We start from the raw sequence: 56829 nt of genomic DNA, 5'->3' as shown, positions 1-56829 counted from the left end.
TGGAGCGAATACCGAAGGTATATTGAATAAATGTGAGTTTAATTAATATTACAGGGTCAATACTTGGGCGGCCTTTTTCTGAATACTTATCTTTTACCAAGTCATAGATGAATGAGAAATTAATCGCCGCTTCAATTTTGCGGACCAAATGGTCCGCCGGTACAAGTTCGTCTAAAGCAACCATTTCAATTTGATCCCGTTGAATTGGATTATGTTTTGAAAGCATTTAAATCACCTCAAGCATTGTATTACTTCTATTTTAAAATAAAAAAGACTGCAGACAAGCACGATTTTCATCGAGTTTGTCGACAGTCTGGCCTCTTTCCGAATGGAAAGAGGTTTTTTAATTTCAAAAAGAATATTGAACGGGGGGATATGAATGATAAAGATAAAAGATCTGGTAAAAGTATATGAAACGAAAAAAGGCAGTGTAATAGGTGTAGATCATGTAAATCTAACAGTGGAAAAAGGAGAGATATTCGGAATCGTAGGATACAGTGGTGCAGGCAAAAGCTCCCTGCTTAGATGTTTAAACTTATTAGAAACGCCTACCTCAGGTGAAATAATAATTGATGGCCTGTCATTAACCGCACTTGGAAAAAAAGAACTGCGCAAGGCACGCTTGAAAATCGGAATGATTTTTCAGCATTTCCATCTGGTTAGTTCAAAAACAGTCTATGAAAATATTGCCTTTGCTTTAAAAGCAGCACATAAAACAAAGGCAGAAATAGATGCACGTGTAAAAGAGCTGCTTGAAATGGTGGGGCTGACAGAAAAAAGGGATGTGTATCCTTCACAGCTGAGCGGCGGACAAAAGCAGCGAGTTGGCATTGCCAGAGCTTTAGCAAACAATCCATCCGTTCTCCTCTGTGATGAAGCAACTTCTGCATTAGATCCGAGCACAACGAAATCCATTCTTGGGCTTCTGAAAAAAATTAATAAAGAACTCGGCTTAACCATTGTCTTAATCACACACGAGATGGAAGTTGTTAAAGATATTTGTGACCGGATGGCTGTTATGCAGGATGGCAGAGTCATTGAAGAAGGAAAGGTGTATGATCTCTTCTCAAATCCGCAGAAGCCGCTGACAAAGGATTTCATAAACAGCATCCTGCAGTTTGATTTGCCGGATAAGCTTTTAAGTGAGCGGACCGGAAAAATTATCAAGATTTATTTTCAGGGCAGCATCGCCGAGGAATCTGTCATTTCGGATGTATTTCAGCAATTTAAAGTGAAGGGCAATATCCTTCATGGGAAAATTGAGTATATTCAGGATACGCCGCTTGGGATTTTTGTCATGGAATTGACGGGAGCGTCTATTGAAATTGAACGTGCTATCCATTACATTACTGAGCGGACAAAGAATTTGGAGGTGATCCGGAATGCAGCTTGATAGTTTAATAAGCATACTGCCGGAACTCAATAAAGCTTTTTTTGAAACGATTTATATGGTGGGGATATCGATTGCAGTAGCGATAATTGCTGGCCTTCCTACAGGCATTCTGCTATTTGCAACAGATAAAGGTTTATTTTTGGAAAATACAGCTTTTAAAAACATTGTTGGGTTCATCGTTAATATGATCCGTTCCATACCGTTTATCATTTTGCTTATTGCGCTATTGCCTTTGGCCAACTTGATAACTGGCACTACCATTGGTCCAACTGCCGCATCGGTTTCGCTCTCGGTTGCAGCTATTCCGTTTTTTGCAAGAATAGTTGAACAGTCTTTGCGCGAAATTGATAAAGGTGTGATTGAAGCCGCTGTGGCAGTTGGTGCATCGCCATGGATGATTATAAAGGACGTTCTTATCCCAGAGGCAAAACCGGGAATCGTCCAGGGGATTACGATTACAGTCATTAGCCTAGTTGCATACTCAGCAATGGCCGGCATTGTCGGCGGCGGGGGAGTCGGTGACCTGGCCATCCGATTTGGTTATTATCGTTATGATAATACAGTTATGTTTACAACTGTTATCATTCTAATTTGCCTGGTCCAGCTATTCCAATTAGCTGGAGACAGGATTGCAAGATTAGTTGATAAAAGATAATAAATTATACATCAGGGGGAAAAGAAAATGAAAAAATTGGGATTGGCATTATTACTTGTTCTTACATTAGGGATATTGGCAGCTTGCGGAAGCGAAAAGTCTTCGTCTGAAGCAGGAAGCGATAAGAAGGAAATCAGCATCGGAGCTACGTCAGGCCCATACAGTGATATGGTAAGCAAGGCCATTAAGCCAGTGCTTGAAGAGAAAGGATATACGGTTAAGGTTGTTGAATTCAGCGATTATATTCAGCCAAACCTTGCACTTTCTAAAGGAGATCTGGATGCAAACCTTTTTCAGCATAAAATTTATATGGAAACCTTCGCAAAAGAACACAAAATTGAGCTATCAGAAGTAATATCTGTACCAACAGCTCCGATGGGCATTTATTCAAAAAAATTCGCTTCCCTGGAGGAAATTGAAGACGGAGCAGCTATAGCGATTCCTAATGACCCAACTAACGCAGCCCGTGCTTTTTTAATTCTTGAGGATACAGGGCTAATTACATTAAACCCAGATGCAGATCCACTTACTATTTCTGAGAAAGATGTAGAAAACAATGTAAAAAACCTGCAGTTTAAGCCAATTGAAGCGGCTCAGCTTCCGCGTGCAGTTGACAGCGTTGATTTATCAGCAGTCCCTGGGAACTTTGCTCTTGCAGCAAAAATGAATCTGCTTGATGCATTGCAGCTTGAAAATATGCCTGACCAGTACCGCAACAGAGTAGTAATTGATACTAAGAATGAAGAAACCCAATTAGCCAAGGACCTAAAAGAGGCTGTTGAATCAGCTGAATTTGAAAAAGTAATCGATGAACAGTTTAAAGGCTTTGGAAAGCCGGAGTGGATGGAAAATCGTTAATAATTAATAGCAGAAAAATACGCCGGCAATGCTGGCGTATTTTATTATTTTTGCTTATGAGTATGCAAAATATGAATCCCTAAAAGTGAAGTTTCCGATAAATCTTGCTAAAATAAGATAGGTATCTTCCAAAGAACCAGCAAAGAAAGGACATAAAACGTTGTTTTTTAAACAATTAGGCAGGTTTATTCTCTTTTTGCTAGTGGTAACAACTATCGGGCTTATACTCTATCAATATATTCAGCAAATAATAGAACCAGAGCTTAAAGATCGTGCACTTCCTGATAGCCTCCATCCTATCGTAGCTGAGAAAAAAGATGAATTAATCACTAAAGCAGCTGACAAAGGTATAAATGTGGTCATTACACAAGGCTTCAGAAGCATTGAAGAGCAGGACGCCCTTTATGAAAAAGGCCGTTCTAAAGAAGGGAACATTGTAACTCATGCCAAGGGAGGAGAATCTTACCACAATTTTGGACTTGCAATTGATTTTGCGCTGCTGTCTGTTAACGGTCAGATCATTTGGGACATGAAATACGATGGAAATGGCAATGGCCAGGCTGATTGGATGGAGGTTGTCGAGATTGCCAAGGTTCTTGGCTTTGAATGGGGAGGGGATTGGAAGCATTTTAAAGATAATCCTCACCTGCAAATGGACTTTGGCCTTTCGATCCGGGAACTCCAAAGAGGGAAAAGGCCGCCAGAAAAAGTTGAATAGCATACAAAAACTGCACATCCATTGCCGGAGTGCAGTTTTTGTATTTTTAGAGTACCATCCTTGATTGAACATAGTGATACAGCAATTTAGCCGTATTTTCAATCGATTCTTCATGTGTGCGTTCAAAAGCATGAGAAGAGTCGATTCCTGGCCCGATTAAGCCGTGGACGATGTCGTGGCCTGCACGGATGGCTGCAGAGGCATCTGAACCGTAAAAAGGATAAATATCAAGCTTGTATTCAATCTGATGGTCTTCTGCCAGCTGAACAAGCCGTTTTCGCAGTTCATAATGATAGGGACCGCTCGCATCTTTCACACAGATGGAAACGGTGTATTCATCAGTAGATTGGCCATCTCCCATTGCTCCCATATCAACAGCCAGATATTCAACCGTTTCTGGTGTAATATTCGAATTGCCGCCGTAGCCAATCTCCTCATTATTGGAGATCAGGAAGTGGGTAGTATATGGCAGCTCAATGTTATCAGTCATCAACTGTTTAATAAGCTGAAGAAGAATGGCTACACTCGCCTTGTCATCCAGATGGCGGGACTTAATATATCCTGAAGCTGTCGTTTGTACGCGTGGATCAAAAGAAATAAAATCTCCGACTTCGATTCCTAGAGCGCGGACATCTTCTGCATTATGGACTTTTTCATCAATGCGGACTTCCATATTCTCCTGATTTCTTTCAGCCTTTCCAGCATCTTTGTATACATGGACTGATGTTTGATGCATAAGAATCGTTCCCGTGTATTTTTTGCCGGCAGACGTTTCAATTTCACAATATTCGCCTTCAATAGAGTTGTATTTAAAACCGCCGATCAGGTCGATCTTAAGGCGGCCGCTCGGCTTAATTTCTTTAACGATCGCACCAAGTGTATCAACATGTGCTGTCAGCATCCTGTGATTTGCATCATCCTTTCCAGGAAGTGTAGCGATCAAGCCGCCTTTGCGGTTCCGTCTTGTTTCAACATTAAGCTCATTCAGAAACTTTTCTACATATGTAATCACTTCTTTTGTATTTCCGGAAGGACTCGGAATGGAAACAATTTCTTTTAACAAACTAATTGTTTCTTTTGTGTTGGGGTAAGTCATGATAATACTCCTCTCAAAATATTTCCGCACAATTCTTATTATACTGTTTGATTTACGAAGAATCATATTATTCTTATTTCTCACAAAAAATGCTGTCGGGCAGGAAGCCTTTTACTCTTCGGATCAGATGCTCTTTGTCGTTCTGAGCCTGTAAAATTTTCTGAAATCCTTCACAAGGACCTTAATTACAGAGTAAAGCGGGATAGCAATTAGTATCCCTATAAATCCATAGAGGGAGCCGGCTGCCATCAAAATGATAATGACGGTTAAAGGATGCAGGTTAAGCCTTTTCCCCATTACACGGGGTGAAACAAGGTTGCTTTCAAGCAGCTGGACAGCAATCAGTACCAGGATAATTTTTATTACCATATCTGGTCCCTGCATTAAGCCAATAAAGACTGCCGGAATGATTCCCAGTATGGGTCCGAGAAAAGGGACAACGGTCAGGAACATTGCAAAAATAGCTAGTATTAAAGAATAGTCAAGCCCAATAATTAAATATCCGATATACATTAAGACACCATCCGCCACTGCGACGATAAACTGACCAGTAACATACGAAAACAGTGTATTATCAATATCTCCCAAAATTCTGTTGCCTTCTTCTGCATGTTTGTCAGGTAGGTGTTTTAAAAGAAATGGCCTGAGTTTGTGGTCATCTTTGAGAAAATAGAAAAGGATGAAAGGCACAACTGCTAAAACCGTTACAACACTGGTAATAGCGGAGAAAACCTTCATAATATTTTCTCCGGCACCTGATAGAAGAGATTTCAAAAAGGATAAAATGTTATTTTTTACATTATCATAGGAGAACATTCCCATATTGTTTTCTTCAACAACTTTTTCCGTTTCATCTGATAGCTCCTTCATTTTATTTGGCAAATTTCCTGTAAGTTCCGTTAATTGGCTTCCAGCAGTATTTCCTATTAATTGAAAGCCAGCGCAGCCCAAACCAAGAACTGCAGTGAATATTACGAATATGCTTATAGTCTTGGGCAAAGCCTTGGAAACCAGTCTTACCATGGGCCTTAAAATATAATACAGTACGCCCGAAAGCAAGATCGGAAAAAAAATCGAAGCAATTAAAGCCCTGATTGGCCAAAGAAAGCAATCAATTTTTCCTAATAAATAAATGATGATCAATAGTAAAATAATGCCTGTTGCATATTTGAAGAACGGCTTGTTCATCCACATTTACATACCCCAACCTTGCATTTTGTATTTTATATTCACCTTTCCTTTTTTTATCTTTGTTAAACACCAGGATGGTTTATGTTTTTTCTGTTTAGCAATCCTGAAAACAAGGAATAGATAAAAAACAGAAGTTAAACAGGTGAGTGTTAAATGGAAGAATTGAATGTGACTATACTATTAGTTAAAAATGTAACCCTAAAAGAAGCTGCACTTTTTCTCTTTTTTGCTGGGATTATTTTGACTGCAAAATGGGCTATAAATATGGCCTTTAATAAGACGGGGAAAAGGAATTCAATTCAAAACGAGCGTATTCTGAAAGGCGTTGCTTCATTGGTAAATTGGGCTGTTTTTTATGGAATTATCATCCTCTTTTTACTGTTTTTTTCAAGGGAGAATTGGCTGTCCTACGTTTTGTTCACAGCTGGAGAAGTTGATGTGACTCTCAAATTACTCATTGTCGCTTTTTTAATTATTTCGCTTGCACATCGGCTGGTACAGGTAGTAACCAAATACGTGCTAACATCTGTATATGAATTCTACGGGGTCGATCGGGGGCTGGGTTATTCCTTTAATCGAATGGTTTATTATTCGGTCATGATTGCAGCGCTTGCCATAAGCTTAACAACTGTCGGGGTGGATTTAAGCGCTGCGGCTGCCATTTTGGGAGTGCTTGGAATAGGGATTGGTTTTGGCATGAGAAACATTGCCGGCAACTTTATTTCAGGCATTATCATTCTTTTTGAACGGCCGGTTGAAATTGGAGAAATGATTGAGATCAATAATAAGATAGGGAAAATTGAGAGTATTCGTTTAAGGTCGACCATTGTCCGGACAGCCAAAGAGGGGACATTAATCGTTCCAAATCAATATTTTATTGAACAAATCATTAAAAACCGGACTGGTTCGGAAATGCTTGCACAAGTGCTAATTAGTGTTGCTTATGGTACAGATACAGAAAAGGTGGAAGAGCTTCTAATAGAAGTTGTAGAAGGGGAAATTTCAAAAACAGAGGGGATATTGCTTAATCCTGAACCCGATATCCGCTTTGTCGATTTCCGCAATAAGGCAATGGACTTTCTTGTTGAAGTGCCTGTTGCCCATTTTGCAGCGAAGCAGAAATTTGAGAGCCGTCTCCGGCATCGGATAGCAGACACTTTTTATAAAAATGGGATAGAACTTGCTGTCCCGCAGATGTTTCCTGCCGAAAAAGAGGTTTAATTTATTTGGAGCCAGGCAGCACTACCATGAATATGCTGCCTGGCTTTCTTTAAATGCTGTTTTCTTTGGACATTTGTGAAATTACGGATTGAAGATTGCTCATTATCTGGATATTTGAGAAGCTAACCCCCAGCTGAACTACAGATTGCGCAATTTCTGGCCTTAAGCCTGTAAGGATGGTTTTGACACCAATCAGATTTAATGCCCTAACAACCTGGAAAATTTCATGACCCACCATTGTATCAATGATCGCTACTCCAGACATATCAATAATCAGCGTATTCACCTTGAGCTCTGAGCATTTTTGAAGTGATTTTTCAATCAGAACCTTTGAACGATATGTATCGAGCTCGCCGATCAATGGCAAAATAGCTACATCTTTAGTTAACGCAATAACAGGTACGGATAGTTCCTGAATTGCTTCTTTGGCTAAATCCAGTGAACGTTTATGGTCCTTTACGTAGGATGAGCTGAATACGGATGCTGCGTTATCTAAAATAGGGTCGATAATATCAGATACCTCAATTAGTTCCATTGGATCAACAGAGTGAGTTTTTACATATTCTTTAATCACTTTCCATGTCAGGGAACGATATGCACTGATTGTTTTTAGCGCTTTATCCAACGGAAGCTGGCTTTCAACTGCTCCTTCGCCGGTTATCCTTGCCCATTCAGACACTTTTTCTCCTACAGACTCTGAATCTCCGGCTATGATCGCTTCTCCCAAAAAACCGATCAGCTGGGATCTCCATTCATTTATTTCATCCAGATTTCGCTGTGAAGCACTTAAGCGCTTCACATAGCCTTCTTCCAAAAGTTCATTGAATTCCTTGGTTATTTCAAGCTTTTTACTAATAAGTTCCTGCCCGATGTCTTTTAAAGATTGCAAATTATAATCCTCCATGGCTTCATTTTTCAATTATTATATCATTGTGCTGAACTGTGAAAAAGAGATGTGCCTTTAGAGTCAGGTGAACTGCTGTCAAGGCAGAAAAAGACTCGCGTCGGCTTTGGCCGATGCGAGTCAAATGTAATCCTATTTGCCGAGTAATGCTTTTATTCCGAGATAAAGAATAGCTAGACCGAAAACAAGCATGGCCAGGCCGCCGACAATCGTAAAGAAGCTGGTAATACCTGAAGTAATGACTGCGGTTGCGGGCACCATTGTCAGTCCATAGCCAGCCAGCATGCATGCTAAATATAATAAAGCCAATTGATACATGATTGATCCCTCCTTCACTAATTAAAATATGAGGAGGAACCCAGTTTGCCTTAGTCTAATGTCACGAATTTTCTGAATTGGCGATAAACAGTTCTTTAGTAGGATGATAGGCTTGTAATTTTTGGATAACTTATTTTTCTAATTCCTGGATGGCGATCATTTTTAAAGCGGTAAGTTCTTCTTCTGTTAATCGGTCAGTCAAGAGGGAATAAATTTCTTTTTGCTCATCTGGAGTAAAGCCGCCTTTTGCTTTAGATGCTACCTCACGGATTTCTTTAACAGTGAAATCTTTTGAGATTTTTTTTACAGCTTCTTCCTTTGTCGTGATAGGCAAAGAGGACTTTTTTAAATCGACCCCAGATAAGTCGCCTGAATGCCGTTCAATTAAATCTTTAACAGCAGGGTCATTTTCGAGTGCTTCAATATCTTTTTCGTTAAAGCTTCCGGCAACTTCAGACATCACTTTTTCAGAAATCATATCCATTGATGCCAAATATACCAGGAACCCAAGGAAAGACAAAGCGCATGCAGACATGGTCCATAGTATTATTTTTTTCATCATTTTATGCTTTGTCCGAAAAGGAACAAAACCATCCACACCCCTTTTGACTTTTTCTATATTAATTGTAAAACGGGCTTTCCGGATTTTGCAAATATTTCTTAATAGCAGAACATATGTGCTATAATAAAGAAATCAACATTAAAAGGAGCCGTTTCAATGCAAAATAAGGTAAAAATATCTGTAAGAGCTTTAGTTGAATATATATACAGAAGCGGCAGCATTGAAACAGGATTTCGCTCTTCGGTTAGTCTTTCGGAGGGAACGAGACTGCATCAGAACATTCAAAAACAATATGGGGAAAAAGACCAAAAGGAAGTGCCATTGCTTGCAAATATCTCTTGCGGGGGGCTGGAATTTATTTTGGAAGGCCGGTGTGACGGATTGCTTCAGCGGAATAACAGCTTCATTATAGATGAGATTAAATCCGTTAGCCGTCCTCTTGCAGAAATAGGAGAGGAAACATTTCCTGTGCACTGGGCCCAGGCTAAATGCTATGCCTATATTTTTATGATGAATCATGATTTGAAGCAAATGATTGTGCAATTAACTTATGTGCAAAGCGATACGTTAGAGGAAAAAAGGTTTGAGCAAACTTTTTCATATGAACATCTTGAAAGGTTTATGAGAGAACTGCTTAAATCTTACGTTCCTTATGCGGAAATGAGGGTTTCGCACAGAATAGAAATGATGAAGAGCATAAATGAATTAAGCTTTCCTTTTCCAAATTATCGACTCGGCCAGAGAAAACTTGCCGGTGCAGTCTATAAAACCATTTCAGAGGGAAAAAGCTTGTATGCTAATGCTCCTACTGGAATCGGAAAAACCATTTCGACTCTTTTTCCGGCTGTAAAAGCCATCGGTGAAGGGGAAATACAGCGTATTTTTTATTTGACGGCAAAAACAATTACGCGCCAAGCTGCTGAAGAGGCATTAGCCATGATGCAGAAAAGCGGTCTGGAGCTAAAAGCCGTGACGGTTACTGCCAAGGACAAAATCTGCTTTAAGGATGAGACCAGATGCCAAAAAGAGTACTGTGAATTTGCCAATGGCTATTATGACAGGGTGAACGGGGCTATACTTGACCTCCTGAAACATGAGAATATGATAAACAGAACCGCCATTGAAAAATATGCACATAAACATAGAGTATGCCCCTTTGAGTTTTCTTTGGATGCAGCATATGCAGCGGATGCCATAATTGCCGATTATAATTATGTTTTCGATCCCCGTATCTCTTTAAAGCGTTTTATTGAAGAGGAGAAAAAGAAAACGGTTCTTCTGACTGATGAAGCCCATAATCTGGTAGACCGCGGGAGGGAGATGTATTCAGCTGCATTGAACAAGTCATCTTTTCTCCAGTTAAGCAGAATTTTTAAGGGAAAGGACGAGGGTATCCAGAAAAGCGCTAAACGTGTAAACGAAATGTTTGTAGCTCTGAAAAAGAAGTACGGATAACAACCCGCATTTGTGGAGAAGGATGATCCGGAAGAACTTGTTCAAGAGTTCAGAGATTTCATGGCCTATGCAGAAAAATATTTAGTCCTGAACAAGGATAAAACAGGGGCGGAAGAATTGCTGGAAACATACTTTGCCGTTCAAAGCTTTATTCGAATCAGCCAGCTTTATGATGAAAGATTTATTACTTATTTTCAAAAGCAGAGAAATGATTTCCATATCAAAATGTTCTGCCTGGATCCTTCAAACCTGCTGCAGAAAGCAGGAAAAGGCTTTAAATCAAGGATATTTTTCTCTGCAACACTGCAGCCCCTAAACTATTTTAAAGACATGCTCGGCTTTAAGCCAGATGATTATACCATTTCTATTCCATCACCCTTTTCAAAAGGACAGGCCGAAGTATATATAAAGCCTCTGTCAACAAGGTTTCGTGATCGCGGTGAATCTCTCCAGCCCATTGTTGATATAATCAAGGAAATGCTCACAGGACATACAGGCAATTATCTTATTTTCTTTCCATCCTATCAGTACATGGAGGACGTCTACAAGCAGTTTAAGGGTAGAGATCTGCCTATTAAAACAATTATCCAGAGAACCGGTATGAAAGAAGAAGAAAGGGAAGCTTTCCTCGAAGCTTTTAGGCCAGATGCCGGTGATACACTTCTTGGCTTCGCAGTTATGGGCGGAATTTTTTCGGAAGGCATTGACCTGCAAGGTGACAGGCTAAATGGAGTATTTGTGGTTGGTGTTGGGCTTCCTCAAATCGGATTAGAGCGTGATATAATAAAAAATTATTTCCGCCATCAAAATAAGAATGGATATGATTATGCGTACACCTATCCAGGGATGAACAAAGTTCTGCAGGCTGGAGGCAGGCTGATTCGTTCTGAAAAAGATCACGGAACAATTGTCTTAATAGATGACCGCTATTTGAATAAAAAATATCAAGCTCTCCTTCCTGAAGAATGGAAGGACTATAAAGTATTGCAGAATTAAAAAACAGCCAGATTTGGAATCCGGCTGTTTTTATTCGGTGAAAATCGGCTTTTTTGGAGTTTGGATTTTTTCAAGCATTTTTTCAAATCTTGGATAAAAAAATTGGACTACTAAACCTAAAGTTAATGTTACGACTATCGTCCCAACACCAATTGCACCTCTAAATAAAAAGGCAAGCAAAAGGGCAAAGCTTTCGCTAATAATACGGGAATTTCTAAGATTTAATCCAAAACGGGTATGAATGGCTACCATTAAGGTATCCATTGGACTTGCCGGAAATTTGGCCTGAAGGTAGATGGCTACTCCAATCCCCATCGCCAGAATGCCTGTCAATAAAGCAATTGATTGTCCTGCCAATGATTGCGGTGAAAGATCATTAAAAATAATCAAAAGCCAAAAGTCAATTAGAGCCCCAATAACAAGTATTGAAATGGCTGCAAGCACCTCAGGTTTTTTTTTCATTAAAAAAGCATTAAGAAAGATAAGAACCACTCCATTTATAAACACAAAGGTGCCAACCGTTAAGTTAAACATTTGGGATTCACCAACAGCTAACGCATCCCATGCGGAAGCACCAAGATTGGACTTAATGATAAGGGCGACACCCATTGTTAGAATAAGAAGCCCCGCAGTAAAAAATAAAAAACGTTCCTTCATGATGATTCTCCAATCATTTGTAGTTAATTTTAGCTTGTACCCTTTTACAATCATTACTCACCCAGGAGTAAGATTATGAAGGGAAAATTTATTTTACCATTATCATCATTAGCTTTAAAGAGAATTTTTTATGGAGAGTATTATAAATTTGTAGGTTTTTGAAGGAAAAAGGCGAAAATTATAGCAGGGATATTAGTTTTCATTAGATTAAAACTGTGCTATAGTATTTTACATTCATTCACCAATCATTAACATAAGCTTTACATATTTACTAAAAAATAATAAAAACTTAGCTGATGCTAAGTTTTTCGCTTGTTTACAATTTAAGAGGTGAAACATTATGGGAAAGCTTTTGAAATCTTCTAAAAAGCTTGCTAAAAACAGGCTGGCTATTTTCTTTCTGGCAGTTATTCTTTTTTGGCTTAAAACGTATTCTGCCTACCGAATTGAATTTAATTTAGGAATTAATAATGATGTCCAAAGATTTCTGCTTTTTTTAAATCCCTTAAGCTCTACTCTCGTATTATTGGGATTTGCCCTGTTTTTTAAAGGAAAGGTTCAATCTGGAATGCTGATCGGATTAAACTTTTTCTTATCCTTTTTGCTGTATGCCAATGTTGTTTATTACCGCTTCTTTAATGACTTTATTACAGTGCCAGTTTTGATGCAGGCAAAGGTTAATGGGGGACAGCTTGGCGACAGTGCTCTTTCACTAATGTCACCACTCGATATTTTCTATTTTACTGATACCATTTTGCTGATTTTACTTACAGTGAAGAAATGGTACAAACCTGGAAAGAAAATAAGCAGAAAGCCTGCTCTTGCTGTAATTGCAGCTGGAGTCATTGTATTTTTCGTTAACCTGCACATTGCTGAAAATGATCGGCCCGAACTGCTGACTCGCTCGTTTGACCGCAATTATTTAGTTAAGTATCTTGGTGCTTACAACTTTACAATTTACGATATTGTTCAAAACGCCAAATCTGCAAGCCAAAGAGCGCTGGCCGATAACAATGATGTAACGGAAGTGGAAAACTACGTGAAAGCGAAGTATGCCCCGCCAAACCCTGAATTCTTTGGAAAAGCGGAAGGCATGAATGTAATTTTCGTTTCCATGGAGTCTCTGCAAACGTTTATTATTGATTACAAACTTAATGGGAAGGAAGTAACGCCATTTTTAAACTCTCTTGCACATGATGGAAAGACATTTTATTTTGATAACATTATTAATCAGACTGGCCAGGGCAAGACTTCTGACGCGGAGTTCATCATGGATACCTCTTTATATCCGATGTCTCAAGGTGCAGTTTATGTGACAAAAGCTCAGAATACCTTTCATGGCACACCGGCCATTTTAAAATCCCGCGGATATACGTCGGCTTCCTTCCATGGCAACTACAAGACCTTCTGGAACCGGAATGAAATGTATAAAACGATGGGCTATGACAAGTTTTTTGATGCAGAGTACTATAATATGAGTGATGAAAATACTAAGAACTATGGATTGAAAGACAAGCCGTTTTTTAAAGAATCCATGCCGCTGCTGACTAGCCTTCCGCAGCCATTTTATGCAAAATTCATCACGTTATCCAATCATTTTCCGTTTAAAATGGATGAATGGGATACTGACTTCCCGGCAGCAGAAACAGATAACAGTGTGGTTAACCACTATTTCCAGTCTGCCAACTATATGGATCAGGCGCTTGAGCAATTCTTTAACGACTTAAAAGAATCAGGGTTATACGATAATACTGTTGTTGTCCTTTATGGTGACCACTATGGGATTTCTGAAAATCATAATGAGGCGATGGCAGAGGTAATCGGAAAAGAAATTACACCTTTTGAATATGCTCAGCTTCAAAGGGTGCCGGTATTTATTCATGTACCCGGGGTGGATGGCGGCGTAAAACACAATTTTGGCGGACAGGTAGACATAAGGCCGACATTATTGCATTTGCTTGGAATTGATAGTAAGGATTATTTGGAAATGGGCTCAGACCTGTTATCTAAAAAGCACCGTGAAGTTGTTCCATTCCGAAACGGAGACTTCATTTCACCCGAATTTACACAAGTTGAAGAAACATGCTACTATACTGAAACAGGTGAAATAGCTGAAGCAAGTGCGTGTGCACCATTATCGGAGCAGGCAAAGAAAGAGCTTGAAATGTCGGATAACATTGTTTACAAAGACCTCCTCCGCTTCTATCAGCCGGAAGGGTTTGTGCCAATTAACCGAAATGACTATTCATATGTGAAAAAAGAAGTGCCTTTTAAAGAGGAAAGAAATGGTCCTGGCATTCAAAAGTAATAGAAAGAGAGCGGAGAGATGATTCTCCGCTCTTGTTTTTTTAATGGCTCTTTTCGTAATGTTTGTTGCTTTTTGAAGGGGTTAGCTTAATCACCGGGCAAACTTTTTAAACTAAAACAACAATTTATGAGAAAAGAGCCTTAAAAATTTTTAGGAAAGGTTTTTCTTTTCGGTGATTTATGAAGAGGATTTTTGCACACTTTTTGCATAAGTTTTTGGTATTGTCTATTATGGGATCAGCTTTTAAGGCTTAAAGGTGCATTTTCGCCTTGTTTTTGAGTAGCCAGCTGTTATTTTAAACACTTAAAAAGAATGTTGGAGTGAGAAAGTTGAAAAAGTTATGGATTGTAGCAGCGGCAGGGCTCACATTGGGTTTAACCGCTTGTGGACAAAATGAGGAGCCAAAAGTAACGGAAGAGGAAAACGCAGTTGAGGAGCAGAATGAACAGGCAGATAAAGAGAATAAAGAAGATAACAAAGAGCTCATAGCAAAACATGAGTTTTTTGAATCGTTTGATGGGAAAATCGATCATATTCATGGAGCGGGCTTTGCGGGGGATCAAGGCGTTCCATTCTATGCCACACACGATGGCTTAAAAGTATATGAAAACGGCAAATGGTATAAAACCAAAGAGCAAAACAACGATTATATGGGATTCAATGCTACAAATGATGGCTTTTATACAAGCGGACATCCAGGCGAGGATTCCAATCTTCCAAACCCAATAGGAATTCAAAAGAGCGACGATAACGGAAGAACACTGGAAAGCCTGGTGCTTGAAGGGGAAACCGACTTTCATATTATGGGCGTTGGATATGAGAATAAGGCGATTTTTGTTCTGAATCCGCATAAAAATTCCATCATGGAAACAGAGAAATATTATCTGAGTGAGGACAATGCAAATACTTGGCAGGAAGTCCAAGCCACCGGCCTTGAGGATACCTTAATCAGTGTTGCTGTTCACCCGCAAAAATCGGATTTCCTCGCAGCTGCCGGACAGCAAGGTATTTATCTTTCAGAAGATAAAGGAGAAAACTTTGTAAAGATATCAGATAAGGGACAGGGCACGTCGGTATTTTTTACAAATGACAGCCTGGTATATGGAACTTATGATGGAAGTGCGAAGCTAATAAAGCATTCCCTCTCTGATCAAGCGGAAACGGAAATCACTTTGCCTGAGATGAAGGAGGATGCAGTGATGTATTTTGCGCAAAATCCGCAGGACGAACAGGATATGACTATTGTTTCGTTTAATGGCAATATTTATTATTCAAAAGATGGGGGGAGCATTTGGGATCTTATTGTTGAGGCAGGAAATCTTAAGTAAGCAGGAAAACGGAATGCGAGGCTAACCCGCATTCCGTTATTTTTGTCCGATTTAGTAAATATACATATAGCTTGCCGATATTAAAAATCTATAACAGGATTTTCAAAAGATTTGAATTGGCAGTAATGGTTACTGCAGAGCAGGCAGAAAATATTCCGTTTACTCCATCAGCGGCAGGGTAAGATTAGTAATATGAAAAATCAAAAGGAAGGTGAGAAATATGTACAGCCAATCCTATGAACAATGTATACAGGTTTGCCTGGAATGTATGGAAGCTTGTAATGTATGCTTTGATGCCTGCTTAAATGAAGAAAATGTTAAGATGATGGCTGACTGCATTCGCATGGACAGAGAATGCGCAGACATCTGTGCATTTGCTGCTATGTCTATGCAATCGAATAGCCCATTTGCCAGGCAGATTTGCAGCCTATGTGCAGAAATTTGTGAGGCATGCGGAAATGAATGCAAGAAGCATGACTATGAACATTGTCAAAAATGTGCTGAGGGATGCTTTAACTGTGCTGAAGAGTGCCGTAAGATGGCGTCTTAATAACAAGTAAAAAATACCGGCAGGCACCAGTCCGGGTGTCTGTTTTTTTCTGCGGCTTTTGAAAATCTCCTTAATTTCTTCACATTTTCATGTTACAAATGAAATATGCAGATTGAATATAGGAGAAATATGTATGTACGATTTTTTCAGCCAAATCAGCAATTTTGTTAGCCAGCCACTCATAAATATAGGTCTTAATACAAAAGGAATCCCAATCCTTTCTGCCTTTTTCCTGGGGCTTGTAGGAGCATTGGCTCCCTGCCAATTCACCGGAAATCTTGGCGCCATTACCATTTATGGAAATCAGTCTCTTCAAAAAAAGGCAGCCTGGAATGAGGTTCTGTTTTTTATTCTGGGCAAAGTCTTTGTTTTTACTGGTTTAGGCTTGCTCGTATGGATGCTTGGTATGGAAATAAAATCAACTTTAACGGCTTATTTTCCATGGTTTAGAAAAATTGTTGGTCCATTTTTTATTTTAATCGGGTTATTTTTGCTGGGAGTTATCAAATTTCGAAAGGGTTTTACATTGGGAAGCATTCCGGAGAGTTTGCAAAGGAAAGGACCTCTAGGTGCTTTTTTTATGGGGGTTAGCTTTACGCTGGGTTTCTGCCCAACAATGTTTGTCTTATTTTTCATTACTCTCATGCCAATGGCATTGGCTGTGGGGTATGGACCGGTTTTGCCAGCGGTTTTCGCCATTGGAACTTCAAGCCCTCTTATCCTTGCTATTTTCTTGATATGGTATTTTGGTCTCGCAGGAAAGTTAATGAAGAAGAATGGAAGAAAACTTGGTACTTTTGTTCAAAAACTTACCGGAGCTTTCATGATTTTGCTGGGACTGCTTGACACAATTACCTATTGGAGTCTTTAGCAATAATATGCATTGCAGTTGGAAACAGGAGCTTAGTTATGCTGCTCCTGTTTTTTAATATAGTATTTTACTCCTCCTATTCTATCTATTTTTCATCTCAGTAAGCCAATCTTTTAGGGATTTTCTTTTTCAGCTGCTCCATATTTTCTGCACATTTACTTGCCATAATATCTATAAAACTACAAGGAGGATTTAAAAATGCTGAAAAGAAACAAATTTGCAATCTGTGTTTTCTCTTTAGTAACAGTTCTAACAATATCTGCTTGCGGCAGAAATGATGAGGAGGCCAGCCCGAAAGAGCACACAAATACAGAAGAAAGGACGACAAACAATGAAGTCAGCAATGGACACTCTGGAGATCACTCTGGCATGGACCATTCCGGTTCAGGAGAGGTTCCTGAAGGGTTAAAAGAAGCTGAAAATCCAAAGTATAAAGTTGGCAGCAAAGCTATTATTACACATGGACACATGGAAGGAATGAAGGGTGCTGAAGCAACCATCGCGGGAGCTTATGATACAACCGTTTATAGTATTTCCTATACACCAACCACTGGCGGGGAAAGAGTTGAAAATCATAAATGGGTTGTACACGAGGAAATTGCCGATGCCGGAGAGGCACCATTTAAGGAAGGTGACGAAGTTAAAGTAAATGCAAGCCATATGGAGGGCATGGAAGGAGCAGCTGCTGAAATTGATTCTGTTCAGGAAATGACTGTTTATATGGTAGATTTTACTACGGCAGATGGACAGAAAGTTAAAAATCATTTATGGGTTACAGAAACCGAGCTGTCCCATGCTGAATAATGATGTATCAGGTGGATAAGAGCTTACATCAACAGGGAGTAGGCTCTTTTTGCTTGATTGGAAAAATTTCGCTTAAGGTATTCCTGGGGGAATGTATAATGGATTTGCAGAAGGAAAAGGATTCACTGAGCAAAGGGGAGGTTTTATGCGAGAAACCAATGGAAAAGTAATGATTGCCATAAACGGGGAAATAAGCTTTGGAGCCAAGTTATCCTCCCAGGCAGCTGATGGTTATAGCGAAATATATGGACAAAAACGATCAGCTGGAGGTAACGACCTTTCAGCAGCTTTACATCGAAATCGATGCTGAAAGGAAAGAAGAAATCATTAAAGAATTTGAACAAACAGGCTTGCATTGTTATCCAGTCGGAAGCTTCGTAAAGAGTCTGCGGACCTGCAATTTTTGCAAGGGAGAAGAAGAAGGAATGCCAGCTGCAAAGGAAATAAATAAGCGAATTGCCGGCAAGCCAGTTCCATTCACATTAAAACCAGCCTATACTGGCTGTCCGGTTGGATGTGGGGAGCCGTTAATGAATGGATATTGGCATCATGAAGATAAAAGCTGTTTATGATTTATATATAGGGGGAAAATCAAAAGGAAAGGACTCTGAAGCAGGAATGCTTTTTTGGGGAGAGCCTTTCCCAGATCAATTATACACAGCAATTTGTAAACTTATAGACATTTATCAGCAAAACGGCAAGAAAAGAGAAGCATTCCATGAGTTCGTGAATAGGTATGGGATTGAAAATTTACGCTCTAAAACTATATGAAAATAGCAGGAAATAGCGCTCAGCTCACAATCTTTTATAAGTTTTCCGCTGTCCTTTAAGATACTCTTTTTTTCCAGATAAAATAGAGTAAAAATAATCCTGCAGCCAACAATATAATGGCGATTTGCATTCCTGTTTTTAATTGAAGTGCGTGAGAAATCGTAAAAGCTTCAATAAATAAAGCAGGAATTTTTCCAAGTGTGCTGGCGATGCTAAAAGACAGCAATCCCATTTTGCTCAAGGCAGCCGTCAGTGTTACAGCGCCAGATGGCACGAAGGGCAGGATTCTTAGAAAGATGACAAGAAAGAATGCATCAGCCCCTTTAGTTGTTATTAGTTTATGCAAAAATTTATTTTCTTTATTTTTAACCTTCGGAAACGTGGAGTGGATTTTAGAGAGTCCCTTGCGGTAAAGAATAAAACTTATGACCGCTCCAGCAGCTTCTCCAGCAATTAATATCAATAATCCCAAATTCATTCCTAGCACAGCCACCGTGCCGGCAGTTATAAAGGCACTAGGAAGGACGCCTGTGATGGCTACCGCTATATTCATTAAAATACTGAAAAGTGCTGCATATAAAGGCTGTCCCGATAGCCATTCTAGAATATCAGCAAACATATGTTAATCCTTTCCGGTCCACTTGTAGCCAACACCCCAGACAGTCATCAGATAGTCATCTGCCGGGAAACCGGCTTTCCTTAATTTTTCACGCAAATTGCGGACATGTGAGTCGATCGTCCGATCCTCAATTGACACTCCATAGCCCCAAACAGAGCCTATCAAATGATCGCGGGAAAATACTCTGTTCGGATTAGCGAGAAATAACTTTAGCATTGAAAATTCTTTAGGAGTTAAAAGAATTTCTTTATTCTTAAATAGGAGTTCAAAAGAATCTTCTTTTAATACTAGTCCTTTAAACGTTAATGTTCTTCCGTCAGCTTTGCTTCTTCTAAGAACCGCTTCGATTCTGGCAACCAGCTCATCTTCATCAAAGGGCTTCAAGATGTAATCATCTGCTCCGATATTAAGTCCTTTGACGATATCCGGTTTCTCGCTTTTGGCCGTAAGCATAATGATTGGAACGTCCCAAAATTTCTTTATTTCTCTGCATGCTGTCCAGCCATCCATATCAGGCATCATGACATCCAGAAGTATGAGGTCTGGAGTGTTAGATTCCAAGTATTGCAAAGCATCAGCACCTGAAGTTAATTTCACGCAATTGTAGCCGCGGGGCGTTAAATATAAAGAAATTAAATCAAGCATTCTTGTCTCATCATCAACAAGCAGTATCGTTTTCATCATTCTAAATCTCCCTTAAAAACCATTTCAAACTCAGTTCCTTCATTTTCTAAGCTCTTAACACTAATAGTTCCTCCATGGGCATGGATAAGCTCCTTTACAATGGCAAGCCCAAGGCCTGTCCCGCCAAGTGCCCTTGTACGCGATTTATCCACTCTATAAAAGCGGTTAAAAATATATGGCAATTCATGTGTGGGAATTCCTTTCCCTGTATCTTTTATTCTTATAAATATATGTTTATTAAACTGTTCTACAGCAACAGCTGTTTGATCACCAGGAGAGGAGTACTTAATGCTGTTGTCCAATAGATTAAAAATGATCTGTTCAAGGCGGGCCGCATCAGCATTTAAGAATATGCCCTCAGGACAATTCACCTCAAGCTGCATCCCATTTTCGATAAAGGCAGGGGCAAATTTCGCTTTTATTTTAATAGTGAAATCATGCAGATCAATAGGTGTTTTTTTTATATCAAAAGTATTTTTATCGATTTTCGCCAAATCAAAAAGGTTTTTAACCATTTCTGATAACCGGTTTGTTTCCTCGAGGATAATGGTTAAATACTGATTTCTTTCATCTGAAGTCAGGTTTCGCTTTTGAACAATATCGGCATACCCTTTTATATAGGTTAGGGGAGTGCGAAGTTCATGAGAAATGCTGGACAAAAAATCGCTGCGTTCTTCCTTTAGGTAGCTCAGGTCATTGGCCAATAACTGAATCGATTGGGCCAAATCCCCAAGTTCATCGTCTCCTGTTTTAGGAAGGGTAACGGAGAAATCGCCTTTGCTGATTTGCGAGGTGACTTCCTTCATTTTAATTAATGGCTTTGCCAGTGCCTTGGATAAGAAGATAATGATTGTAATGGTAAAAATGACAGCAATGATTCCAGCAAAAAGAAATTGTTCATTTAAGCGGGCAATGAGGGACTGAATCCATGCGGTATCCTGAAACATATAAACATAACCAATTATCTGGCCATCTTGTTCAATAGGACTCACAGTAGAAATATAATTCTCTTCCTGCCATTTGTCCCCGATTGTTTGCCCTTCTCTTGGAACAGATGGAATAGGTCTCTCTATATATTCCTGGATTTGATTGCTTTTGACAGAAGAACCAAGAATATCTTTATTCAAATTTGTTATGACAACATCTGTATTTGCTTCGGACTCCATCAAGGCTACATGGGAAATGGTATTATTATCAAAGTGCCTTTCAAGGATAGCACGATGCGAATTTCCCCTGGTCTGCAGGGAAATAAGCTCTTCTTCCACTCGTGATTCTACGAGAGTACTATGCAAAAAGAAAAACATAAACGTTTCAAGCCCGAACAGAATCAGGAAAAACAGCATACCCAATTTTAAGGAAAGCTTCTTCAAAGTTCTCACTCATTTCAATTCAATTACCTCTATTATATTCGAAAAGTTTGAAGAATCTATGCAGAAGCAAATGGATGTTTTAATCTTCCTTAGGGAAGGTAAAATAGAATCGGGTGCCGAATGCTATTATAAAGGCTGTTATTCAGGAGGGATATTAATGAGCAAATGCAAACTGGACCATTCACTGGAAGACGTACAAAAGAAATATGAACAGCAGGAACAATTCCTGCCAGATGATATGAAACGGTTATTTCAAACTTTTTTTCAGAAAGAGCATGCACAGGATTTATTAAATGAGGTCTTTCATCTTTTAAAAAAGTTTGACCTTGCATCCGACAAAGAAAAGAGCGAACGTTTAAACAGGCTATCTCTTGTATTAAAAAATGTATAATTTCTAAAATGCCAGGTCCCCCTGGCATTTTTCGTGTTTTAAGGATGTGGGCGGGATACGAAATTGAAATAGAGAAATAAAAAACACTTGCACTGTTTCTTGGCTGGGGGGCAATTGCGATATTCTGCTCCGGAAAAAAGAAAACGTAATGGGCAGTCTGCTTTCTAATAGCAGCCTGCCAATTTTTTTGTATCTATTAAAATTTTATTTTAATTCTTTTCATTTTATGTTATGATTCAATTATTGAGAAATATAGAGTAGTATAATAATGTAAGCGATTACAGAGGGGTGTGAAAGGAATTGAAGGGAAGCCATAGGCCGGTTTTTGATTTGGCGATCCGGACTGCCGATATGCTCGTAAGAATGTTTGGCTCACGCTGTGAAGTGGCTGTACACGATTTCAGCGACTTAAAAAAATCGCTTATCCATATTGCCGGGGATATAACCGACAGGAAAATAGGTTCACCGATTACCGATCTCGTGTTAAATGAATTAGCCAAGCATGAAAACGATGTTAACGATATAGCAAATTATAAAACACAATCAAAAAAGGGAAATGTCATGAAATCATCCACGATTTTTCTTCGTGATGATGAAAATAAGGTAATAGGGGCTCTTTGCCTAAATTATGATATCAGTCTGCTTATGCAATTTGGCGGGGAAATTGAAGAGTTTATAAGCTTTGATGATAACCATGCCAAATCTGAAAACTTTTTTAACACTGTCCAGGACGTCATCCACGAAATGGTTGAGCAAGTCCTTCAGGGGTTCAAAAAAGCGCCTTCGCTTATGACGCTCGATGAAAAAGTTGAGTGTGTAAGACAGCTTGAGGATAAAGGCACTTTCCTTATTAAGGGAGCAACAGACTATGTAGCTTCTGTTTTGGGCGTGTCGAAATTTACAATTTATAATTATCTGCAAAAAATCAGGACCATCAATGATCTGCATCCCGAAGCAGTTTCGGAGCATAAATAAGGAAAGTTTTTTCTGAATGAATATAATCAATATAGGCACTGTGAAAAATATTTTAATCTTAATATAAAACTGTTACAATTTACTTTTGCCGCTAAAAAATAGAGTATGAACAATAGAGTAAAGGGGCATACAAAATGAAATACAGATCTGCGTTTGATATTATCGGTCCGGTTATGATCGGACCATCAAGTTCACATACAGCTGGTGCTGCGCGAATTGGCCGTGTTGCCCGCACCCTATTTGGCAAGCAGCCAGCTAAAGCTGAGATTTCCTTATATGGTTCTTTCGCAAAGACATATAAAGGCCATGGCACAGATGTGGCGATAGTTGGGGGAATTCTTGACTTTGATACTTTTGATGAGCGTATCCCATCTGCCTTGCAGTTAGCAGAAGAGGCAGGGATTGAAGTTATTTTTACAGTCGAAGAGACAGTGACAGACCATCCTAATACAGTAAGAATCAAGCTTACTGAAGGAGATCGCGATCTCGAGCTAGTCGGAATTTCCATCGGCGGAGGTACAATTGAAATTACGGAGCTGAATTCATTTGAGCTGAAATTGTCAGGTGAACACCCTGCCATTTTAGTTGTCCATAACGATCAGTTTGGTGTTATTTCGGCTGTAACGAATATCCTATCTAAACACCAAATCAACATTGGACATATGGAAGTGTCCCGTAAGGAAAAAGGAAAAATGGCGATCATGGTTATTGAAGTCGATCAGAAGATAGACCAGGAAGTGATGGCCGAGCTGGAAGGGCTTCCGAATATTACGCAAATTATCAGGATGGTTGACTAATTGTCGCTGGGCATCAGGAGGGAAAACGTATGCTATTTAGAAACGTTGCCGAGCTTGTTGAGCTCGCTGAAAATAAAGGGGTTAAAATCGCTGAAATTATGATTCAGCAGGAAATAGAGGTTACTGGCCGGACACGTGAAGAAATTATTGAAAAGATGGACCGTAATCTGACAGTTATGGAGCAGGCAGTTGAGCGCGGCCTGAATGGAGTCACATCAGTTACAGGCTTAACAGGAGGAGATGCAGTCCTTCTGCAAAAATATATTAAAAGCGGTAAGGCATTATCAGGCAATATTTTATTAGATGCCGTCAGCAAAGCGGTCGCGACTAATGAAGTAAATGCAGCAATGGGAACGATTTGTGCAACACCGACAGCAGGTTCTGCCGGAGTGGTGCCAGGAACGTTGTTTGCTGTAAAAGAAGTGTTGAATCCAACACGTCAGGAAATGATTGAATTCCTGTTTACTTCTGCTGCGTTTGGTTTTGTGGTAGCAAATAATGCTTCTATCTCAGGGGCAGCAGGCGGATGCCAGGCTGAGGTTGGCTCTGCAAGCGGTATGGCCGCTGCTTCCATCGTTGAAATGGCTGGCGGCACACCAAGCCAGGCAGCGGAAGCTATGGCCATTACACTGAAAAACATGCTGGGGCTGGTTTGTGATCCAGTTGCTGGCTTAGTGGAAGTTCCATGTGTGAAGAGAAATGCAATGGGTGCTTCCAACGCCATGACAGCAGCTGACATGGCACTTGCCGGAATCACGAGCAGAATCCCATGCGACGAAGTGATCCATGCCATGTTCCAGATTGGCCAAACAATGCCATCTGCCCTAAGAGAAACGGCTGAAGGCGGATTGGCTGCTACTCCGACTGGAAGAAGACTGCAGGAACAAATTTTCGGTAAAAAGAAATAACTATCTTAAGTAATATCGTTGATGACACCAATTCTGATAGAGGATTGGTGTTATTTGATTTATTCCATAAATCGGATGTAGTTGATGGGACGTTTTTCGATATACTTAACAAGGATTTTAAAGGGGAGAGAATAAGAGATTGAAGGTTTTAAGCGGGATTTTTATTACTACTGCCATATTATTTATGTTGGTTTTAAGTCTGGCAGCGCCGGCAGCTTTAATCGGGTTAGCGGTTTTTTTTATTGGGTTATTTCTAAACAAGCAGTACCGCCGTTATAAAACCAATTTTAATAAATCCGGCTGGATTATGGCAGCTGGGCTATTTTTGTCCATTGTATTGGCTGTTGCATTGACAGATACGACCGATACAGCAACTGATCCGGAAATAGAAGACACTTCTAAACACGAAGAATTAATGGAAGAGCAGAAAGCCGGAGAAAAAGCACAAGAAGACAAGCTAGCTGAGGAAAAGACCAAGCAAGAGGAAGCGAAAAAGCAGGCTGAGGAAAAAGAAAGACTAGAAGCTGAAAAGGCAGAAAAAGAAAAGCAAGAAGAAGAGAGACAGCAAAAGGCAGAGGTAAAGAAAGCTGCCAGTTTGGGGCTTGAGCTCGTAACAGTTGGCAGAGCAGTTGATGGGGACACGATTGAAACATCAGATCGGAAAAAAGTCCGTCTGATTGGGGTAAATACCCCGGAGGCGACAACAAGGGTTGAAGAATACGGGAAGGAGGCAAGCCAATATACTTCGTCCCAATTAACAGGGAAAAAAGTATGGATGCAAAAAGATGTTTCCGATACAGACCGCTATGGGCGTTTGCTAAGAATCATTTGGCTGGATATCCCTTCAGATGATATGGACGAAAACGAGATTCGCACCAAAATGTTCAACGCCCATTTAGTTTTGAATGGCTATGCTGAACCCTCCACCTATAACCCGGATGTAAAATACAGCGAATTCTTCAGAAAATTTGGCCGGGAAGCAAGAGATGCCAATAAAGGTCTCTGGGTGTATGGTAAAGAAGGTACAACCAGAGGTGATCTGGATTCATCCGCTGGCAGCAGCAGCGATGCCAGCGGATCATCATCTAGTTCAGGGGATCCAAGCACTGCCGGCGGGTCAAGCTCCAGCAGTAATTCATCCTCCAGTGAACCAGCTTCTTCAGGAACTGGTTCTGAATCTTATAAAAACTGTACGGAGTTAAGAAAGGTATACCCAAACGGTGTTCCATCGACACATCCTGCTTATGAAGCAAAACATGATCGGGATAAGGACAATTATGCCTGTGAACGATAGAGAAAAGCAGTCCGGCTCTTTTTTAAAAGCCGGATTATTTGATTAAGCTATTCATTTCTTGTCTAATTTTAGATTGAAATCTCAGGCAGCGTATTATTGTTAGCTGAAATTCAGCGTTTCTTCGCTAGATTTCTTAATTCTTCGCTAATTTAAGATGTTTGTTCGCTAATTTAAACAATTTGTTCTCTAAAATAGCAGTTTATTAGCTAAGTTCACAATATAGTTAATCTCTTCCAAGCTAAGCAGCCTTTTATTTCACTTTTATCCAATTCAAAACAGCCTGCATTCTAATTGCAGGCTCGTTTCTGTATTATTTCCATCTAATATTCTCCATTACAAAGCCGTTTTCCGGTAATGTAGGCATACGAACCAGGCTATAGATTAAATTTTGGATGGGAACTTCGAACTTAATTTTATTAACAAGAAAATGAAAACTTTTATCATGAGGGATTTGTTCGTTTGGTGGCATAAGTGTATATAGCTCCTTTAAAACATTCTATTTTGAATAATTAACAGGAATTTACGTGTTTAAACCTTAGCAGGCAAAAATTAAATAGGCTATATTAATGCCCAATGTTGATTATGCCGGAGCAGAAGGAGCGCGCCTCCCTTGAAAGCCCGGATTCAAAGGGCGCCGAGGAGTGTCGGAGCGCCAGCCTGAAGCGAAAATAACAGGCAAGGTTAGCAGAGCCATTAAATAAAGAACACTGGCTATAAACCAGTGTTTTAGGATGTCCTTCTATGGTAATCATTCAGTTTGATGAGGGAGCCTCTTTTTATCCAGTAATGAAAGTTCTCTGCAGGAAAAACACCCCGGCCGCTGGATCGGTCCATTTGAATGACAACACTGTTAGGTGTTACCTCCAATATCTTAAGGGTCTGGGAACGGCTAAGGTTGGGAGCAAAACAGCTCTTAATTTCAAACTGCATATCTTTATCCAGGTTCAATGATTACACCTCCTCATAAAGGTATTGTTACTTTATAGGATTGCCACTTCATGATTTTCTATCCATATTTTGGCCTGTATAATTCAAATTAAAGCTCAATTTTACCTTCAAAATGCAGATGGAGGTGGATGAATAGAAACTAAAAAATTCCCTTCAACAGCTGCTGGAGATTTTCTAACGCCTATTTATTAAGCTGTGATTTCTTCATGTTTACAGCCTGGAGTGCGAGCTTCGCGCATTTGCTTTCGGCCATTCCTGAGTTTTGTATATTCAAATAGTTTTCATATTTCTTAGCCCAAACCTTAAGTGCAAACCAGTATAGGACAGCAGTAATTAACACAATTCCTCCTATAATGGCCCAAAAGGCAGGAGATACAATCCCATTGTCATATGCAAGGCCGATCGGAGAGAAAGTTACAAAAGTGATGGCTACAAGTGAAAGGAGAACAATTGATAGAGGAAGAGCATATTTCCAAGGGACCATCACTACTTTGGGGTCCGCCTTAAACCGATAGGCGATTTCTCTTGGTTTTATTTTTCCGATGACCAGCATGATAGCAGCCTCAATGGCAAACATGATGGCATAGATATGGATAAAATGAATTGGCACAGTATGGCCAAATAAATGCCCAGTTCCCCATACAAGCATATAATAGGTGATCACATGAAAGATTATAACGACCTTGGCAGCAACAGCAGGAACGTATTTGGTGAAAATGCCAACAAGGACAATCACGATAATTGGGATATTAAAGAATCCTGTGAATCTCCTGATTAAATCCCATAAGCCATCTGAAGCGTTCATTAGCATAGGGGAAATGAATAAGGAGACAATGGCAAGCAAGGTTCCAAACCATTTGCTGACAGTAATCAGTTTCTGGTCATCCGCATCCGGATTTATACGAGGTTTATAAATATCAAGCGCAAACAAGGTTGCTGCACTATTTAATAAGGAATTAAAAGAACTGAAAACAGCTCCGAGCAGGACTGCCAAGAAGAACCCTGATAAATATGAAGGTAATACATCTGAAATTAACGCAGGATAGGCCAGGTCCACTGATTGGAGAGAATCACCATATAGATGAAAAGCTATTACCCCTGGAATCATCATAAACATAGGAACAAGAAGCTTATACACTCCTGAGATCAGAACGCCTTTTTGGCCTTCAGCAAGATTCTTTGCCCCTAATGTCCGCTGAATGACATATTGGTTGGAAGACCAATAAAATAGGTTTGCAAAGATCATACCCGTAAAAATAGTTCCAAACGGTACAGAGTCATCTTTTGAGCCTATCGAATTCAATTTTTCAGGATGGCTCACGGCAATTTCCTTCATTCCTGAAAACATATTACCTTCACCGAGAGCGATGAAACCTAATACAGGCACAAGAACGCCGATCATCAATAACCCTATCCCAGTGATTGTATCGGAAACAGCTACGGCTTTTAAACCGCCAAAAATGGCATAAATAGCGCCAATAATTCCGATAACCCAGATGACCAGCCAGACTGACGACACATAAGAAAGCCCAAACAGTTCAGGTACATCGAATAATTTTAGTACTGCCAAGGCACCTGAATATAGCATAGAAGGAATTGTAACAAGTATGTATCCAAGCATAAATAGTATGACTGTATATCTTCTGACTCCTTCATCAAACCGCTTGCTTAAAAATTCCGGAAGTGTCGTAAAGCTTCCGCCCAGATATTTTGGAAGAAGGTAAAGAGCCATAATAATGATGGCAAAAGCTGCAGTTACCTCCCATGCCATATTGGATAAATTTGTTCGATATGCCTGTCCATTCAACCCGATTAGCTGTTCAGCAGATAGGTTTGTTAATAAAAGAGAACCTGCAATAAATCCTCCCGTCAACCCACGGCCTGCTAAAAAGTATCCAGCAGAATTACTGGCTTCCCCTTTTGTTTTCAAATACGCGATCCAAGCAGCAAAGCCCATAAAAAAAGCACAAGAAATGAAAGTAAACCAGATAGATTCAAGCAAATACTATTCCCCCTAAAGTTTTTAAAAAGTAAGATTTATTTATCCGTTTTTTGCAATCTAAAACATGTTATAGATACAGAAGGCTGGTCTGCGAGCCATAAATTAATTTGTGGCTCGAATTTGTTATTTTCAAATGCAGTCATTTGTAACGAAATATCCACAGCTTTGAGAAAACTGGAAATGATAAAATGAGTCTAACAAAATGACGGGGAGAGATTATAATGGAGGAGCTTTTAAAGCAGGTGCTGGAAATCAACAATGATATTAAGAATCAGCTGATCCAAATTGACAAAAACGTCAAAATGCTTGAACATAGACTGAATCGCCTAGAAAAGGTTGACAGCATAGAACATCGTGTTATGGTAAACCAAATAGATTTGACAGATATTAAGGAAATTGTTGAAAAAATGGATTCTTTCCAGAGAGAAGAAATGAAGGATTTTTTGGAGATCATAAAAGAGACTGCACTAAAGCAAATGATATGTGAAGAAATTCATCAAATCCATCTAAGGCTAGATGCACAATTGACGAAGATTGCTAAAAATGAAGAAGCGATTCTTATGATGGAAGGCAAAATATCATCCAAAGCTGTCTAAATATAATCCATTTTGGCCTCTTTTGTTAAGAGGTTTTTTATTTTGAAATTTTTAGGATTGCTATTGCTAAAAAGACGATGATCACTCAGGAGACATTTTCATATGGCGATATAAAAAAGAAGGCGGGTATATGGCCATAATGGCAGAATCCCAGCTAATTTCATTTTAAGAATCCCCTTGATTCCTTAATTATTGCAATTGAAAACATATACTCGAAATATCCCCGGCACTTAATGTATAATAATGGGGTATGAGATTCTTCAAAGTGAAGAAGAATTCCAATACATATAATTGATTTTTATAGATCCAAAGTTGAAAGAGAGTGGGACATATGGGCCGTAAATGGAACAATATTAAAGAAAAGAAAGCTTCAAAAGATGCAAATACGAGCCGTATATATTCCAAGTTTGCACTTGAAATATATGTGGTTGCCAAACAGGGCGAGCCTGATCCTGAAGCAAACCAAGCTTTAAAATTTGTGCTTGAACGAGCAAAGACATATAATGTGCCAAAGAATATCATCGACCGTGCGATTGAGAAAGCAAAAGGCGGAGCAGAGGAAAATTATGATGAGCTTCGATATGAAGGATTCGGGCCGAGCGGCTCCATGCTAATTGTTGATGCATTGACCAATAATGTAAACAGAACTGCTTCAAATGTTCGGGCTGCTTTTGGAAAAAATGGCGGTAATATGGGAGTAAGCGGATCTGTATCATATATGTTTGATTCGACAGCGGTAATAGGTGTAGAAGGCAAATCTGAAGAAGAGGTGCTGGAACTCTTAATGGAAGCAGACGTGGACGCCCGGGATATTATAGAGGAAGATGAAACGGTCATTGTTTACGCAGAGCCAGATCAGTTTCATGCGGTTCAGGAAGCTTTTAAGGGAGCGGGCATCACTGAATTTACAGTTGCCGAATTAACAATGCTTCCTCAAAATGAAGTAACGCTGGATCCAGACGCTAAGGAACAATTTGAAAAGCTGATTGATGCACTTGAGGATTTAGAAGACGTTCAGCGAGTTTACCATAATGTTGATTTAGGGGAATAAAAAAGAAAAAGGAGTCTACATTAATTTAATGATAGACTCCTTTTTTAAATGTTAATGTATCATATAATAATATTATGTAAACAAGTATTTTAAATAATTATGCGTCCTGATTTAAAGACACATGAATAATCAATTATCTACATAAAAATGTTGTGAAGGCATACATGTCATGATAAAATGGTAAACGCGGTTCATTATTTTATCTATAATAAATTAATGAATTTATCCCTATTATAATATTAACACACCAAAATAGGGATGTCAATGTAAAGACCGCAATTTTTTTCGGGGAGTGGTTTTATGAGTGAGTTGCAAAACAAAGCTGCAGAACAGAATAGAGTAGATTCAATTATTGACTTAATCAAGGTGAAGAAAAGCTCCTACATGGAAAAGACTCAGAATGTTGGTTCTCAGGCACTGGAAATACGCCAAACGTTTTGGGATGATGTAACAGTCAACCTTGATGAACCTGATGATGTTATTGAGACTTTTACCAGCATCAAGCAACAGGCAGAATTGCTCTCCGAACGTGAAAGAAGCAAGGGGCATTTGGATAAACAGCTAAGAGTGCTTGGCCGGCTTGAAAAATCGCCATATTTTGGGCGCATCGACTTTAAAGAGGAAGGTGAAAGGGTAACGGAGCCGATTTATCTGGGCATAGCTTCTTTTATGGATGAGAGAGATGAAAATTTTCTCATATACGATTGGCGTGCTCCCATTTCAAGCCTTTATTATGATTACTCGCCAGGTATGGCTGAATATCGGACACCAACCGGAACGATTCACGGTGAAATGACTTTAAAACGTCAATTTATCATAAGAAATGGTGTAATACAAGGAATGTTTGATACAGGTGTAACGATTGGGGACCAGATGCTTCAGGAGGTGCTTGGAAATCAGGCAAATTCTCAGATGAAGAGTATCGTTGCGACCATCCAAAAAGAGCAGAATGAGATCATTCGGAATGAACGCAGCAAAATTCTTGTTGTGCAAGGTGTTGCAGGCAGCGGTAAAACGTCCGCTGCACTTCAGCGTGCGGCATTCCTTCTATATAGATACCGAGATACTTTAAATTCCGAAAATATCATGCTTTTTTCACCCAATCCGCTTTTCAATAGTTACGTAGCGACAGTCCTTCCAGAGCTCGGGGAAGAAAGCATGAGACAAACAACATTCCAGGAATATTTAACACATCGGCTTGGAGATGATTTTCAGGTAGAGGATCCGTTTACACAGCTTGAGGAAATCCTTACATCCAGTGATGATTCAATAACACAAATAAGGATGAAAGGAATCAAAGTAAAATCCGATTTAAATTTTAAAGAGAAGATTGATCAATATTTGCTCCATTTATCTGAAGGGGGTCTTGTTTTTAGGGATATCGTTTTAAAAGGGAAGGTCCTCGTAACAAGCCGGCAAATATCTGAACAATTTTATTCGCTCGACTCTTCCAATCCGATTCCGAATAGGATTCAACTTCTTCAGGATTGGCTTCTGAGTCAGATTAGACTACAGGAAAAGAGGGAACGCAAAAAGGAATGGGTAGAAGAAGCGATCGGCTACCTGGATAAGGAAGTTTATTTGGAAGCTTTTAAACAGCGCCAAAGAAAACAAGGGGAAGAGGATTATACTTTTGACGACCATGAGATGGAAGAAAAATATTTGGCAAAAATGATTGTCAGCAAAACATTCAAACCCGTTAAGAAGAAAATAAAACAGTATAAATTCATAGATATGCCTGCTATTTATGAGAGTTTCTATAAGCATTTTTTAGGAAGAACTTCTGATAGCTGGGATGAAATAAGCAAACAAACCATCAATAAAGTAAAAAATGCTCAAATGCCTTATGAAGATGCAACCCCTTTTTTGTATTTAAAGGATAAAATTGAAGGCAAAAAATCCAACACTTCAATCCGACATGTATTTATTGATGAAGCGCAGGATTATTCTGCATTTCAGTTTGCATATATTCGCGAACTTTTCCCGTATAGCAAAATGACGCTCCTAGGAGATATAAACCAGGCTATTTATTTGCAGCAGGACGGCAATTCAACCATTTATCAGACTGTCGAGGAATATGAAAAAGAAACACTCCTGCTCATGAAAAGCTATCGTTCAACTAAACAAATCGTAGAATTTACACGAGGCATAATTCCAGGCGGAGAAAATATAGAAGTATTTAATCGCAGCGGAGACCAGCCCGTTGTAGTTAAAACTGGCAGCAGAGAAGTCCGTAATTTGCAGCTTCAGAAGGAAATTGAAACACTTAGAAATAAGGGTCATAAAACCATAGCAGTTATATGCAAAACAGCCAAGGAAAGCCAAGAAGCTTTTGCAATCTTAAAGGAAAAAGTAAATGCAAGGCTAATTGAAAAAGGTACGGTTTCCTATGAGGGCGGTATTGTCGTAATACCATCCTATCTGGCTAAAGGGATTGAATTTGATGCGGTCATCATCTTCAATGCTTCTGAATACAGAAAAGAAAGGGAAAGGAAGCTCTTTTATACAGCCTGCACCAGAGCCATGCATAGCTTAAGGTTACTCTCACTTGGCGAAGATTGTCCATTTATAGAAGAATTGGAAGAAAGCACTTATAACTGTGCTGATATTAGTTGATATTTGTCGAATAGCATTTTGCTAGCAATTGCTATAAATATGCTGCTCATCTCCCTATCCCTTTTTTATCAGGGTTTTGAATCTGCCCGTTTTAAAAAATTATTAGTTTAGATCCTCCAAATACGGGAAGATAAATAGCGAAAGGAGAGTTTGACAGCATGAAGTCGTATAAAATTATTTATACTTTTGAAAAAGATGTAGCAGTTACTGAAGCAGTAAAAGCAGAAAACAAATCCGAGGTAATTGGAAAAGTTAAGGATCTGGAAGGATTCGTTGAAATTACAGATTCTGATGATAAATACCATCGATTTGATTTTGCAGACGTAAAACTGGTGACAATTACTGAATAAAAGGAAGGCCTCGAGGATAGGCCTTCCTTTTTGTTTTTCGCTTAAAAAAGCGGAGGAATTCTATTTTCTTACTAAATCGCCAACTAAAATATAACGCTGTGGTGCATCCCCAATATAATCAAAAGGGTAACAGGTAGTAACAGTCAGTGTAGCTCTCGGTTTTGGCACAATAACGGTTCGATCATCTGCATCAACAATCCGTACTTTTCGTACTTTGTACGTAAACTCTCCTGCAGAAGTGTTTACAACCAGCAAGTCGCCTACTGTAACATCGCCCAGTTTACGGAATACCGTATCACGATGGCCTGAAAGAACCGAATTATCATTTTCACCTGGAAGGACACTTCCTGCAAAATGGCCAACTCCTTTTTCCAGTTCATCTTCGTCAGTTCCGTGAAAAATGGGAAGGCTGGCAGATATTTTTGGTATGGTAAGTTCCCCAATCTCTTCCCCAATAGAAGGTCGTTTAGGGTACAAGGCAGATTCCTGCGGATTTTGACTTTTCACGTCATGTAGCAGGCTTTGTTGCTCAATTGGTTTTTGGTCACTTTGGGCAGTGGTTTTATTAGCAGGGAAAAAGGGCTTTATATTCGATATAACCAGCCAAATGCCAATAATAATCACGGCCAGTCCAAGAATTTTTTTAATTTTGATCACGCAGACTTCACTTTCCGTTTACGAATAATGACTGCCCCTAATAAAATCATAGCGACTCCTCCAAGTGCACCTTCTGTATAGTTTCCGGCAGTATTTGGCAGCTTTCCGCCTTTTATAGTTTTTATGCTCTTTGGAGCTGGCTTTGCTTTAACAGGTCCCTGTTTTTTTATAACAGTTTCTGCGTGGTCTAGATCACCAGCTGTGTCTTTAATTAATTCTGAACTGAACATATCAGCAGTAATAATGATGTCAGCCAGAAATACGCTTTCAGTATTGTATAGTTCAATTAGAAGGTCATAGCCATTGGTTTCTTCCAAAGCAATCATTTCTTCTGTTTTTAAATGACTCTTTTCCCCTTGATCATTCACCAGATAAAATTCTGCATTTAGCTGAAAGAGATCCATCATTTCCTGCATAATGCTAATAAGCTCTGCTATTTCTTCTTCAGTTAGGTCTTCAGCGCTTTCGAAATCGCCAAAAGCCATTAAGCGGTTTTCAAGGTCCAGCATTTTGTCAATAAAGGCTTGGTCTTCTAAATCCAAACTTAAAAAATGTGTCATTAATGCTTCAAGCTCTTCCTCAGTAAGGCCAATATCGGCTAACATTTGAGTCAGCTCATCTTCGCCTGGCATTTCATCAACACCAAGATAAATGGATACCATGATGTCAAGATCTTCAATATAATCGTAGTTTTCCAGGGAATCTTCATTTTCTTCAAGCAGTGCATTTAGTTCTTCCAGGGTAAGATCGTAGTCTTCAAGGAGCTGCTTAAGTGTTTCATCATTAATTTCCGTGCCTGTATATGTTAGAAAAGAAGCAGTAACATCCAATGCATCTATGTATCTGAATACCTTACGAACATCCTCAGTTTCTTCCATTTCACCATTTTCCACAAGCAGTGCAATTAATTCTTCCTCGTTCACAAAACCATAATCAGTCAATAGCTGCTGCAGGTTTTCTTCCGTAATTGGCTCACCAAGGAACTCTATTAATTCTTTGATCGTATCAAAATCTTCAATGCTATAATCCCAAAAATACTCTAGATGATCATTCAAACCTTCAGCATCCCAATTTGTTTCTTCCAAAAATGCATCCAGGTCCTTCTCGTTTGGAGCTGCGTAGCCTGCAAGAGGGAACGAACCGAATAATAAAATAGCCATTAAGAATATTTGCAGTTTTTTCAAGGGTGATTCCTCCGTCGTAGATAATAATTTCTAGAATAATATAAGGTAAAAAATATTTTTCGGATAGAATTGTTATTCAGAAATTTATCGGATATAATATTAGGATTTTTTATTAGGAAGATTGGACTACAAAATGCTGATTTTAAAGGGGATTACGCAAGGGGCATAAAACAATTTACTCTGAGAAAAATGATAATTTCCTTCTTTAACCATATTTGCCTGCATTTTTATAAAAATAATTTAATCGCATTTCTGCAAATTTAACAATTCTTTCTTATACCATTCGTAGTTCTAAAATAATTTCCTGCATGTAAAGTCCACTTAATGCCACACATTACTAAAAAAGCCTTTAAAGAATTTTAAAATTTTGCCAATGAGGTATTGAATAAAAGGGTTAAAATGTGTAAAATTACACTAATTGTAGAATTTGGATGAAATTTCATTTGATGCCAAGAGGTGATGACATGGACTCAAAAACTGAAGCATATCATAAAAGTATTTTCCAATTTGAACTGGCAAAACTTAAAGAAAAAGAGTATCTATCAGAAGAACACTTTGAAATCACTATGAATGCTCATAAAAAGTATTACTCAGACTTGGAGGAGAAAAGAATGGCAGCAGCTCATTCTGCTGCGCAAACTGAAAAGGATAATCAGCCGACTAAGCAGGCTATAAAACCTGTAAAAAAGAAATTATCCACTGAAGAAATACGTGAAAGAAATATTTCGTGGCTGCTGAATGTTGGAGTAATCCTGCTTCTGATCAGCGGTCTATTTGTCGCAACAAGCAACTGGGAAACGATGGCCAACTGGATGAAGAGCGGTTCGATTGCTTTTGTTTCGCTTCTTTTCTATGGAATGGCTTATTTATCTAATAAAATCTTAAAAATTGAGAGAACCTCTTTTGCTTTCATTGTTCTCGGCAGTTTATTCCTACCAATCTTTATCTTATCGGTTGGATGGTTTGAACTTCTTGGCCCGTACTTTTCTTTCAATGGAGATGGACGGTTTATTCTTGGAGCGGCAGGGAGTTTTCTAATTGTACCGATATACAGTTTCCTTGCCCAAAAATTTCGTTCGCGTTTTTTTGTTTGGTTTTCATTTATCGCATTGACCACTGGTGCCGGTTATACCTTGGCAGCATTCAAACTTGAAAGGGACGGCTTTTATTTAGGGATCATGCTTTTTAATGCTATGCTTGGAGCAGCTTATCACCGGATTAAAAAACGTGAAAACTTTAAATTATTTTCAAAGGAACTGGTCTATTTTGCACAAATTAATTTAGTGCTTTCAACGATTTTGATGCTTGCTTTCTTTAATAGCCATGTTTTTTACAGCGTAAATATTCTGGTGACTGCAGCCGTTTATTTATCGATGGTCTTTGTTACCGGCAAAGAGGAATATCATTTTGTTTTCAGTTTGCTGATTGTATATGGTGCTTACCAGAGCATTCTATTTTAGATGCAGCGGGTCCGGTAATCTATGCGCTGGTTGGAGCAGGCTTTCTGCTGGTCCCTAATTTATTGGATAACCAATATCCTTGGAAGCATGTATTCAGGATTACGAGTGCGGCTGTCTCTATCTTGGTGTTTCTCTATATTTCGGCAGAAGGAATACTTCTTAAGATAAATGAACCATCGGCTGCACTGCTATTAGCCTATATCATAATAGCGACCCAGTTTATCCATCTGGCAAAAACAATGGCTAATGGGCTTTTTGCTTATTTGGCTCCCATCTTTATAGCTTCTGCGCTTTATGAAGTTTTCCTGATGATTAACCAGATACTTAACTTCAATCATTTTACTCTGCCAATATTCTTTATCGGCTTCTTGCTATTTATAAGTTTTGGCTATTTTGTGAAGCATCCGCTATTAAATGTTATAACACTGAGCTCCCGCGATGTAGGGAATGCTATTATGTTATTTTCTGCACTGATATCTATTGGCCTCCTTGATTGGCTGGAAGCTGGTTTAATGCTGTTAATTTTCAGCATTGCAATGTTACTGATGAATAAAGAGGAAAAAAGGGCCTTCTATACGGAATCGATCCCATGGGCCATACCTTTATCGTTCGGGTTTGCTTTTATGTTCTTCGGAGAAGAAATGAGGAGGAATTTTTCCTTTTATCATGACGCATTGGGAATGACTATGAACACAGTTCTGGCAAGTGCTGTACTCCTGTTTATAACTTTCGTTTTAAAAGCAAAAAAAGGGGAAGCGCGAAATTCTTTTTTCATTGCCCAGGGCTTTTACACAATTTCTATATTTTCTGCAATCGTTTTGCCTATCAATGAAGTCTGGATGAGGCCGGCAGTGCTTATGGGCGGAGCAGCTATGTATCTGTTTCTATATCATGCTATAAAACAAAAATGGGTCCCGTTTACCTCAGCAGCAGTTTCTTTGCTCACATACCTTTCTATTTTAAATGGAGTGGCACAATTAGGATTTGACCTTCAATTCTTCCTGTGGATTCAGCTTCCGTTTGGCACGTGGGTTCTCCTCATAGCTTCTTTCTTTATATTAAAAAGGGACGCAATTTTGGCAGGAGGCTTTTCATGGGTTGGCCATATTTTCATGCCTATTTCATTGTTCCTCACCCTTATTCTGCATGGTGAAGACAGCCAATGGGCATTTGCAGTAGCAGTTATTATTTATTGGATCAGCTCAAGAGTCCCGAAAAGCGAATGGAAAGTGAAATTCTTCCTTTACAGCTCATTCCTTGCACTCTTCATGGCTGTCCTGATGGGGATGGATCAAGTATGGGATAGCGGTTTCAGTAAGTATGCCTTTCTTCTTGTAAGCTGCTGCATATTTGTTTTTTGGCTATTTGCTGAGCAGGCTGATAGGGAAAGAAGCGTATACTTTCTTATTCCATGGTCTGTGCTTGGCATTTTGGCATTTTTTTCAGCTTATCCATTTGGATATTCGACCTTTTTTATCTTAATAGTATATGCGGTTGGATTTCTAATCTTTTTGCATAAGTTGAAGCTGGATTTATTGGCAGGAATTCCGCTGGTATTCATTTATGCTGGTACGATGAAGTTTCTGTTTATAAATCAGCTCTCAGCCGATTATAAAGTTTTAGTTGCGGCTGGCATAGGGTTAGTACTGAGCTTTATCGGCAAATCCATATACAGCGGGATATTCCTAATTGAAGGAAAGAAAAGAGAGGCAGACAGCTATACCTTTACAGCCTTGTTGTTCTGTCTTTCAATGTATCTTATCCCTGTAGCGTCTTTATGGGCAAAGGCACTCCCTGGCTTATTAGTTAGCATGCTCGTCTTCTTGCAGCGTCAGAGAATTGCCTCCCACTATTTCTGGCTGCCAGGTTTGCTTTCTGGAGTTATTTTACTGGATCCTTATTATACGGTATTACGCAATGTCGAGATACCATTACTGATAGCGAGGGAACTATATGTGCTGCCATGGGTTGCCCTGATTATTTTTGCAAAGAAAACACTTAAAGGGAGATACGGAATGCTGACTAATAGGCTACAGTGGATTGTCCTCATCATGGTTTCCTTGCTGCTTGTACAGGATGGTCTTACAAGCAACACAGTATATGATGCGCTGATTGTCGGTACACTTTCGCTCCTATCTATGCTGGCAGGTACTTTCTGCAGAATAAAATCATATTTCTTTGTCGGGTCAGGTGTACTTCTGCTAAACGTTCTTCTGCAGACAAGGCCATATTGGGGCAATCTCCCTTGGTGGGCTTACCTTTTAATAGCGGGCTCGCTTCTCATCACCATTGCCAGCTATAACGAATGGCAGAAACAAAAGACAGCCAAAGGAGAAGAAACTTTTCTATCGAAATGGAAAAATAGCATTGTGAAGAAATTAAAGGAATGGCAATAATAAAAGCCCGCGATCCCGCGGGCTTTTTGGGGTTTTTTGAATGAAGGAATTGCTTTTATATAACCTCTTTGGAAATCGGTGCAGTAAATAGTGTTAAAGCTGTATTGATTTAGCACCGTGTTAATTGGAGCTGGAGGCACGAGATCCTTACTCATGCGTTCGTATTTCCTCCGCAGGTTATTTACTCGGGTAAGCTTAATTAAAGTCCAGCCAGAAGAGCGAATACGGGGGAGACCCCGCGGTTCGCCTGAGCGTCCGCAGCGGAAGCCAACAATGAAGTGTAGACAAACCCATACACTAAAAGGTGCTAATGTTATTTAATTTTTTCATTAAAATAAATTAGTAAATTTTCAGAAAATAAGTTGACTTTTTCCTATTAACACGGTATCTTTGTGTTAAATATATGACACATATTAAATATAACGATATATAAACGTTATATAAAATATTATTCTAAAATGATAATGAACCTGGGAGGTCTTGCCTTGATTCTGCATGATGTTGAAACGGAAAGCCGCGATTATATAGAAAAGCTGCAGTTGAATCGGCTCAAGCAGACAGTGAACAGAGTATTTAACAAAGTGCCTTTTTACCGGAAAACGTTTTTGGAAAGTAATATTACACCTGAAGATATAAACAGCCTGGATGATATTGAAAAGCTGCCATTTACCGTTAAAGCAGATCTGCGTGAACATTACCCATTCGGGCTTTTTGCTGTGGGTAAAAAGGATATTGTCCGGCTTCACGCTTCCTCAGGTACAAGCGGAAAGCCGACTGTTGTCGGGTATACCCGCAATGACATTGAAATGTGGGGCAATCTCATAGCCAGGGCCATCACGATTGGAGGAGGACTTCCGGGTCAGACCTTGCATAATGCCTATGGATATGGTCTTTTTACCGGGGGTCTGGGGCTCCATTATGGAAGTGAAAAGCTTGGTATGGCAACCGTCCCTATATCTGGAGGGAATACAGATAGGCAAATTATGCTTATACAAGACTTTCAGCCTGAAGTCATTTGCGGAACTCCTTCCTATATCTTGAATCTGGCTGAAAAGATGGAATACCAGGGGATCGATCCAGCAAAGACTTCATTAAAGTATGGCATTTTCGGCGCTGAACCTTGGTCGGAAGAGATGAGGAATACTTTGGAAGAAAAACTAGGAATTAAAGCATGCGATATTTATGGGCTTAGTGAAGTGCTGGGGCCGGGAGTAGCCATGGAGTGCCATGAAGCCCAAAATGGGCTTCACATTGCCGAAGACCATTTTTATGTAGAGGTTATTGATCCTGCAGAAATGAAACCGCTTCCAAGTGGTGAAGAAGGAGAATTGGTTTTCACAAGTTTAACCAAGGAGGCTTTTCCAGTGATTCGATATCGTACCGGCGACATAGCCTCCATTTCGAAAGAAAAATGCCGGTGCGGCCGGACTACTATTCGCATGAGCCGTGTAAAAGGCCGGATAGATGATATGCTGAATGTAAATGGAGTTAACGTTTTCCCTTCCGAAATTGAGCGATGCATTTTGCAGATACCGGAACTCGCTCCGCACTATCAAATTCATGTGCTTCAAGGAGGAAGCTTAAAATCGCTGGAACTTCACGCTGAATGGAGCGAAGGGTTTTATCGGAATATGAAAGAAACCGAATTGGTAAAAAAGAAAATTCATCAAGCGTTGAAACAGCATTGCTTTATCAGTATCGGGCTTGAAATTCATCCGCTGAATGCCTTGCCAAGATCGGAAGGCAAAGCTGTACGTATTGTGAATCGCATAAAGGAAAATACGGTTACCTGAAGGCGAACTTAGTTTACCTGGCTGAGTTGATTGGAGCGGAGGGTACTTGACTCCGCGAAAATGGATTCGTATTTTCTTCGTGCGGGAATAGAGGGAGGTAAGGGACCCCACTGGCGAAGCCGGGGAGGCTGCCATCTCTCCCCGCAGCGGACATCAACGGGCAAGATATATAAGCAAACCAACAATTATGATAAAAGAGTTTTATTTCACTGGGGGTGAAACTTATGTCTGGAGTAATTTCATATCAGGAATGGACAGAAGAGCAAAAATATGAGCATTTTATGAAACGCATTGATGCAGGTGAAAAAATCGAGGCGGATGATTGGATGCCGGAAGATTACCGAATGACATTGATTAAATTGATTTCGATGCATGGCATTAGTGAAATCATGGGGGCGCTGCCTGAAAAAGAGTGGGTGCCTAAAGCTCCTTCATTAAAACGAAAGCTTGGGATCATGGCAAAGGTACAGGATGAGATGGGTCACGGGCAGCTGCTGCTCCGTGTTGCTGAGGATTTAATGAAGCCACTCGGCAAAACGCGTGAAGATATTATGCAGGATCTATTCAGCGGCAGGCTTAAGTTCCACAACGTCTTCCATATGGAGGCGCCAACTTGGGGGGATGCAGGCTTGATTGGCTGGCTGGTTGACGGTGCGGCTATTATTACACAGACCAATATGCTTAATGCCTCTTACGGTCCATATGCCCGGGCACTAAAACGAATTTGTGCCGAAGAGGTTTTCCATGCTCAGCATGGTGAAGCAATTATCATGGCCTTGGCTGAAGGAACTGATGAGCAAAAAGCGATGGTTCAGGATGCTGTTAACCGCTGGTGGGAAGCTTTACTAATGTTTTTCGGACCTGGGGATGCAACTGCTACAGGAACTTCCAAACAGGATACAACCATAAAGTATAAGATCAGGAGTAAGACGAACGAAGAGCTGAGGCAGGACTTCTTTACAAAATATATACCGCGGGTTCTTTCCCTTGGCCTAACAATTCCGGATGAAACAATGCATTTTGATCAGGAAAAGAATCTATGGGTGTATAAAGAGCCCGATTGGAACAAGTTTAAGGATATTATTAAAAATAACGGGCCGAAATCCAAAGAGCGACTAGGACTGCGCCGCACAGCTTACGATACGAACAAATGGGTGCGAGATGCCCTTAATACAACAAATTAAAATGACGAGATGGGAGGGAACAATTTGGGAAGCAAAGGGTTTTATCAGGAGTTTGAAGTCTTTAGCAAACGAACCGACGCCTCTCCTCTCCAATATCAATTTTCTCTGCTGGCACCAAATCGGGAGCTTGCCCTCGTGATGGCTCAGGAGAATTTTATGAGGAGAGAGCCGGTAGCTGATATTTGGGTGGTTAAACGATCAGATATCCGAAAGATGACATTAGAAGAAAAACAATCATTGCAGCGCTTGGATAACAAAGAGTATCGAACCACTAAAGGGTATGGATATTTGAAGAAAAAATGGCGTCACTATGAGCAGGAAATGCTTGATGAAAAGGAAATCTTGTCATGGGGAGGGATGAAGAAAAGTGAGTAACCCTGAAAGAAAGCCAAGCGATTCAATGAACTCAGCACTTACCTCTTTATTATACCAGCTGGCTGACGATGACTTCATCCTTGCCTATCGCGGCTCGGAATGGCTTGGCCTTGCACCGCATATTGAGGAGGATGTAGCCTTCTCATCAATCAGTCAGGATACAATGGGCCATGCGGCAATGCTATATCAGCTGCTGGAGGATCTCGGCGAAGGAAATGTTGATCATCTTGCCCATGGAAGGGAAGCTGCGGAGCGAAAAAATGCCGTTCTCTTAGAAATGGTAAACGGTCCTGGGCATTATTTATCTACAGCGCAATACGACTGGGCCTTCGCCATAGTGAGAAACTATTTTTACGTTCAATCGAAGAAAGTTCGAATGGATTCACTAAAAAATTCAACTTATCAGCCGTTAGCCAATGTGGCATTAAAGGTAAATATGGAGCTATATTACCATCTCCTTCATTGGAGAACATGGTTTGTCCAGCTAATGCAGGCAGGCGGCGAAGCAAGGTCAAGGATGGAGGCTGCCGTTAAAGAGGTTCTATCCGATTTTGAAGGGGTCCTTACATTGGGTCCGGCTGCAAAGGAAATGGCAGATAACGGGCTCATCGAAACGGAAGAAATATTAAAGCAGCGCTGGCTTTTGGTGATGAAACCTGTCTTTGAATCTGTCAATCTAACAGTCTCAGAGGCAGACTTCGCAATGAAAAATGGAGATGGCCGCAAAGGGGAGCATACAGCCGACCTTGATGCAGCGTTAACCACTTTAAGCGAAGTGTATAACGCAATTCCAGCTGCAAGCTGGTAAGTTTTTCAGAAGGGTGATAGTTATGGCGCAGGATCAAATATTGGAAAAAACAGCGTTGGAAGCGCTTCAAAATGTGAAGGACCCCGAAATAGATTCCATTTCAATTGTTGATCTGGGTATGGTTGAGCATCTCGAAGTTGAGGGCAAGTCCGTTCATGTTAAACTTTTGCCAACTTTTATGGGCTGTCCGGCGCTCGATATTATTCGAAAAAATGCTGAGGCAGAATTAGGGAAATCAGGCGTTTTTGAAAAAATAGAAATCCAGTTTATCTATCATCCTCCATGGACCTCTGATAGGGTTACAGAAAAGGGACGAAAACAGTTAAAAAAATTTGGGATTGCCCCTCCCCCTGAACGGATTAATGAGACGGGTGAATGGCATGTTGAATGCCCGTTTTGCGGATCGGCATATACGACAATGGATAACCTTTTTGGGCCAACCGCCTGCCGCAGTATTTTATACTGCAAATCATGCAGAAACCCATTTGAAGCAATGAAGCCGGTATCGACAATGATGTAGCTGATAGATTGCCAAAGTTGCCAATACTCAGAAAAACATAGCCGTTTTCTTGATTAGCGGTCAAATTGTTTACAATGCCAGATAAAATTTAAATGATGCAAGATAAATCAGAGAATATGCCAGATAAATTCATGAGATTGCTAGATAAATCTAATAGGTTGTTGAAAAACGAATAAATATGCCAGATAAATCCTTGTGAATCAAAATCATTTCCGATTGACCAATTAACATATGATTTCTTCTCCAGGAATACTATTAAATGTACTCATTTACTATAAACCCGAAAGGAAGTTGACCAAATGGTAAAATTAATCGCGCTTTATAAGCATCCTGAAAATAAGGAGGCATTTGATGACCATTATTTTAATACGCACGCGCCGCTTACAGCCAAAATTCCGGGTCTCCGCAAGATGGAGGTTACAAAAATTGTTGGCAGTCCTATGGGGGGCGAAGGGAAGTACTACTTAATGTGTGAAATGTATTATGACAGCCATGAAGCTTTGCAAACTGCCATGAAAACAGATGAAGGAAAAGCTTCCGGGAAAGACGCAATGAAGTTTGCCGGTGATTTAATCACGCTTATGATCGGTGAGGAAGTAGATGAGTAAATATGAATATATTGATGTTACAAAGCAAGAGAAGCTAGGTTTAATTGCTTTAAATCGGCCTAGTGTGCTGAACGCCATTAATAGGCCAATGGTTTCAGAGATTTTGGAAGCTATGGAAGGCTTTGAGGCAGACAGCAGCATTCGGGCAATTGTTATTAGCGGCAGGGGCAGGGCTTTCGCTGCCGGAGCAGATATCGATGAAATGGCGGACGATAACACAATTGATTTTGAGCTTCGCAACCAATTCAAGGATTGGGACCGCCTTGCCATGATCAAGAAACCGATTATAGGAGCCGTTCAGGGCTTCGCACTTGGGGGAGGCTTCGAGCTTGCTTTATGCTGTGATCTGCTCTATGCAGCGGATGATGCCGAATTCGGGTTCCCGGAGGTGAATTTGGGTGTTATGCCTGGGGCTGGCGGCACGCAGCGCCTTACCAAGCTCGTTGGAAAAACGAAGGCAATGGAATGGCTTTTTACGGGTAAAAGGATAACTGCCCGCGAAGCACTCCAACATGGGATTGTCAACAGCCTGATTTCAAAGGAACTTCTAATGGAAGAAACGATAAAAGCAGCTGAGCTGATAGCCAATCAAGCACCTATTTCAATCAGACTTATTAAAGAAGCCGTTCTCAAAGCGGTGGACAGCCCTTTAAATGAAGGAATGGAATTTGAACGCAAGAATTTTTATCTATTATTCTCTACAGAAGATCAAAAAGAGGGTATGCAGGCATTTATTGAAAAGCGAAAACCTCAATTTAAAGGGAAATAGAGGAGGTGTACATAGCAAATGTTCGAAACGGTGAAATATGAAGCAGCAAAGGGTATTGCCTGGATTACATTAAACCGCCCGGATAAACTGAACGCGTTCACTGAGCAATTAAATAAAGAGGTCCAGCAGTCAATTAAACAGGCTAGCAGGGACAAAGAGGTCCGCTGCCTCGTTATTACTGGTGAAGGGCGCGCCTTTTGTTCCGGCCAGGATCTCCAGGGTGTAAATGAAGACATGGACCATGGCCAAGTGCTCCGTAAGTTCTATAATCCGATGGTGATGGAGCTGCATAAATGTGAGAAGCCGGTCATTGCAGCTGTTAATGGTGTGGCAGCAGGAGCAGGCATGAGCCTTGCATTGGCATGCGACTTCAGGCTTCTCTCTGAAAAAGCCAGCTTTTTAGAGGCTTTTATCCACGTGGGGTTAGTGCCTGATGCAGGAAACCTTTATTTTCTGCCAAAGCTCATAGGTCATGCGAAAGCAATGGAGCTGGCAGTGCTGGGGGAAAAGATATCTGCCCAGGAAGCGAAGGGCCTGGGATTGGCTACTAAAGTAATTCCAGCAGAACAGTGGCATGATGAGGTAATGGCTTTTGCTGAAAGGCTAGCGAGTATGCCGACAGCTGCTATTGGCCTTATAAAGAAGAACCTGAAGGCGAGCTGGGAATCCACATTGGAGGAGAGTCTGGAAAGGGATGCACAGGGACAGCGCATTGCGGGCCTTACTTTTGACCATAAAGAAGGCGTCAAAGCTTTTATCGAGAAGCGGAAGCCTGTATTTCAGGGAAAGTAGATACACATAGCCCAGAACCATAGTAAGGTCCGGAGCGCAAGTAAAAATATTTCCCCTATAAATGTTTTTCTTGCGAGCATCTCGTGCCGAGTGCTCGTCTTTTTATAAGGGAAACTAACTATCATCGAGGTTTTTTCATTGATGGTTAGTTGAACAAATCGGTCATTTACGGGGAATTGCTCCTCCGCTTAGAACTCGACGTTAACTCTAAAAAAATTTGCATTAGGGGGCTTTAAATTGAAAAATCTTGTTGTGGTCGGATCCGGTGTAATGGGGCGAGGAATCGCGTATGTCAGTGCAGTTGGAGGCTTTCATACTACTTTGGTTGACATTAGCCAGGAACAATTAGCCCTTGCAGAAAAAGAGATTAATAGCATTTTCGAAAAAGGAATTGCCAGAAATAAACTGACGATTGCAGATATGGAAGAAAGCAAAAGCCGTCTTCATTATTCAATAAGTCTTGCGCAGCATGTGAAAGAAGCAGACCTTGTTATTGAGGCAGTCCCAGAAGTGATGGACATTAAGAAAAATATCTTTGAAGTGATTGACCAGCACGCTCCAGAAACCTGTTATTTTGCATCGAATACTTCTACGATGAGTCCGACAGAGATTGGATCTTATACAAAACGGCCTGATAAAGTAATCGCCATGCATTTTTTTAATCCTGTCCATAAGATGCCCCTTGTGGAAATCATAAAAGGGCTTGAAACGAGTGAAGAAACAGCAGTTGCAATTAAAAGAGCTGCCGAGCAAATGGGTAAGGAAACGGTCATCATTAATGAGTTTCCGGGGTTCGTAACAAGCAGAATCAGCGCGCTTGTCGGAAATGAGGCATTTTATATGCTGCAGGAGGGGGTTGGCACTCCTGAAGAAATTGATAAAGCTATAAGGCTTGGATTAAATTATCCTATGGGTCCATTTGAGCTGGGGGACCTCGTCGGACTTGATACACGCCTTAACAATTTAAAATATCTTCACAGCAAGCTGGGGGAAAAGTACCGTCCTGCACCGCTGCTTGAACAATATGTGAAAGCAGGCAGGCTTGGCCGCAAATCAGGCAGAGGTGTATATGATTATTCTTCCAAAGAGGAAGCTGCACAATGAGGAAAGTTGTTATAGTTGATGCGGTCAGGACTCCAATTGGAAAATATAAAGGTGCTTTAAAGGACATACGTCCTGATGATTTAGGGGCCATTGTTATCAAAGGGCTGCTTAACAGAAATCCCAATGTTAACCCTCATGAAATAGAAGAAGTTATAATGGGGAATGCCAACCAGGCAGGCGAAGATAATCGTAATGTTGCCAGGATGTCAGCTCTTCTTGCCGGTTTGCCAGTCGGGGTGGCAGCATCAACCGTTAACCGGCTCTGCGGTTCTGGATTAGACGCCGTTAACTATGCTGCGCGGGCTATATTGGCAGGGGAAGGGGAAATTTTTATTGCAGGCGGCACTGAAAGCATGACCCGGGCACCTTTTGTCATGGCTAAGCCAAGTAATGAGTTCCCAAGAGGGAATATGGAAATGTATGATACAACAATCGGCTGGCGTTTTACAAATAGCAGGCTGGAAGAAATGTATGGTGCTGAAAGTATGCCGCAGACTGCAGAGAATGTTGCTGAAAAGTTTGGAATCACTCGTGAGGAGCAGGACGAGTTTGCTTTGAAGAGCCAGATGAAAGCTAAAGCGGCTTTGGAAAAAGGGCTTTTCGAAGATGAAATCATTCCTGTGGTTTACAAGGATAAAAAAGGAAATGAACTCATAGTTGCCTGTGATGAACATCCCCGACCGGAAACTACCTATGAAAAGCTTTCAGTATTAAGGCCGATTTTCAAGGGGGGATCCGTAACAGCCGGAAATGCTTCAGGGGTAAATGACGGGGCAGCTGCCTTGCTTCTGATGTCAGCTCAAAAAGCCAAGGAGCTTGGACTAAAGCCTCTTGGGAACTATGTTGTTTCTGCAACAGCAGGACTTGAACCTTCGATAATGGGAGTAGGTCCTGTTTATTCAACAAGAAAAGCATTAAATAGGGCAGGGCTTACTATGAAGGATATTGATTTGACAGAGCTGAATGAAGCATTTGCTTCTCAGTCTCTTGCGTGCATTAGAGAGCTTGAAGCTGCGCCAGAACAAGTAAATGTTAATGGCGGGGCGATAGCATTTGGGCATCCGCTTGGTGCAAGCGGTGCACGGATCCTCACTACTCTTCTTCATGAAATGAAACGGAGAAATTCAAAATATGGCCTCGCTGCTATGTGTGTAGGTGTGGGCCAGGGGATTTCCACAATCGTTGAGCGAGATGACTGCTGAATGCCAAAACCATAGAGACCTATTCTCTATGGTTTTTTACCAGCTGCACACCAAAGTATTTAGCTTTTCTAAAAAGTATTTTTCAAATTCGCCTAATTTTAGTACAATCATTATATAACGTATTTTTTCCGTATAACCCACTTAATGAAATGAGGATGGAAGCAAGTTGAATACAAGGTCAATGATTTTTACACTTTATGGAGATTATATTTCACATTACGGAAGCAAAATCTGGATTGGCAGCCTAATTAAGCTATTAAGCGAATTTGGCCATAACGATCAATCTGTAAGAGCGGCTATTTCAAGAATGAATAAGCAGGGATGGGTCCAGGCTGAAAAGATTGGCAATAAAAGCTACTATTCTTTAACTTCAAGAGGGCAGAAAAGAATTGAGGAAGCTGCTAAGCGCATTTTTAAATTAAAGCCTGAAGGATGGGATGGTCAATGGCGCATTTTAATGTATACCATTCCTGAAGAGATTCGCAATATACGGGATGAATTGCGGAAGGAGCTTGTTTGGAGCGGCTTTGGATCCATGTCCAGCAGCTGCTGGATTTCTGCAAATAATCTGGAAAAACAAGTATTTGACCTTATAGAAAAATATGATATCGCTAACTATGTCGATTTCTTTATTGCGAAATATGCAGGTCCGCATAAAAATATTGAGATTGTCGAAAAAAGCTGGAACCTTCAAGAAATAAATGACAGATACCAGGAATTTATTTCTGAGTACAGCCAAAAATATATAATTGATAAAAATAAAATTCAAAAGGGGAATATGAGTGATGCAGAATGCTTCGTGGAAAGAACAAAGCTTGTGCATGAATACAGAAAATTCCTTTTTGTCGATCCGGGGCTTCCCGAAGAACTTCTCCCTGATAAGTGGCTTGGCAGTCATGCTGCTGCTTTATTCAGTGATTATTATAAAGAACTGGCAGAACCGGCTTCCAGATTTTTTGAAAGTGTATTTAGGGAGGGGAATGAACTGAAGAATCGGGATGCCGATTATGACGTTCTTAATCATCCATATATGGTAGAGTAATGAAGAGCCATCATTGTGCCAATGGGTACTGATGGCTATTATTTTTTGGATTGTAGTATATTCTCCCATCCATGATGAAGAAGGCAAGCTGCAAGGCTAAATGGTCATGCTGATGGATGTGAAACCAATTGATACAGGCACTTTCCATTCCCTTGATTACAGTTTGGAAAAAGACTAAAGCACTTCTCTAATCGGAAAGTTCGATAAAGAGCGTGCAGACTGGGTAATTGAATCTGTTTTGACGGAATGACGACCAATGGAATTCATAATACCTCCTTAAACCTGGAAAAAAGCCGCTGTTAAACGGCTTCTTTCAATATTTTTTAATATTCCTTGCATTAACTACTTCTGTAAGATTGCTCTTATATTCCTTGCCTTTCTGAATATAAGTATCGATTGACAGCTGAATGAGGTCCAAATCTTTCTCAGCCAGCTCTCTGGCAACCTTACCAGGGGAGCCTATAACAAGTGAACGAGGGGGGATTTTTTTGCCTGCTGGAATAAGTATATTTGCCCCTATAATACATTCTTCCCCGATCTCTGCACCATCCAATATGGTTGAACCCATTCCAACAATAGTTCTCTTTCTGATCGTGCAGCCATGCAAAATAGCGTTATGACCTACGGTTACCTCGTCTTCGATAACAAGTGGAGAGCCTTCGTATAGGTGGCAAGTCACATTATCTTGAATGCTGCAGCGCTTCCCAATTTTTATGGCATCTTCATCACCCCTCAGTACGGCATTAAACCATATACTTGACTCTTCCCCAACTTCCACATCGCCTATTACATAGCATCCTGGTGCCAAAAAGACAGACTGATGTACCCTAGGTTTATGTTCAGTGTAAGATAATAGCATTGAGATTCCCCCTGATTTTAAAAGTGAACAAACTCTTAATTGTCAAACTATTAAAATTAGTATAACATTATTTTAACGAAGGGGGAATTTAATTGAATATGTTAACGAGCATTTTGGATATAAAATATCCGATTATCCAGGGGGGGATGGGGAATATAAGCAATGCCATTTTAACATCAGCAGTATCAGAAGCAGGCGGACTTGGCACAATTGGGGCAGGGACAATGCCGCCAGATGAGGTCGATAAGATCATTCTGGAAACAAAAAGCCGCACTGACAAGCCATTTGCCGTCAATGTGGCACTGAGTGTCTCTCCCTATGTAAAAGAAATATTGTCTCATGTCATTAAACATAAGGTACCTGTCGTATCCCTATCTGCTGGAAACCCTGCTCCTTTTATACCGAAACTGCATGAAAATGGAATAAAGGTAATAACTGTTGCAGCATCCGTCAGGCAGGCAGTGAAGGCAGAGTCCGCAGGTGCGGATATCATTGCAGCTGAGGGCTATGAAGCCGCTGGAATAAATTCTTCACTGGAAACAACAACACTCGCATTAATCCCTCAAATCATCAATAAGGTTTCTGTTCCTGTGGTTGCTGCCGGTGGAATTGGGGATGGAAAAGGACTTGCGGCTATGCTGGCTCTAGGGGCAAGCGGCATACAAATGGGTACAAGGTTTATAGCTACAAAAGAAGCTCCATTTCATCCTGAATATAAAAAGAAAATTATTGAAGCATCTGACCATGAAACAGTAATTATCGGCCGGTCAGTTGGCAGGATCAGGAGAGTTCTGTCCACCGGCTTTGCCCATAAGCTTCTTGATCTTGAGAAAGAGGGAATCAGTCTTGATGATTTTAATTCTTTGACAACAGAGGATTATCATAAAATTGGTGCTATAGAGGGCAATGGGGATAAAGGGTTTATGAATAGCGGCCAAATATCAGGGCTGATTGCTGATCTCCCGAGTGTAAAGGAACTTTTAGATAAAATGGTAGTTGAAGCAAATCATCAGCTTCAAAAAGCAAAAGAGCTATTAGACTAGCATGCAGGTTGTGATCAGCCTGCATGTTTTTTATTTAGGCTATGTTTTCGGGTGGCAAACCCCACACAGACGAAGGCGAGGAGGTTTTCATTCCTCCCCGCGGAAAGCTTGTGTGCCTGTAAAAAAATGGGCAGATACAGAGCTTTTATAAACGTTAAACAGCCCTACTTGTCTAAAAATATTAAATTTTTGGAATATTATTGACACTCAGATGAGTCTGGTGATAATATAACGTTGTATTTACGATATTCAAAGTAAATATCATATAAATGTTTAAAACACCTTTGAGAAAACTTATCGCCGTTTTATTACAACATGATGTAAGCGCATACATAAAGGTTATTACTATCAGGGGTTCTGGCAGTCAATATTTAGAATTGGGGGAAACGGTATGAAAAAATCGTTAAAGGCTTTATCTTTGCTAATAGCTGCTGGCATGCTCGTTTTAAGCGGCTGTGGACAGGAGGCATCCAATGGTTCCTCTGCAGATGGAAATGAAAAAAAGCAGTACACAATTGGGATTACCCAATTTGTTGAGCATCCATCTTTAGATGCAGCAACTGAGGGGTTTAAAAAAGCTTTAGAGGATGAAGGATTCAAAGAAGGTGAAAATGTTAAATTTGACTTTCAAAATGCACAGGCAGATATGAATAATACACAGACAATTGCCAATAATTTTGTCGGTGACAAAGTCGATATGATCTTTGCCAATGCTACACCCAGTGCTGTCAGCGCCTTAAATGCAACGAAGGATATTCCTATATTGTTTACATCAGTGACAGACCCTGTTGGGGCTGGACTGGTTGAATCCTTTGACAAGCCAGGAGACAATATCACTGGTACAACAGATAACCACCCGGAAGGAACTTCAAAGACTATTGATTTTATGATTAATGAAGCGGATGTCCAGAATATTGGCATTATTTATAACTCCGGAGAGCAAAACTCGGAAGTCCAGGTAAAGCAGGTAAAGGAACTGGCTGAGCCAAAAGGAGCAAAGATAATAGAAGCATCTGTTTCAACTTCTGCAGAAGTCAAACAGGCTGCAGATTCTCTGGTAGGCAGAGTGGATGCCATCTATATTCCTACAGATAATACTGTGGTTTCGGCGCTGGAATCAGTTATTTCGGTTGCTAACAGTAAAAAGATTCCGCTGTTTGTCGGCGAGTTAGACTCAATGAAACGCGGGGCCATTGCAGCTAGCGGATTCAGCTACTACGACCTTGGATACCAAACCGGCAAAATGGCAGCTGAAGTATTAAAAGGGAATAAAAAACCATCTGAAATTCCTGTTGAGCTTCCCAGCAGCCTTAAGCTGGTCATTAATAAAAAAGCAGCCGAACAGCAGGGGCTGGAAGTAAAAGAAGAATGGTCAGATATTGCAGAGTTCCATGAAGAATAGAAAGAGCTAATGTTTTACCGGCAGGGCAAGCCGTTTATTGGTAGGTCTCCTGCCGGATGCTCTTCACTTTGAAAAACTGCTAAGAAAGATTTCATTAAAAAAAGGGTGTGATTCTTAGTGTTTACAGCCATATTCGGTGCGTTCGAATCTGGAATTATTTACGCAATTATGGCACTTGGAGTGTATTTATCGTTTAGGGTACTCGATTTTCCCGATTTAACTGTTGATGGAAGCTTTGTAACTGGAGCTGCTGTAGCAGCAACAATGATTTTCAATGGGGTTAATCCTTTCATGGCTACGGTTATTGCTTTGTTCGCAGGGTTTATTGCAGGCTGTCTCACAGGAATTATCCATACTTTCGGAAAAATTAATGCCCTCCTATCCGGGATCTTAATGATGATTGCTCTATATTCGATAAATCTTCGGATAATGGGGAAATCGAACGTCCCTTTGCTGAATACGGAAACGGCTATGACACATGTGAGGGATTTTTGGGATCAAACAGGAATTGATTCTTTTTTCAACAGCATTTTATCCATGGTTGGATTAGGCGAAAGCCTCCCAAGGACATGGGGCATCCTTCTCTTTATGGTACTGGTTACATTTACGATTAAATTCTTAACTGATCGTTTTCTCCAAACTGAAATTGGATTGGCCTTGCGGGCTACAGGTGACAACAAAAGAATGATCCGGAGCCTTTCTGCAAATACCAACCTAATGGTTATTCTTGGATTGGGCCTGTCAAATGCCATGGTTGCTTTTTCGGGAGCTCTTATTGCCCAGCAGGGCGGTTTTGCCGATGTTGGGATGGGGATCGGAATGATTATTATCGGTCTTGCCTCAGTCATCATTGGGGAAGCGTTATTTGGCACAAAAACAATTGCAAGAACTACTTTAGCCGTAATTGGAGGGGCAATCATTTACAGGATCGTGGTAACAATGGCATTGCGGGTAGAGTTTCTTGAACCTGGAGATATGAAGCTGATTACAGCCACGATCGTCATTCTTGCATTAATTATGCCGAAAGTGATTGACCGTACAAAAGAGAAAAAGCGTAAAGCAAAAAGGCTGGCAGAAAGTGTGTCTTTAAGCGAATTGCCGTCAGGCAGAAAGGGTGAAGCCGGTGCTGCAATTAAATCAGATTCATAAAGTTTTTAACGAAGGGACACCGGATGAAAAAATTGCACTTGATACCATTAACCTAACATTAAATGAAGGTGACTTTGTCACGGTAATTGGAAGTAATGGAGCTGGAAAATCGACTCTAATGAATATCATCTCCGGGGTAATGATTCCAGATGTAGGAGCTGTTTATATTGACAGTCAGAATGTAACAGGCATGTCAGAATACAAACGCGCAAAACTCATTGGACGGGTTTTCCAGGATCCGATGGCTGGGACCGCTCCTTCCATGACCATTGAGGAAAATCTCGCAATGGCATTTTCAAGGAATAAAACAAGGACATTAAGAAAAGGGGTTACGAAAAAGCGTAAAGACTATTTCCGTGAAGTGCTTGAAACGCTTCACCTTGGCCTTGAAAATCGTCTGAATGCGAAGGTTGGATTATTATCTGGAGGTGAAAGGCAGGCGTTGTCATTGTTGATGGCGACTTTTACTGAGCCTTCCATTCTGCTGCTTGATGAGCACACCGCTGCACTTGATCCGGCCCGAGCCGAGCTTATCACCAGCCTGACAAAGGAGATTGTAGAAAAATATAATTTAACAACTTTAATGGTTACCCATAATATGCAGCAGGCATTGGACTTGGGCAATAGGCTGATCATGATGGACAAAGGCCAGATTATTCTTGAAGTAGATGAGGAACATAAAAAGCAATTAACAATAGAACAGCTGCTAAATGAATTTCAGCGAATTCGCGGAACAAAAATGGCAAGTGATCGTGCACTTCTTTCATAGAATAATAAAAAAGGATTAGCCAGCTGGTTAATCCTTTTTTATATAAGGCTGTATGAGTAAAGTTTGCTGCTTTTCGGGCGGGCTATCCTCACCTAAGCTCGGACGACGCACAGAGTGTGCAAGCTCCGACGATGGATGCGGACCGCTCCAGCTATTACTTTGCTCCCGCACCCCAAAAGAATATTTAAACTTTTTACAATTTATTGACTATTTATTTAACGTAATGGTATTATATCGTTAAATAAACGTCATACATATTATTGTTGAGCACAGGAGGGATATTATGAAACCTGGGCTGAGTATTGGAAATCAAGCGGTTGTTCATGCTGTTGTCACCCCAGAAATGTTTGCGCAGTTTGAGGGGGAAATCGTCCACAGGGCATACTCAACAGTAACCATGATTTATCATATGGAGTGGGCTTCCCGTTTGCTGATTCTTCCCTATCTCGATGAAGAAGAAGAGGGGATGGGAGGGGCTGTGTCCGCCAGTCATTTATCCCCTTCACCGGAAGGATCTTTCCTAACGATTACAGCTACAGTTGATAAGCTTGAAGGAAATTCAGTATATACAATTGTAACCGTCCATAATGGAGATAAGCTAGTTGGCAAAGGTGATGTCAAACAGGTAATTCTGCCCAAGAGCAAGATTGCCGAGATATTAAAACAAGAGTAGAAGATTGTAAGTTTGAGAGCCGGCCTAAAAAATAGGCATTTTTATTAAAATATATTGTAAGCGCTATCATTAGTAAAGGGGAGAATGAAATGACGGATATGTTCCAAAAAATAAAAGATCATGAACAAGTCGTTTTCTGCAATGATGAATCAACTGGTTTAAAGGCGATTATAGCCATTCACAGTACCAGATTGGGGCCTGCATTGGGAGGGTGCCGCATGTTTCCTTACAGCAGTGTAGATGATGCGCTTAAAGATGTCCTCCGGTTATCGAAAGGCATGACATATAAATGTGCGGCCGCAGATGTGGATTTTGGAGGAGGAAAGGCAGTTATTATCGGCGACCCTTCAAAGGATAAGACCCCTGAATTGTTCCGTGCTTTCGGCCAATTTGTTGAATCATTGAATGGGCGCTTTTATACAGGAACAGACATGGGAACTTCAACTGAAGATTTTGTCCATGCATTAAAAGAAACCAATTGCATTGTTGGTGTTGATGAGGTATACGGCGGCAGCGGCGATTCTTCTGTTCCAACCGCACAAGGTGTCATTTACGGATTACAGGCAACAAATAAAGCTCTTACTGGTTCTGATGACCTTTCGGGCAAAAGCTACTCTATTCAAGGGCTAGGAAAAGTTGGCTTTAAAGTGGCTGAAAGGCTGCTGGAAGAAGGGGCTGATTTATATGTGACGGATATCAACCAGCATGCAATCGACCAGCTGCTCACCAAAGCGAGAGATATAGGTGCGGGGGTTAAGGTTTTATCGAGCAATGAAATTTACAGCGCTCAAGCAGATGTTTTTGTTCCATGTGCGATGGGTGGAATCATAAATGATGAAACGATCGGCCAATTGAAAGTCAAAGCGATAGTAGGTTCAGCCAATAATCAGCTGCTGGAAATACGACATGGACAAATTTTGAGAGAGAAGGGCATTTTATATGCTCCGGATTATATTGTTAATGCAGGCGGATTAATTCAGGTTGCTGATGAGCTTTATACGCCTAATAAAGAAAGGGTACTACGCAAAACAAAGGCTATCTACAATTCTCTTCTAAACATCTACGAACATGCAGAAGCAAATGGAATTACAACTGTGGAAGCATCCAACCAGTTCTGCGAGAATCGCATAGAGGCTCGTACACGCCGAAACAGCTTCTTTTCCCATATGAAACGCCCGAAGTGGGCAGTTAGAACATAAATTTTTTTGTATAGATAACAACATTAATACAGTAAATAAGTTTTTTGTTGTGTAAAGGTTAATGGTATTTAGCTCGTTTTGATTACAGACGAAGGTGCTAGATGCTCAAAAAACATTTTCTTCGAGAGGTGAAGCTTATTCAAAGTCCTGCGGGAAAGCATACCTAAGGGTGACCCCTCAGATTAAAAGCACCGAGAGTTTCAGAGGCCCTCGGAAAGCTTGAGTGCCTGCAACGCAAATTCACAATCTAGTCACATTAAATACTAAAATATAGGTAGTGTCAAAAGATTTATGAAAACTACCTAAAGGGTTAGTTTCTCTCCTATTTACTGGATGGAGATGCGCCGCAATCGCTCTTGACAAACACGCCAATGGTTTGAGGATTGTTTAACAAGGGCGAAGGGAACAAAAGAAGGCATACCAAATAAGCCCTTGGTTGTTTCCATTTTAAACCATTGGCAAGTTCGGTTTGTCAAGAGTTCGCTCCGCCGATTGCTGAATTAGCTTAAGGGCTCAGCTAAACAAAAAGTTAGGCTTGTCTTTGTTCTACTATCCATTGTTGTGCTAATCCAATGAGCTTTGTC

Annotated in this window: 53 protein-coding genes and 3 pseudogenes; 40 read left to right on the top strand and 16 right to left on the bottom strand. The window is 40.3% G+C overall.

Features of this window, described 5'->3' with window-relative positions:
* The coding region (locus L634_RS0110270) for an IS1182 family transposase (RefSeq protein WP_026582378.1) at positions 1 to 226 on the bottom strand (226 nt) is incomplete at its 3' end.
* 153 nt (positions 227 to 379) lie between these two features.
* Here L634_RS0110270 and L634_RS0110265 point away from each other — a divergent pair.
* From L634_RS0110265 to L634_RS0110250, 4 genes are all read left to right on the top strand, one after another.
* The gene (locus L634_RS0110265) at positions 380 to 1393 is read left to right on the top strand and encodes a methionine ABC transporter ATP-binding protein (protein ID WP_026582377.1); all 1014 of its coding nucleotides are present in this window, start codon (positions 380 to 382) and stop codon (positions 1391 to 1393) included.
* A complete protein-coding gene (locus L634_RS0110260; RefSeq protein WP_026582376.1) occupies positions 1383 to 2048 on the top strand; it encodes a methionine ABC transporter permease in 666 nt (221 codons plus the stop codon). Before L634_RS0110265 ends, L634_RS0110260 begins: the two co-directional genes overlap by 11 nt.
* Before the next feature lie 27 nt (positions 2049 to 2075).
* Positions 2076 to 2906 (top strand): MetQ/NlpA family ABC transporter substrate-binding protein, encoded by an 831-nt coding sequence (locus tag L634_RS0110255; RefSeq protein ID WP_026582375.1) that lies wholly within the window; start codon positions 2076 to 2078, stop codon positions 2904 to 2906.
* Positions 2907 to 3066: 160 nt separating this feature from the next.
* Positions 3067 to 3624 carry a M15 family metallopeptidase gene (locus tag L634_RS0110250; RefSeq protein WP_026582374.1) on the top strand — a complete coding sequence of 186 codons (558 nt, stop codon included), beginning with the start codon at positions 3067 to 3069 and terminating at the stop codon, positions 3622 to 3624.
* A 46-nt stretch (positions 3625 to 3670) separates the two neighbouring features.
* Here L634_RS0110250 and L634_RS0110245 read toward each other — a convergent pair whose 3' ends face one another.
* Complete coding sequence (locus L634_RS0110245; protein ID WP_026582373.1) at positions 3671 to 4720, bottom strand: M42 family metallopeptidase; 1050 nt, start codon at positions 4718 to 4720, stop codon at positions 3671 to 3673.
* Positions 4721 to 4843: 123 nt separating this feature from the next.
* Positions 4844 to 5914, bottom strand: a complete 1071-nt coding sequence (locus tag L634_RS0110240) for an AI-2E family transporter (RefSeq protein ID WP_026582372.1) — start codon at positions 5912 to 5914, stop codon at positions 4844 to 4846.
* Between the two features lie 150 nt (positions 5915 to 6064).
* On the opposite strand from L634_RS0110240, the gene L634_RS0110235 reads away from it, so the two are divergent.
* On the top strand, positions 6065 to 7132 hold the full coding sequence (locus L634_RS0110235) for a mechanosensitive ion channel family protein (protein WP_232233744.1): 1068 nt from the start codon (positions 6065 to 6067) through the stop codon (positions 7130 to 7132).
* A 49-nt stretch (positions 7133 to 7181) separates the two neighbouring features.
* Here the strand turns inward: L634_RS0110235 and L634_RS30960 are convergent, their stop codons facing one another.
* From L634_RS30960 to L634_RS0110220, 3 genes are all read right to left on the bottom strand, one after another.
* The gene (locus L634_RS30960) at positions 7182 to 8021 is read right to left on the bottom strand and encodes an STAS domain-containing protein (protein WP_051428303.1); all 840 of its coding nucleotides are present in this window, start codon (positions 8019 to 8021) and stop codon (positions 7182 to 7184) included.
* 147 nt (positions 8022 to 8168) lie between these two features.
* On the bottom strand, positions 8169 to 8354 hold the full coding sequence (locus L634_RS0110225; RefSeq protein WP_026582370.1) for a hypothetical protein: 186 nt from the start codon (positions 8352 to 8354) through the stop codon (positions 8169 to 8171).
* Between the two features lie 130 nt (positions 8355 to 8484).
* The gene (locus L634_RS0110220) at positions 8485 to 8916 is read right to left on the bottom strand and encodes a hypothetical protein (RefSeq protein WP_232233743.1); all 432 of its coding nucleotides are present in this window, start codon (positions 8914 to 8916) and stop codon (positions 8485 to 8487) included.
* A gap of 156 nt (positions 8917 to 9072) precedes the next feature.
* On the opposite strand from L634_RS0110220, the pseudogene L634_RS30955 reads away from it, so the two are divergent.
* Positions 9073 to 11367: pseudogene (locus L634_RS30955) on the top strand (helicase C-terminal domain-containing protein).
* A gap of 30 nt (positions 11368 to 11397) precedes the next feature.
* Here the strand turns inward: L634_RS30955 and L634_RS0110210 are convergent.
* Positions 11398 to 12024: a YitT family protein gene (locus L634_RS0110210; protein ID WP_026582368.1), complete on the bottom strand. Its 627-nt coding sequence runs from the start codon at positions 12022 to 12024 to the stop codon at positions 11398 to 11400.
* Between the two features lie 340 nt (positions 12025 to 12364).
* On the opposite strand from L634_RS0110210, the gene L634_RS0110200 reads away from it, so the two are divergent.
* From L634_RS0110200 to L634_RS30950, 6 genes and pseudogenes are all read left to right on the top strand, one after another.
* Positions 12365 to 14332, top strand: coding sequence for an LTA synthase family protein (locus L634_RS0110200; protein WP_034262455.1), 1968 nt, complete (start codon positions 12365 to 12367; stop codon positions 14330 to 14332).
* A gap of 320 nt (positions 14333 to 14652) precedes the next feature.
* Positions 14653 to 15660, top strand: a complete 1008-nt coding sequence (locus L634_RS0110195) for a F510_1955 family glycosylhydrolase (protein ID WP_157452386.1) — start codon at positions 14653 to 14655, stop codon at positions 15658 to 15660.
* Between the two features lie 220 nt (positions 15661 to 15880).
* Positions 15881 to 16210 carry a four-helix bundle copper-binding protein gene (locus L634_RS0110190; protein ID WP_026582365.1) on the top strand — a complete coding sequence of 110 codons (330 nt, stop codon included), beginning with the start codon at positions 15881 to 15883 and terminating at the stop codon, positions 16208 to 16210.
* Positions 16211 to 16343: 133 nt separating this feature from the next.
* Entirely contained in the window at positions 16344 to 17081 is a 738-nt protein-coding gene (locus tag L634_RS0110185; RefSeq protein ID WP_026582364.1) for an urease accessory protein UreH domain-containing protein, read from the top strand.
* Between the two features lie 198 nt (positions 17082 to 17279).
* Positions 17280 to 17885: a YdhK family protein gene (locus tag L634_RS0110180; protein WP_034262451.1), complete on the top strand. Its 606-nt coding sequence runs from the start codon at positions 17280 to 17282 to the stop codon at positions 17883 to 17885.
* Between the two features lie 145 nt (positions 17886 to 18030).
* Positions 18031 to 18656 (top strand): annotated as a pseudogene (locus L634_RS30950) (nitrite reductase).
* 55 nt (positions 18657 to 18711) lie between these two features.
* Here L634_RS30950 and L634_RS0110170 read toward each other — a convergent pair.
* From L634_RS0110170 to L634_RS0110160, 3 genes are read right to left on the bottom strand one after another with little or no spacing between them, the layout of a single operon-like run.
* Positions 18712 to 19275 carry a TVP38/TMEM64 family protein gene (locus L634_RS0110170; RefSeq protein WP_026582362.1) on the bottom strand — a complete coding sequence of 188 codons (564 nt, stop codon included), beginning with the start codon at positions 19273 to 19275 and terminating at the stop codon, positions 18712 to 18714.
* A gap of 3 nt (positions 19276 to 19278) precedes the next feature.
* Positions 19279 to 19956, bottom strand: a complete 678-nt coding sequence (locus L634_RS0110165; RefSeq protein WP_026582361.1) for a response regulator transcription factor — start codon at positions 19954 to 19956, stop codon at positions 19279 to 19281.
* Positions 19956 to 21329, bottom strand: coding sequence for a sensor histidine kinase (locus tag L634_RS0110160; protein ID WP_026582360.1), 1374 nt, complete (start codon positions 21327 to 21329; stop codon positions 19956 to 19958). Before L634_RS0110160 ends, L634_RS0110165 begins: the two co-directional genes overlap by 1 nt.
* A 157-nt stretch (positions 21330 to 21486) precedes the next feature.
* Between L634_RS0110160 and L634_RS0110155 the strand changes: the two genes are divergently transcribed.
* The 5 genes from L634_RS0110155 (at position 21487) to L634_RS0110135 (ending at position 25694) form a co-directional block, all read left to right on the top strand.
* A complete protein-coding gene (locus L634_RS0110155; RefSeq protein WP_026582359.1) occupies positions 21487 to 21720 on the top strand; it encodes a hypothetical protein in 234 nt (77 codons plus the stop codon).
* 300 nt (positions 21721 to 22020) lie between these two features.
* The gene (locus tag L634_RS0110150; RefSeq protein ID WP_026582358.1) at positions 22021 to 22695 is read left to right on the top strand and encodes a helix-turn-helix transcriptional regulator; all 675 of its coding nucleotides are present in this window, start codon (positions 22021 to 22023) and stop codon (positions 22693 to 22695) included.
* 134 nt (positions 22696 to 22829) lie between these two features.
* A complete protein-coding gene (gene sdaAB, locus L634_RS0110145; RefSeq protein ID WP_026582357.1) occupies positions 22830 to 23492 on the top strand; it encodes an L-serine ammonia-lyase, iron-sulfur-dependent subunit beta in 663 nt (220 codons plus the stop codon).
* Between the two features lie 29 nt (positions 23493 to 23521).
* On the top strand, positions 23522 to 24400 hold the full coding sequence (sdaAA, locus tag L634_RS0110140; protein WP_026582356.1) for an L-serine ammonia-lyase, iron-sulfur-dependent, subunit alpha: 879 nt from the start codon (positions 23522 to 23524) through the stop codon (positions 24398 to 24400).
* 139 nt (positions 24401 to 24539) lie between these two features.
* Complete coding sequence (locus L634_RS0110135; RefSeq protein ID WP_034262448.1) at positions 24540 to 25694, top strand: thermonuclease family protein; 1155 nt, start codon at positions 24540 to 24542, stop codon at positions 25692 to 25694.
* A 310-nt stretch (positions 25695 to 26004) separates the two neighbouring features.
* On the opposite strand, the pseudogene L634_RS34285 reads toward L634_RS0110135, so the two are convergent.
* From L634_RS34285 to L634_RS0110120, 3 genes and pseudogenes are all read right to left on the bottom strand, one after another.
* Positions 26005 to 26130: pseudogene (locus L634_RS34285) on the bottom strand (hypothetical protein); the annotation flags it as partial.
* 290 nt (positions 26131 to 26420) lie between these two features.
* Positions 26421 to 26642, bottom strand: a complete 222-nt coding sequence (locus tag L634_RS0110125; RefSeq protein ID WP_026582354.1) for a hypothetical protein — start codon at positions 26640 to 26642, stop codon at positions 26421 to 26423.
* 181 nt (positions 26643 to 26823) lie between these two features.
* Positions 26824 to 28644 (bottom strand): solute:sodium symporter family transporter, encoded by a 1821-nt coding sequence (locus tag L634_RS0110120; RefSeq protein ID WP_026582353.1) that lies wholly within the window; start codon positions 28642 to 28644, stop codon positions 26824 to 26826.
* 221 nt (positions 28645 to 28865) lie between these two features.
* Between L634_RS0110120 and L634_RS0110115 the strand changes: the two genes are divergently transcribed.
* The 4 genes from L634_RS0110115 to L634_RS0110100 all read left to right on the top strand — a co-directional run bounded on the left by L634_RS0110115 (position 28866) and on the right by L634_RS0110100 (position 33257).
* The gene (locus tag L634_RS0110115) at positions 28866 to 29240 is read left to right on the top strand and encodes a hypothetical protein (protein WP_026582352.1); all 375 of its coding nucleotides are present in this window, start codon (positions 28866 to 28868) and stop codon (positions 29238 to 29240) included.
* A 331-nt stretch (positions 29241 to 29571) separates the two neighbouring features.
* Positions 29572 to 30291 (top strand): YebC/PmpR family DNA-binding transcriptional regulator, encoded by a 720-nt coding sequence (locus L634_RS0110110; protein WP_026582351.1) that lies wholly within the window; start codon positions 29572 to 29574, stop codon positions 30289 to 30291.
* A 300-nt stretch (positions 30292 to 30591) separates the two neighbouring features.
* Complete coding sequence (gene helD / locus L634_RS0110105) at positions 30592 to 32907, top strand: RNA polymerase recycling motor HelD (protein WP_026582350.1); 2316 nt, start codon at positions 30592 to 30594, stop codon at positions 32905 to 32907.
* Positions 32908 to 33065: 158 nt separating this feature from the next.
* Positions 33066 to 33257: a hypothetical protein gene (locus tag L634_RS0110100; protein ID WP_026582349.1), complete on the top strand. Its 192-nt coding sequence runs from the start codon at positions 33066 to 33068 to the stop codon at positions 33255 to 33257.
* Positions 33258 to 33317: 60 nt separating this feature from the next.
* Here the strand turns inward: L634_RS0110100 and L634_RS0110095 are convergent, their stop codons facing one another.
* Together L634_RS0110095 and L634_RS0110090 are read right to left on the bottom strand one after the other, a co-directional pair.
* Positions 33318 to 33911 carry a class D sortase gene (locus L634_RS0110095; RefSeq protein WP_026582348.1) on the bottom strand — a complete coding sequence of 198 codons (594 nt, stop codon included), beginning with the start codon at positions 33909 to 33911 and terminating at the stop codon, positions 33318 to 33320.
* Complete coding sequence (locus L634_RS0110090) at positions 33911 to 35098, bottom strand: processed acidic surface protein (protein WP_026582347.1); 1188 nt, start codon at positions 35096 to 35098, stop codon at positions 33911 to 33913. Before L634_RS0110090 ends, L634_RS0110095 begins: the two co-directional genes overlap by 1 nt.
* Before the next feature lie 464 nt (positions 35099 to 35562).
* Here L634_RS0110090 and L634_RS34280 point away from each other — a divergent pair, with 464 nt between their 5' ends.
* The 13 genes from L634_RS34280 to paaX all read left to right on the top strand — a co-directional run bounded on the left by L634_RS34280 (position 35563) and on the right by paaX (position 49151).
* Positions 35563 to 36558, top strand: coding sequence for a hypothetical protein (locus tag L634_RS34280; RefSeq protein ID WP_232233742.1), 996 nt, complete (start codon positions 35563 to 35565; stop codon positions 36556 to 36558).
* 62 nt (positions 36559 to 36620) lie between these two features.
* A complete protein-coding gene (locus L634_RS30945; RefSeq protein ID WP_232233741.1) occupies positions 36621 to 38954 on the top strand; it encodes a hypothetical protein in 2334 nt (777 codons plus the stop codon).
* A gap of 485 nt (positions 38955 to 39439) precedes the next feature.
* Positions 39440 to 40747 carry a phenylacetate--CoA ligase family protein gene (locus L634_RS0110080; protein WP_026582346.1) on the top strand — a complete coding sequence of 436 codons (1308 nt, stop codon included), beginning with the start codon at positions 39440 to 39442 and terminating at the stop codon, positions 40745 to 40747.
* Positions 40748 to 40971: 224 nt separating this feature from the next.
* The gene (gene paaA / locus L634_RS0110075) at positions 40972 to 41931 is read left to right on the top strand and encodes a 1,2-phenylacetyl-CoA epoxidase subunit PaaA (protein WP_026582345.1); all 960 of its coding nucleotides are present in this window, start codon (positions 40972 to 40974) and stop codon (positions 41929 to 41931) included.
* Between the two features lie 24 nt (positions 41932 to 41955).
* A complete protein-coding gene (paaB, locus tag L634_RS0110070) occupies positions 41956 to 42306 on the top strand; it encodes a 1,2-phenylacetyl-CoA epoxidase subunit PaaB (protein ID WP_026582344.1) in 351 nt (116 codons plus the stop codon).
* Positions 42299 to 43114, top strand: a complete 816-nt coding sequence (paaC, locus tag L634_RS0110065) for a 1,2-phenylacetyl-CoA epoxidase subunit PaaC (protein WP_269521524.1) — start codon at positions 42299 to 42301, stop codon at positions 43112 to 43114. Before paaB ends, paaC begins: the two co-directional genes overlap by 8 nt.
* 22 nt (positions 43115 to 43136) lie before the next feature.
* Entirely contained in the window at positions 43137 to 43634 is a 498-nt protein-coding gene (gene paaD, locus L634_RS0110060; protein ID WP_026582342.1) for a 1,2-phenylacetyl-CoA epoxidase subunit PaaD, read from the top strand.
* A gap of 299 nt (positions 43635 to 43933) precedes the next feature.
* Complete coding sequence (locus L634_RS0110055; protein WP_026582341.1) at positions 43934 to 44242, top strand: EthD family reductase; 309 nt, start codon at positions 43934 to 43936, stop codon at positions 44240 to 44242.
* On the top strand, positions 44235 to 45011 hold the full coding sequence (locus L634_RS0110050; RefSeq protein ID WP_026582340.1) for an enoyl-CoA hydratase-related protein: 777 nt from the start codon (positions 44235 to 44237) through the stop codon (positions 45009 to 45011). Before L634_RS0110055 ends, L634_RS0110050 begins: the two co-directional genes overlap by 8 nt.
* Before the next feature lie 18 nt (positions 45012 to 45029).
* Complete coding sequence (locus tag L634_RS0110045; RefSeq protein WP_026582339.1) at positions 45030 to 45803, top strand: enoyl-CoA hydratase-related protein; 774 nt, start codon at positions 45030 to 45032, stop codon at positions 45801 to 45803.
* A 237-nt stretch (positions 45804 to 46040) separates the two neighbouring features.
* Positions 46041 to 46907: a 3-hydroxyacyl-CoA dehydrogenase gene (locus L634_RS0110040; RefSeq protein WP_026582338.1), complete on the top strand. Its 867-nt coding sequence runs from the start codon at positions 46041 to 46043 to the stop codon at positions 46905 to 46907.
* A complete protein-coding gene (locus L634_RS0110035) occupies positions 46904 to 48109 on the top strand; it encodes a thiolase family protein (RefSeq protein ID WP_026582337.1) in 1206 nt (401 codons plus the stop codon). The genes L634_RS0110040 and L634_RS0110035 overlap by 4 nt, the downstream gene beginning before the upstream one ends.
* Before the next feature lie 166 nt (positions 48110 to 48275).
* Complete coding sequence (paaX, locus tag L634_RS0110030) at positions 48276 to 49151, top strand: phenylacetic acid degradation operon negative regulatory protein PaaX (protein WP_026582336.1); 876 nt, start codon at positions 48276 to 48278, stop codon at positions 49149 to 49151.
* 313 nt (positions 49152 to 49464) lie between these two features.
* Here paaX and L634_RS0110025 read toward each other — a convergent pair whose 3' ends face one another.
* The gene (locus tag L634_RS0110025) at positions 49465 to 50010 is read right to left on the bottom strand and encodes a gamma carbonic anhydrase family protein (RefSeq protein ID WP_026582335.1); all 546 of its coding nucleotides are present in this window, start codon (positions 50008 to 50010) and stop codon (positions 49465 to 49467) included.
* 92 nt (positions 50011 to 50102) lie between these two features.
* Here L634_RS0110025 and L634_RS0110020 point away from each other — a divergent pair, with 92 nt between their 5' ends.
* From L634_RS0110020 to L634_RS0109995, 6 genes are all read left to right on the top strand, one after another.
* Entirely contained in the window at positions 50103 to 51053 is a 951-nt protein-coding gene (locus L634_RS0110020) for an NAD(P)H-dependent flavin oxidoreductase (protein ID WP_026582334.1), read from the top strand.
* Positions 51054 to 51444: 391 nt separating this feature from the next.
* A complete protein-coding gene (locus tag L634_RS0110015; protein WP_026582333.1) occupies positions 51445 to 52455 on the top strand; it encodes an ABC transporter substrate-binding protein in 1011 nt (336 codons plus the stop codon).
* A gap of 117 nt (positions 52456 to 52572) precedes the next feature.
* Positions 52573 to 53604, top strand: coding sequence for an ABC transporter permease (locus L634_RS0110010; RefSeq protein WP_026582332.1), 1032 nt, complete (start codon positions 52573 to 52575; stop codon positions 53602 to 53604).
* On the top strand, positions 53579 to 54373 hold the full coding sequence (locus L634_RS0110005; protein ID WP_026582331.1) for an ABC transporter ATP-binding protein: 795 nt from the start codon (positions 53579 to 53581) through the stop codon (positions 54371 to 54373). Before L634_RS0110010 ends, L634_RS0110005 begins: the two co-directional genes overlap by 26 nt.
* Before the next feature lie 283 nt (positions 54374 to 54656).
* Entirely contained in the window at positions 54657 to 55046 is a 390-nt protein-coding gene (locus L634_RS0110000; protein ID WP_026582330.1) for a thioesterase family protein, read from the top strand.
* An 89-nt stretch (positions 55047 to 55135) separates the two neighbouring features.
* Positions 55136 to 56245, top strand: a complete 1110-nt coding sequence (locus L634_RS0109995; RefSeq protein ID WP_026582329.1) for a Leu/Phe/Val dehydrogenase — start codon at positions 55136 to 55138, stop codon at positions 56243 to 56245.
* Positions 56246 to 56829 lie beyond the last annotated feature (584 nt).

Source organism: Bacillus sp. J33, from assembly GCF_000518885.1.
Classification (GTDB): domain Bacteria; phylum Bacillota; class Bacilli; order Bacillales; family Cytobacillaceae; genus Cytobacillus.
The sequence above is the reverse complement of the archived record's forward strand: the minus strand, read 5'-3'. Positions and strand labels throughout refer to the sequence as shown.

Excerpts from the sequence above, each read along its gene's own strand:
- L634_RS0110255 (WP_026582375.1), top strand. The coding sequence starts at position 2,076 with ATGAAAAAATTGGGATTGGCATTATTACTTGTTCTTACATTAGGGATA.
- helD (WP_026582350.1), top strand. The coding sequence starts at position 30,592 with ATGAGTGAGTTGCAAAACAAAGCTGCAGAACAGAATAGAGTAGATTCA.
- sdaAA (WP_026582356.1), top strand. The coding sequence starts at position 23,522 with ATGCTATTTAGAAACGTTGCCGAGCTTGTTGAGCTCGCTGAAAATAAA.
- L634_RS0110035 (WP_026582337.1), top strand. The coding sequence starts at position 46,904 with ATGAGGAAAGTTGTTATAGTTGATGCGGTCAGGACTCCAATTGGAAAA.
- L634_RS0110185 (WP_026582364.1), top strand. The coding sequence starts at position 16,344 with ATGTACGATTTTTTCAGCCAAATCAGCAATTTTGTTAGCCAGCCACTC.
- L634_RS0110265 (WP_026582377.1), top strand. The coding sequence starts at position 380 with ATGATAAAGATAAAAGATCTGGTAAAAGTATATGAAACGAAAAAAGGC.
- L634_RS0110190 (WP_026582365.1), top strand. The coding sequence starts at position 15,881 with ATGTACAGCCAATCCTATGAACAATGTATACAGGTTTGCCTGGAATGT.
- L634_RS0110015 (WP_026582333.1), top strand. The coding sequence starts at position 51,445 with ATGAAAAAATCGTTAAAGGCTTTATCTTTGCTAATAGCTGCTGGCATG.
- L634_RS0110235 (WP_232233744.1), top strand. The coding sequence starts at position 6,065 with ATGGAAGAATTGAATGTGACTATACTATTAGTTAAAAATGTAACCCTA.
- L634_RS0110220 (WP_232233743.1), bottom strand. The coding sequence starts at position 8,916 with ATGATGAAAAAAATAATACTATGGACCATGTCTGCATGCGCTTTGTCT.
- L634_RS0110000 (WP_026582330.1), top strand. The coding sequence starts at position 54,657 with ATGAAACCTGGGCTGAGTATTGGAAATCAAGCGGTTGTTCATGCTGTT.
- L634_RS0110055 (WP_026582341.1), top strand. The coding sequence starts at position 43,934 with ATGGTAAAATTAATCGCGCTTTATAAGCATCCTGAAAATAAGGAGGCA.
- L634_RS34280 (WP_232233742.1), top strand. The coding sequence starts at position 35,563 with ATGGACTCAAAAACTGAAGCATATCATAAAAGTATTTTCCAATTTGAA.
- L634_RS0110210 (WP_026582368.1), bottom strand. The coding sequence starts at position 12,024 with ATGAAGGAACGTTTTTTATTTTTTACTGCGGGGCTTCTTATTCTAACA.
- L634_RS0110155 (WP_026582359.1), top strand. The coding sequence starts at position 21,487 with ATGAGCAAATGCAAACTGGACCATTCACTGGAAGACGTACAAAAGAAA.
- L634_RS0110245 (WP_026582373.1), bottom strand. The coding sequence starts at position 4,720 with ATGACTTACCCCAACACAAAAGAAACAATTAGTTTGTTAAAAGAAATT.
- L634_RS0110025 (WP_026582335.1), bottom strand. The coding sequence starts at position 50,010 with ATGCTATTATCTTACACTGAACATAAACCTAGGGTACATCAGTCTGTC.
- paaD (WP_026582342.1), top strand. The coding sequence starts at position 43,137 with ATGGCGCAGGATCAAATATTGGAAAAAACAGCGTTGGAAGCGCTTCAA.
- L634_RS0110100 (WP_026582349.1), top strand. The coding sequence starts at position 33,066 with ATGAAGTCGTATAAAATTATTTATACTTTTGAAAAAGATGTAGCAGTT.
- L634_RS0110165 (WP_026582361.1), bottom strand. The coding sequence starts at position 19,956 with ATGAAAACGATACTGCTTGTTGATGATGAGACAAGAATGCTTGATTTA.
- paaA (WP_026582345.1), top strand. The coding sequence starts at position 40,972 with ATGTCTGGAGTAATTTCATATCAGGAATGGACAGAAGAGCAAAAATAT.
- L634_RS0110200 (WP_034262455.1), top strand. The coding sequence starts at position 12,365 with ATGGGAAAGCTTTTGAAATCTTCTAAAAAGCTTGCTAAAAACAGGCTG.
- L634_RS0110045 (WP_026582339.1), top strand. The coding sequence starts at position 45,030 with ATGTTCGAAACGGTGAAATATGAAGCAGCAAAGGGTATTGCCTGGATT.
- L634_RS0110240 (WP_026582372.1), bottom strand. The coding sequence starts at position 5,914 with ATGTGGATGAACAAGCCGTTCTTCAAATATGCAACAGGCATTATTTTA.
- L634_RS0110170 (WP_026582362.1), bottom strand. The coding sequence starts at position 19,275 with ATGTTTGCTGATATTCTAGAATGGCTATCGGGACAGCCTTTATATGCA.
- L634_RS0110110 (WP_026582351.1), top strand. The coding sequence starts at position 29,572 with ATGGGCCGTAAATGGAACAATATTAAAGAAAAGAAAGCTTCAAAAGAT.
- L634_RS0110050 (WP_026582340.1), top strand. The coding sequence starts at position 44,235 with ATGAGTAAATATGAATATATTGATGTTACAAAGCAAGAGAAGCTAGGT.
- L634_RS0110180 (WP_034262451.1), top strand. The coding sequence starts at position 17,280 with ATGCTGAAAAGAAACAAATTTGCAATCTGTGTTTTCTCTTTAGTAACA.
- L634_RS0109995 (WP_026582329.1), top strand. The coding sequence starts at position 55,136 with ATGACGGATATGTTCCAAAAAATAAAAGATCATGAACAAGTCGTTTTC.
- L634_RS0110225 (WP_026582370.1), bottom strand. The coding sequence starts at position 8,354 with ATGTATCAATTGGCTTTATTATATTTAGCATGCATGCTGGCTGGCTAT.
- L634_RS0110260 (WP_026582376.1), top strand. The coding sequence starts at position 1,383 with ATGCAGCTTGATAGTTTAATAAGCATACTGCCGGAACTCAATAAAGCT.
- sdaAB (WP_026582357.1), top strand. The coding sequence starts at position 22,830 with ATGAAATACAGATCTGCGTTTGATATTATCGGTCCGGTTATGATCGGA.
- L634_RS0110115 (WP_026582352.1), top strand. The coding sequence starts at position 28,866 with ATGGAGGAGCTTTTAAAGCAGGTGCTGGAAATCAACAATGATATTAAG.